This is a genomic window from Streptomyces sp. NPDC001381 (genome assembly GCF_042895685.1).
Taxonomy (GTDB): domain Bacteria; phylum Actinomycetota; class Actinomycetes; order Streptomycetales; family Streptomycetaceae; genus Streptomyces.
The window spans coordinates 141414-197557 of record NZ_JBIAWO010000001.1 but is presented as its reverse complement, the minus strand read 5'-3'; the positions used below and the strand labels follow the sequence as shown (position 1 = coordinate 197557).

Genomic DNA, 56144 nt, shown 5'->3' with positions numbered 1-56144 from the left:
GTTCGGCACGGTGTGCACGTCCAGATGGCCCTGCCCGGCGGTGGTCAGCCGGCCGGCGACCGTACGCGGGTCCGCGCCGGGGCGCAGCCGGAGCTGGTAGAGGGTCGGGCCGAGGTCCGGGTCGTTCTCGCGCAGGGTGTCGAGCGAGGTGGAGATGACCCGGCCGGCGTTCTCCGGCTCGATGCTGCGGCCCACGATGTGCAGGATCTGCGGCTGCTCGCCGACGGTCATCCGCACCCAGTCGCCCACCCGCACGTCGAGCAGGTCGAGCAGGCCCTGCCCGGCCACCGCCTCGTCACGGCCGCGCGCGGGACGGCCCTCCGCCAGGGCGTAGGGGTAGGGGTCCTGGCGGGTGCCGAGGCCGCGCAGGGCGATCGTGGCCGTCTGGCCCGGGACGAGGGCCGCCACCTGGACACCGGGGTAGGCGGCGGCGACCTGCGGATCGCGCTCCAGCAGCGCGCGGGCGTCCGCGTCGGCCAGGCCGGAGTCCGCGTGGACGCTGAGCGCGGCCGGGAGGCCGATCCGCTCGGGCTCGCTGTGGAAGCGGTCGATGGTGGTCCAGGCGCTCATCGCGACCACGATCAGCAGCAGCGGCAGCGTCAGCCGGGCCGTGGTCGCCACCGACCGCGGGCGCCCGGAGAACACCTTGTGCCAGCCGAGGACCAGCGCCGGAGGCAGCCGCAGCCCGAGCGCCCGGCGCGCCAGGCCCGACAGACGCCCGCCCACCGCGGCGGCGGGCCGCGGCACCGGAACCGGGGGCACCCGCCCCGCCCGCCAGGCGGCGAGGCCGGTCGTCGCGCCGATGAAGAGAACCGCCCCCGCCGGCACCACGAACAGCGCCACGGTGGTCCCGGGCAGCCCCTGCCACACGCCGACCGCGTCCCCGAACCGCCCCGGGATCCGGCTGCCCGCGACCTGGGTGAGCGCCGCCGCGGCCACGGCGCCCAGCAGCGCGTAGGCGATGTGCTGGACGAGGAAGACACGGACGACCTGGCCGGGCGTGAAGCCGATCGCCTTCAGGACGGAGATGTCCCGCAGGTGGCCCCGGATGCGGGTGGCGATCGCCCCGTGCACGGCGAGCCCCGCGGCGACCAGCGCGCCGAGCCCGAACAGGCCCAGCACCTGGCCGAGGAGCCGGTTGTCGCCCTGGGCCTCGGCCCGTGCCTGCTGCCAGGTCGAGACCTCGCCGACGGTACCGGCGCCCAGCACCGTGACGGCGCGCTGGACGGCGTAGTCCGTGTCCCCGGGGTCCGCCAGGCGCAGTCCGGTCACCAGGCCGTCCGGGGCGGGCACGGCGGACGGCAGCGCCCACACGAGGCCCGGCCGTTCGCCCGGCCGGTAGCGCGGTTCGGCGCTGTCGGCGATGCCGAGGACGGTCAGTCTGCGGGCCGTGCCGGGAATGGTGAGGGTGTCGCCGGGTTCGGCCAGCAGCGCGCGGGCGAGGCGGCTCTCCAGGACGACGCCGTCCGGAGCGGCCCGGGTCAGCCAGGTGCCGGAGGTGAGCAGCGGTCTGCCCACGGTGGGCTGCTCGGGTGTGCCCCGCAGCTCGACGGAGGCGCGGGCGCCGCGCGAGGCGAGGGTGGCGGCGGCGGTGGGGTACGGCCCTGCCACGGACTCGACGCCGTCCAGCCCCGACAGCTTCCCCACCTGCGCGGACGGACCGGTGTGGATCCACACATGGGCGCCGCGCGCCTGGGTGAAGACCCGCTGCCAGGGGTTGGTGGCGTACCCGAACAGCGCCGTGGCCAGCAGCAGCGAGACGACGATGCCGGCGGTGGCGAGGACGAGGAACAGCGCCTCGCCGCGGTGGGTGCGCAGATCGGAGTGCGCCCAGCGCAGGACGGCTCGCACGGCTCAGCCTCCCGTCTCGTGTGACGCGACGGCGCGTTCGTCCACCCGCATGTCAGTCCCTGAGCTCCAGCACGCCCGACAGCCCGGTCCCGCGCGACGGCGTGCCGTCCAGTGCCGCGTCGTCGGCGATCCGCCCGTCGAAGAAGCTGATCACCCGGTCCGCGGCGCTGGCCAGCCGGGCGTCATGGGTGACCAGCACGATCGTCTGGCCGCGCTGGTGGAAACGGGTCAGCAGCCGCATCACCTCGCGGGTGCCCTTGCTGTCCAGACTGCCCGCGGGCTCGTCGGCCAGCAGCAGCGGCGGCCGGTTGACCAGGGCCCGGGCGAGGGCGACCCGCTGCTGCTCTCCGCCGGAGAGCTCACCCGGCATGCTCCGCTCCTTGCCCGTCAGTCCCAGCTCGGCCAGCAGCTCCTCCCGCTCGGCGCGCGCCTGCCGGGGGGAGGCCTTGGCCAGCAGGGCGGGCAGCTCCACGTTGTCGGCGACCGACAGGTTGGACACCAGGTTGAAGAACTGGAAGACGATCCCGATGCGCCGGCGGCGCTCCACGGCCCAGCGCGCCTCGCTGTAGGCGTCGGTGCACTCGCCGTCCAGCCAGATGCTTCCGCTGTCCGGCCGCTGCAGGCCGCCGAGCAGATGCAGCAGGGTCGACTTGCCGGCACCGGACGGGCCGGTGACCGCCACGAACTCGCCCCGCCCCACACACAGGTCGACGCCCCGCACGGCATGCGCCGGGGCGCCCTCGCCGTGGTGCGTCTTGACCAGGCGCTCGGCGCGCAGCACAGGAGCGGGACTGTCGCTCACTCCAGCTCCTCCAGCTCTTCCTGACACCGTTCCAGCCAGTCGAGGTCGGCCTGCAGGTGCAGCATCGCGCCCTCGATCAGAAGGTGCGCGATGCGGTTGTCCCGGTTCTCGGCGGCGGCCAGCTTCGAGAGGTTGCGCATGGTGTTGAGGTACTGGCGCCGCTGTTTGTTGATGAGGGTGATCTGGTCGGCGAGGCCGGTCTGCGAGGCGAGGGCCAGTTTCATGAAGAACTCGTCCCGCACCCGCGGCTCGTCCGCCGTCTCGTCGTACCAGGCGCGCAGCTCGTCCCGCCCGGCGTCGGTGAGGTGGTAGATCTTCTTGTTGGGCCGGCTCGACTGCTCGACCTCTTCGCCCTCGATGAGTCCCGTCTTCTCGAGGCGGCCGAGGGTGACGTAGATCTGGCCGACGTTCGGCTGAGGGTACGCGGACCCCAGCAGTTGCTCAAGGTCCTGCTTGAGCTCGTAGCCATGGGCCGGGCCGCGCGCGAGGAGGGCCAGCAGGGGCAGGCGCACTCGTGCTGTCCTCCTAGTCTGCGTATTGTGCTCCAGGCCCAGAGGGCCTGGCGTCAAACTCCCGCCTGTCCGGCGGCGTCTGGCCCGCGCGCTCGCGGCGTTGCCGGAGTGCCCACGTGGCTCCGCCACGAGGACACCCCGGCGCCTTGCGAGCGCACGCGCCAGACGCCGCCGGACCCGCCCTTCGGGCGGACGGCGGGAGTTTGACGCCAGGCCCTAGTATCGCCCATACCTAACAGGTATACATGGCCTCTGACTCCGGGCGAAGGTGCCCGGCGCCGGTGTACTGGGAGGAACCTATGCGGTGGATACGTGCCGCGGGTAGGGGCCTCCTTGTTCTCGTCGTGGTCATGACGGGGTACATCGCCTCGGGAGCGCGGGCCGGTGAAGGGGCCGCGGGCGGCCGCGGGCCCCTGACGCTCGCCACCGCCGGAGATCTCACGGGCTACCTCGGCCCCCTCCTGGAGGGCTGGAACCGCACCCACCCGGGGGAGCGGGTCACCCTCGTCGAGCTGCCGGACTCCGCGGACGAGACCCGTGCGCAGATGGCCACCGACCTGCGCGCCGGCGGCCGCAGCCGCTTCGACGTCCTCAACATCGACGTCAACTGGACCCCGGAGTTCGCCGCCGCGGGCTGGATACGTCCGCTCCCGCGCGACCGCTTCCCGCTCGGCAGCTTCCTGCCACCGGTCGTGGACACGGCGACCTACGACGGGCAGCTCTACGCCGTCCCGTACGTGACCAACGCCGGACTGCTCCTCTACCGCAAGGACGTCCTCGCCAAGGAGGGCGTCCCGCCGCCGCGCACCTGGGCCGAACTGGAGCGGGACGCGAAGACCATCGCCCCGAAGTACGGGCTCGACGGGTACGCGGGGCAGTTCCTGCCCTACGAGGGCCTCACGGTCAACGCCGCCGAGGCCGTCTACTCGGCGGGCGGCACGATCCTCGGCGACGAGGGCGCCCGTGTCACCGTGAACTCCGCCGCCGCGCGCGAGGGCATCGGGTTCCTCGCCCGGGGTGTGCGCGAGGGCTGGATACCGCGCCAGGCGCTCACGTACAAGGAGGAGGAGTCCAAGCAGGCCTTCCAGGACGGGCGGCTGCTGTTCCTGCGCAACTGGCCGTACGCCTATGCCGTCGCCTCGGCCGCGGGGTCTCCGGTCGCCGGGAAGATCGGCGCCGTACCGCTGCCCGGACCGGACGGGCCCGGCACGAGCGTCCTCGGCGGGTCCAACCTGGCCGTCGGCACACACGCGCGGCACCCCGACTCGGCCGCGCGTCTGCTCGCGTACCTCACCAGTGAGCCCGTCCAGCGTCAGGTCCTCACGCGCGGCGCGCTGCCGCCCGTGCGGGCCGCGCTGTACGAGGACCCCGCTCTGGTGCGGCGGTTCCCGTACCTGCCGACCCTGCGGGCGAGCGTGCTCGCGGCCGCGCCGCGCCCCAAGAGCCCGCGGTACGACCAGGTCAGTCTGGTCGTGCAGGCGGTCGTGCGCGACGCGATGACCGGGCGCGAGACGCCCGAGGACGCGGTGCGGCGGCTGGCGCGCGAACTCGCCGCCATCTCCGGCCGCTAGTTACATGTTAGGTAACGCAGCGGTCTCACCTTGCCGCCATGTGCCCCGATAAATGGGCATATAAAGGGCCAACCATTCAGTAGCTTCTTCCTGTTCATTGACACCCTTGCGACACGTCTACTTAACATGCATGCATAACTGCTGGCCTCTTACAGAGACGGGTCAATGGGTTGAACAAGCTCCCTTGGTGGCGCGACGCCGTGATCTACCAGGTGTACGTCCGCAGCTTCCTGGACAGCACCGGCGACGGCATCGGCGATCTCGCCGGGGTCAGGGCAGGACTGCCCTACCTGAAGAAGCTGGGCGTCGACGGGATCTGGCTGAGCCCCTTCTACCCCTCGCCACAGCACGACCACGGCTACGACGTGGCCGACTACCGCGACGTCGACCCGACCTTCGGCGACCTCGCCGAGTTCGACCTGCTGATCGCCGCGGCTCGCCGGCTCGGCGTCAAGGTGCTCCTGGACATCGTCCCCAACCACTGCTCCAGCGAGCACCCCTGGTTCCGTGAGGCGCTCGCCGCCGGCCCCGGCAGCGCGGCCCGCGCCCGCTTCCATTTCGCCGACGGCCGCGGCCCGGACGGCGCCGAGCCGCCCAACAACTGGCACGCCATGTTCGGCGGCCCGGCGTGGAGCCGGGTGACGGAGGCCGACGGGCGGCCCGGCCAGTGGTACCTGCACATGTTCACGCCCGAGCAGCCGGACTGGAACTGGCGCAACCCCGAGGTGGTCGAGGAGTTCGACCGGACCCTCCGCTTCTGGCTCGACCGGGGCGTGGACGGCTTCCGCATCGACGTGGCGGCCGGCCTCTTCAAGCACCCCGACCTCCCCGACTCCCCGGACCCGGAGGCCGACGCCCGCACCCGTGACTCGGTCAACCCGCTCGCCTGGAACCAGCCCGAGGTGCACGACGTGTGGCGGCACTGGCGCGCGGTGTGCGACGCCTACGCGGCACGGGACGGGCGCGAGCGGCTGCTGGTCGGCGAGGTCTCGGTGCCCACCGCCCGCGAACACGCCCAGTACGTCCGCCCGGACGAGCTGCACCAGGCCTTCTTCTTCGACCTGCTCGGCGCGCCCTGGGACCCGGACGCCTTCCGCAAGGTCATCTCCGAGGCCATGCAGGACATCGCCGGCACCGGCTCGACGGTCACCTGGGTCCTCAACAACCACGACCAGGTCCGCACCGTCACGCGGTACGGCGAACCCGCCCCCGGCGGCAGCGGCCTCGGCGCCGCCCGCGCCCGCGCCGCCGCGCTGCTGATGCTGGCGCTGCCCGGAGCCGCGTACATCTACCAGGGCGAGGAGCTCGGCCTGCCGGAGGTCGTCGACCTGCCCGACGACGTACTCACCGACCCGATCTTCCGCCGCACCGGCAGCCGCGCCCGCATCCGCGACGGCTGCCGGGTGCCGCTGCCCTGGTCGGGGCAGGCCTCGCCGTTCGGCTTCACCTCCGGCGCCGAGGGCGCCAGGCCGTGGCTGCCGCAGCCCGAGTACTTCGCCGAGTACGCCACCGACCGGGCCCTCGCCGACACCCGCTCCTTCTGGCACCTGTACCGGGACGGCCTTCAACTGCGCTCCGCGCTGCCCCAGTTGGGCGAGGGCACGCTGCACTGGCTGGACAGCCCGCCCGGTGTCCTCGCCTTCACCCGCGGCGACGGCCTCGTCTGCGCCGTCAACTTCGGTACCGCGCCCACACCCGCGCCGGTCTCCGGCACCCCCCTGCTCTCCAGCGGCCCCTGCCCGGCCGGGGTGCTCCCCGGCTCGACCGCCGCCTGGTGGCTCAGCGACCTCTGACCTCCCTGAACGCCCGTCCGTTTCCCACCATCCCCGAAGGGACATCAACGATGATGCGACGACGTACCACCCTGCTCACCAGCTGCACCGCCCTCGCCCTGGCGCTGGGCGCCACCGCCTGCGGAGGCGGCGGCCCGGTCTCGGCCGGCGGCGGCGACAAGGCGCTCAGCGGCCAGACGGTCACCGTGGCCGGCGTCTGGTCCGGCAGCGAGCAGAAGAACTTCCAGAAGGTGCTGGACGCGTTCAGCGAGAAGACCGGCGCCAAGACGCAGTTCGTGTCCACGGGGGACAACGTGTCCACCGTCGTCGGCAGCAAGATAGAAGGCGGCAACGCGCCCGACGTCGTGATGGTCCCGCAGGTCGGCGTGTTGCAGCAGTTCGCCCGGAGCGGCTGGCTCAAGCCGCTGTCCAAGACCGCCGAGAAGGCGGTCGACGCCAACTACGCGGACGTGTGGAAGACGTACGGCAGCGTCGAGGGCACCCTCTACGGCCTCTACTTCAAGGCCGCCCACAAGTCGACGGTCTGGTACAGCCCCGACGCGCTCGCCCAGGCCGGCGTCAAGCCGCCGACGACGTACGACGACATGCTGAAGGCCGGACACACCGTCTCCGACTCCGGTCTCGCCGCCTTCTCGGTGGCCGGGCAGGACGGCTGGACCCTCACCGACTGGTTCGAGAACGTCTACCTCTCCCAGGCCGGACCCGAGAAGTACGACGCCCTCGCCGCCCACGAGCTGAAGTGGACCGACGCGTCGGTGGTCGAGGCCCTGACGACCCTCGGCGCCCTCTTCAAGGACAAGCAGCTGGTGGCGGGCGGCCAGAAGGAGGCCCTGAACACCGACTTCCCGGGCTCGGTGGAGAAGGTGTTCGGACCGGAGCCCAAGGCCGGCATGGTCTACGAGGGCGACTTCGTCGCCGGCGTCGCCAAGGACCAGTTCGGCAAGGTGATCGGCGAGGACGCGAACTTCTTCCCCTTCCCCGCGGTCGGCGGCGGCGAGGCCCCGGTGGTCAGCGGCGGCGACGCGGCCGTGGTGCTCAAGGACGGCAAGAACGCCAAGGCCGGCATGGCGCTCCTGGAATACCTGGCCACCCCCGAGGCCGCGGCCGTGTGGGCGAAGACCGGCGGCTTCCTGTCCCCGAACACCAAGCTCGACCTCGCCTCCTACGGCGACGACGTCACCCGCGCGACCGCCAAGTCCCTGGTGGCGGCCGGGGACTCGGTCCGCTTCGACATGTCCGACCAGGCCCCGGCGGCCTTCGGCGGCACCAAGGGCGCGGGCGAGTGGAAGCTGCTGCAGGACTTCCTGCGCGACCCGTCGGACCCGAAGGGGACCGCGGCGCGGCTCGAGGACGCTGCCGCCAAGGCGTACAAGGGCTGACGGGTCGATGACCGCGACCCTTGTGAAAGAGGCGGGTTCACCGCCCGCCGGTCCCCCCGCCCGTGTACGGCACACGCGGCGGCGGGGCCGGATCATCGCCCTGCTGTTCGCGTTCCCGGCGCTGCTCCTGCTCGGCGCGCTGGTGGTCTACCCGGTGCTCTTCTCGATCGGCCGCAGCTTCTTCGACGCGTCCGGCACCCGTTTCGTGGGCGGCGAGAACTACGGCGAGATGTTCCGCGACCCGGCGACCCTCAAGGCCGTGCGCAACACGGCCGTCTGGGTCGTGGTGGCCCCCACGCTGCTGACCGGCCTGGGACTCGTCCTCGCCGTCCTGGTGGAGAAGGTCCGCTGGGCCACGGCCTTCAAGCTGCTGCTGTTCATGCCGATGGCGGTGTCCTTCCTCGCCGCGGGCATCATCTTCCGGCTCGCCTACGACGAGAACCCCGACAAGGGCGTGCTGAACGCCGCCGTGGTGTCCGTGCACGACGCCTTCAAGGGCACCTCGGCCTATCCGACCGCCCGGGCGCGTGACGGCCAGGGGCTGACCGCGGGGAAGGACGGCTCCTACACGGCGAGCGCCTCGCCGGGAGACGTGATGGCCCTCGGACTGGTCGGGGTCCCGCCGCAGGACCTGCCCGGCGACGCCGGACCCGCGTCCGCGGCCGCCGGCCGCAAGGCGGCGCCGGACGAGCTGCGCGGAGTCGTCTACCTGGACTTCACGCCCGGCGGGGGAGGGGAGCAGGGCGTGGTGGACCGGGGCGAGAGCGGGCTGCCGGGGATCAAGGTCGAGGCGGTGCGCGACGGCACGACGGTCGAGAGCGCCACCACGGCCTCGGACGGCTCCTTCCGTCTGCCGGACCTGGAGTCCGGCGCCTACACGGTGAGGCTGCCCGCGTCGAACTTCGCCCAGCCCTACGACGGCGTCTCCTGGCTGGGACCCGCGCTCGTCACGCCCGCGATCATCGGGGCGTACCTGTGGATCTGGACCGGCTTCGCGATGGTGCTGATCGGCGCCGGGCTCTCGGCACTGCCCCGGGACGCGCTGGAGGCGGCCCGTATGGACGGGGCGAACGAGTGGCAGATCTTCCGGCGGATCACCGTGCCACTGCTGGCGCCCGTCCTGACCGTGGTCTTCGTGACCCTGGTGATCAACGTGATGAAGGTCTTCGACCTCGTCTACATCATCGCGCCGGGCCCCGTGCAGGAGGACGCGACCGTGCTCGCCACCCAGATGTGGCTCGTGTCCTTCGGCGGCGGCAACAACCAGGGGCTGGGCAGCGCCCTCGGCGTCCTGCTGCTTCTCCTCGTCGTCCCCGCCATGGTCTTCAACGTCCGTCGATTCCGAAGGAGCCAGCGATGAACGCGGTACGGCGCGGACTGGGCAACGGTGCCGTGCAGGCCTTCCTCGTGGTCGTCGGCCTGATCTGGCTGACCCCGCTGGCGGGACTGTTCCTGTCCTCCCTGCGATCCGCCCAGGACACCGCGAAGGGCGGCTGGTGGACGGTGTTCGCCAGTCCCGGGCAGCTGTCCTTCGACAACTACTCGGCGCTGCTGAAGAACTCCGGGATGACGCAGGCGTTCTGGAACACGGTGCTGATCTCGGTGCCGACGACCGTCCTGGTCGTGGTCCTCGCGGCACTCGCCGGGTACGCGTTCGCGTGGCTGGACTTCCCGGGCCGGGACGCCGTCTTCCTGGGCGTGGTGGCGCTGCTGGTGGTGCCGGTGCAGATCGGGCTGCTGCCGGTGGCCAAACTCTTCGGGCAGCTGGGGCTGTTCGGCACGATCCCCGGTGTCGTGCTGTTCCACGTGGCCTACGGGCTGCCGTTCGCGGTGTTCCTGCTGCGCAACTACTTCGCGGAGATGCCGAAGGAGATGCTGGAGGCGGCCCGGATGGACGGCGGCGGCGAATGGCGGATCTTCACCCGGCTGGTGCTGCCGGTGGGGCGGCCGGCCATCGCGAGCCTCGCCATCTTCCAGTTCCTGTGGGTGTGGAACGACATGCTCGTGGCCCTGCTGTTCGCGGACAGCTCCGCCCAGCCGCTCACGGTCGCCCTGCAGTCCCAGGTGCGGCAGTTCGGCAGCAACATCGACGTGCTGGCGCCGGGAGCCTTCCTGTCGCTCGTGGTACCGGTGGCCGTGTTCTTCGCGTTCCAGCGGCACTTCGTCCAGGGGGTGATGGCGGGCTCGGTCAAGTGACCGCTCGCGCCGGACGAGTGGGGTGGTGGAGGCGAGAAGCCTCCACCGCCCCACTCGGTCATGGTGACGCCGGCGGGTACAGCGACCTCGGCAGCCGGGAGGCCGCCGCCGTGTCCAGGAGCCACAGGGTCCGGGCGCGGCCCCGGGCGCCCGCCGCCGGGGCCTGGATCTCGCCCGCGCCCGAGAGGGCGATCGCCGCGGCCTGCGCCTTGTCCTCACCGGCCGCCAGCAGCCACACCTCACGGGCCGCCCGGATCGCCGGGAGGGTGAGGGTGACCCGGGTCGGCGGCGGCTTGGGCGCGCCGTGGACGCCGACCACCGTGCGCTCGGTCTCCCGCACGGCCGGCAGCTCGGGGAAGAGCGAGGCCACATGGGTGTCCGGGCCGACGCCCAGCATCAGGACGTCGAAGGTGGGCACGGCGCCGTGGTTCTCGGGGCCGGCCGCGCGGGCCAGCTCCTCGGCGTACGCCTCCGCCGCGGCCTCGACGTCGGCGCCGTGGGGACCGTCGGACGCGGGCATGGCGTGCACGCGCTTCGGGTCCAGCGGCACCGCGTCCAGCAGGGTCTCGCGGGCCTGGGTGACGTTGCGCTCCGGGTCACCCTCGGGCAGGAACCGCTCGTCGCCCCACCACAGGTCGAGCCGGCCCCAGTCGACGGCGTCCCGGGCCGGGGCGGCGGCCAGCGCGGCCAGCAGACCGTTGCCGTTGCGGCCGCCCGTGAGGACCACGGACGCGGAGCCCCGGGAGGCCTGCGCGTCCACGATCTTCGTGATCAGACGGGCCGCCGCGGCCTGCGCCATCAGCTCCTTGTCGTGATGCACGACCAGCTGCGGCGCGCTCACCGCGTGGCCTTCCCGGACAGACCGGAAGGGACCGGGTTCAGCGGTGCCGGCGCCTGCCCTTCCTCCCCGGAAGCTTCCGCAGGGCCTTCGGTGCCGTCCGGTTCTCCTTTGGCCGGCCCGGCGTCCCCCTCGGCCCGCTCCTCTTTGGCCGGCCCGGCGTCCTCCTCGGCCTGCTCCACGGCGGCCCCGGCCTGGACCAGCGCCGCCTCGGCCTTCTCCAGGGCGGCCCTGGCCTTCTCGACCCCGGCCGGCTCCGGCGCCGCCGAGGCCGACGCGTTCAGCCGCTCCACCCCGAACCGCAGGGCCGACGCGTACGTGTCGTCCGGGTCGAGCCGCCGCAGTTCCTCCGCGATCAGCTCGGCCGTGTCGCGGCGCTTGAGCGCCACCGCGCGGTCGGGCTGGCCCTCGATGGAGAGCGTCGCCAGCGAGCCGTCCGCCCGGTCCAGCACGATCGGGCCGGCGGAGGTCGCCATCCGGACCGCGGTGAGCCCGGGGCCGCCCGACAGCGAGCGCTTGACGGGCACGTCCAGCCGGTCCGCGAGCCACATCGCGAGCAGCTCGCAGCTCGGGTTGAACTCCTCGCCCTCCACCTCGACCGACTCCACCGTGCAGGTGACCTGGTCCAGGGCCGCGGCCAGCATCGAGCGCCAGGGCGTGATGCGGGTCCAGGACAGGTCCGTGTCACCCGGGGTGTAGGTGTCGGAGCGGGCGCCGAGCTCGCGCACCGGCTGCTCGGCGGCGTAGGTGTCGGTGACGCGGCGCTGGGCCAGCGCGCCGAGCGGGTCGGCGGCCGGGTCGAGCGGCGCGTTCACCGGCCACCAGACGACGACCGGGGCGTCCGGCAGCAGCAGCGGCAGCACGACGGACTGGGCGTGGTCGGACACCTCGCCGTACAGCCGCAGCACGACCGTCTCGCCGGTGCCCGCGTCCGCGCCCACCCGCACCTCGGCGTCCAGCCGGGACTGGGTGCGGTCGCGGGGGGTGCGGGAGACACGCCTGATCACCACGAGCGTGCGCGAGGGATGCTCGCGCGAGGCGTCGTTGGCGGCCTTGAGCGCGTCGTACGCGTTCTCCTCGTCGGTGACGATGACCAGTGTGAGCACCATGCCCACGGCCGGGGTGCCGATCGCCCGGCGGCCCTGCACCAGCGCCTTGTTGATCTTGCTGGCGGTGGTGTCCGTGAGGTCTATCTTCATGGCCGGCGCCAGCTCCGTCCGTCTCGTTCGAGCATCTGGTCCGCCTCGACGGGACCCCAGGTACCGGCCGGGTACTGCGCGGGCCGCCCGTTCTGGTCCCAGTACCGCTCGATCGGGTCGAGGATCTTCCAGGACAGCTCCACCTCTTCGGTGCGCGGGAAGAGGTTCGAGTCGCCGAGCAGCACGTCGAGGATGAGGCGCTCGTACGCCTCGGGCGAGGACTCCGTGAACGACTCGCCGTAGGCGAAGTCCATGGACACGTCCCGGATCTCCATCGAGGTGCCGGGCACCTTGGAGCCGAAGCGCACGGTCACGCCCTCGTCGGGCTGGACCCGGATGACGATCGCGTTCTTGCCGAGCTCCTCCGTCGCCGTGTGGTCGAAGGGGGAGTGCGGGGCCCGCTGGAAGACGACCGCGATCTCGGTGACCCGTCGGCCGAGCCGCTTGCCGGTGCGCAGGTAGAAGGGGACGCCCGCCCAGCGCCGGTTCTCCACCGACAGCTTGATGGCCGCGTAGGTGTCGGTCTTCGACTGGGGGTCGATGCCGTCCTCTTCGAGGTAGCCGATGGCCTTCTCGCCACCCTGCCACCCGGCCGCGTACTGCCCGCGCACGGTGTCCCGGCCCAGGTCCTCGGGCAGCCGTACCGCCCCGAGCACCTTGGTCTTCTCCGCCGCCAGCGCGTCCGCGTCGAAGGAGGCGGGCTCCTCCATGGCGGTCAGCGCCATCAGCTGCAGCAGGTGGTTCTGGATGACGTCACGGGCGGCGCCGATGCCGTCGTAGTAGCCGGCCCGGCCGCCGATGCCGATGTCCTCGGCCATGGTGATCTGCACGTGGTCCACGAAGGACCGGTTCCAGATCGGCTCGAACATCGTGTTGGCGAACCGCAGCGCCAGGATGTTCTGGACGGTCTCCTTGCCCAGGTAGTGGTCGATGCGGAAGACCTGGTCCGGGGCGAAGACCTCGTGGACGATCGCGTTGAGCTCCTTGGCCGACCCGAGGTCGTGTCCGAAGGGCTTCTCGATGACCGCGCGCCGCCAGGAGTCCTTCGTCTGGTCGGCCAGTCCGTGCTTCTTCAGCTGCTGGATGACCACCGGGAAGGAGCGCGGCGGCACCGACAGGTAGAAGGCGAAGTTGCCGCCCGTGCCCTGCGCCTTGTCGAGCTCGTCGATGGTGGCGCGCAGCCGTTCGAACGCGTCGTCGTCGTCGAAGGTGCCCTGGACGAAGCGCATGCCCTGGATGAGCTGCTGCCAGACCTCCTCGCGGAAGGGCGTGCGGGCGTGCTCCTTGACGGCGTCGTGGACCTCCTGCGCGAAGTCCTCGTTCGCCCACTCGCGGCGGGCGAAGCCCACCAGGGAGAAGCCCGGCGGCAACAGACCCCGGTTGGCGAGGTCGTACACGGCGGGCATGAGCTTCTTGCGGGAGAGATCGCCCGTGACGCCGAAGATGACCAGGCCCGACGGCCCCGCGATGCGCGGGAGCCGTCGGTCCGCGGGGTCACGAAGCGGGTTCGCTCCGGAACCGGAGAAGGGGGACAATTCAGCCCTCCGAGGGGGCGAGGCGCTCCAGCTCCGCCTCGGTCGACTTGAGCAGGTCGTTCCAGGACGCCTCGAACTTCTCGACGCCCTCGTCCTCCAGCAGCTGGACCACGTCGTCGTACGAGATCCCGAGCTTCTCCACCGCGTCGAGGTCGGCGCGAGCCTGCTCGTAGGTGCCCGCGACGGTGTCGCCGGTGATCTCGCCGTGGTCCTCGGTGGCCTGGAGGGTGGCCTCCGGCATGGTGTTGACCGTGTTCGGCGCGACCAGCTCGTCGACGTACAGGGTGTCCTTGTACGCCGGGTCCTTCACACCGGTGGAGGCCCACAGCGGACGCTGCCTGTTGGCGCCCGCGCTCTCCAGCTTGCGCCAGCGGTCGCTCGAGAAGACCTCCTCGTACGCCTGGTAGGCGAGCCGGGCGTTGGCGAGGGCGGCCTTGCCGCGGGCGGCCTTGGCCTCGTCGGTGCCCAGCGCGTCGAGGCGCTTGTCGATCTCGGTGTCCACGCGGGACACGAAGAAGGAGGCCACCGAGTGGATCAGCGAGAGGTCCAGGCCCTTATCGCGGGCCTTCTCCAGGCCCGCCAGGTAGGCGTCCATGACCTCGCGGTAGCGCTCCAGCGAGAAGATCAGCGTGACGTTGACACTGATGCCGTTGCCGATGACCTCGGTGATCGCCGGCAGACCCGCCTTGGTGGCCGGGATCTTGATCAGCGTGTTGGGGCGGTCGACCAGCCAGGCCAGCTGCTTGGCCTCGGCGACCGTCGCCCGGGTGTTGTGCGCCAGGCGCGGGTCCACCTCGATCGACACACGGCCGTCCTGACCGCCGGTGGCGTCGAAGACCGGGCGCAGGATGTCGGCGGCGTCGCGGACGTCCGCCGTGGTGATCATGCGGATGGCCTCTTCGACGGTGACCTTGCGGTGGGCGAGGTCCGTCAGCTGCTGGTCGTAGCCGTCGCCCTGCGAGATCGCCTTCTGGAAGATCGACGGGTTGGTGGTGACGCCCACGACGTGCTGCTGGTCGATCAGCTCGGCGAGGTTGCCGGACGTGATCCGCTTGCGCGACAGGTCGTCCAGCCAGATCGCCACGCCTTCCTCGGAGAGGCGCTTGAGTGCGTCTGTCATGGAATTACATCTCCTACGTGTCGTATGTGAGCGTCAGCGCCGGGCGTCGGCGAGGGATTCCCGCGCCTTCGCGGCCACGTTCTCGGCAGTGAAGCCGTACTCGCGGAAGAGGACCTTGCCGTCGGCCGAAGCACCGAAGTGCTCCAGGGAAACGATGCGGCCGGCGTCCCCGACGTACTTGTGCCAGGTCAGACCGATGCCGGCCTCGACCGCGACCCGAGCCTTCACGGACGGCGGAAGGACGCTGTCCCGGTACCCCTGGTCCTGCTCCTCGAACCACTCCACGGACGGCATGGACACGACCCGGGTCGGGACACCGTCGGCCTCGAGCTGCTCACGCGCCTCGACGGCCACGTGCACCTCGGAGCCGGTCGCGACGAGGATGACCTCCGGGCTGCCGTTCGACGCCTCGAAGAGGACGTAACCGCCCTTCGCGGCGTCCTCGTTGGGCTCGTACGTCGGCACGCCCTGGCGGGTGAGGGCCAGACCGTGCGGGGCGCCCTTGCCGAACTCCTTCGTCCAGCGCTTGAGGATCTCGCGCCAGGCGATCGCGGTCTCGTTGGCGTCGGCCGGGCGGACCACGTTCAGGCCCGGGATGGCGCGCAGCGACGCGAGGTGCTCGACCGGCTGGTGGGTGGGGCCGTCCTCGCCGAGACCGATGGAGTCGTGCGTCCACACGTAGGTCACCGGCAGGTGCATCAGCGCGGACAGCCGCACGGCGTTGCGCATGTAGTCGGAGAACACCAGGAACGTGCCGCCGTAGACGCGGGTGTTGCCGTGCAGGGCGATGCCGTTCATCTCCGCGGCCATGGAGTGCTCGCGGATGCCGAAGTGGATGGTGCGGCCGTACGGGTCCGCCTCGGGCAGCGGGTTGCCCGCCGGGAGGAACGACGACGTCTTGTCGATCGTCGTGTTGTTGGAGCCCGCGAGGTCGGCGGAGCCGCCCCACAGCTCGGGGACGACCGCGCCGAGGGCCTGCAGCACCTTGCCGGAGGCGGCACGCGTGGCGACGCCCTTGCCGGGCTCGAAGACCGGGAGCTTCTCCTCCCAGCCGGCCGGCAGCTCGCCCGCGGCGATCCGGTCGAACTCGGCCGCCCGCTCCGGGTTCTCGTCCCGCCACAGCTGGAAGGACTTCTCCCACTGCGCCTTCGCCTCCGCGCCGCGCTCCAGGGCCTTGCGGGCGTGGGCGATGACCTCGTCGGCGACCTCGAAGCTCTGCTCGGGGTCGAAGCCGAGGACACGCTTGGTGGCCGCGACCTCGTCGTCGCCGAGCGCCGAGCCGTGCGCGGCCTCGGTGTTCTGGGCGTTCGGGGCGGGCCAGGCGATGATCGAGCGCATCGCGATGAAGGACGGCTTGTCCGTCACCTTCTTCGCTTCCTCGATCGCGTTGTAGAGGGCGTGCGGGTCGAGGTCGCCGTCCGGCTTGGGGGCGATCCGCTGCACGTGCCAGCCGTACGACTCGTACCGCTTGACGGTGTCCTCGGACACGGCCGTCTCGGTGTCGCCCTCGATCGAGATGTGGTTGTCGTCCCACAGCAGGACCAGGTTGCCGAGCTTCTGGTGGCCGGCCAGCGAGGACGCCTCCGCGGAGATGCCCTCCTGCAGACAGCCGTCACCGGCGATGACGTAGACGAAGTGGTCGAACGGGGACTCGCCGGCCGGGGCCTCGGGGTCGAACAGACCGCGCTCGTAGCGGGCCGCCATGGCCATGCCGACTGCGTTGGCGACACCCTGGCCGAGCGGGCCGGTCGTCGTCTCCACACCCACCGTGTGGCCGTACTCCGGGTGACCCGGGGTCTTCGAACCCCACGTACGGAACGACTTCAGGTCGTCCAGCTCCAGGCCGAAGCCGGCCAGGTACAGCTGGGTGTAGAGGGTCAGGGACGAGTGGCCCGCGGACAGCACGAAGCGGTCGCGGCCGACCCAGTCGGCGTCCGCCGGGTCGTGCCGCATCACCTTCTGGAAGAGGGTGTAGGCGGCAGGCGCCAGGCTCATCGCCGTACCGGGATGGCCGTTGCCGACCTTCTGTACGGCGTCGGCGGCCAGGACACGGGCGGTGTCGACGGCCCGCTGGTCCAACTCGGTCCACTCGAGGTCTGTGGTGGTCGGCTTGGTGCTCACCCTGGGTCAGGGCTCCTCTCCACATGTCGAATACCGGCTGTTCTGGGCGCGCGCCCACCGGCTGCCGGTGCACTGGATGCCCACCGGCCGCTGTCGAGCCTACCCCCGTGGGGACGTGCGTTTTTTCGAGTCGTTCCAGACTGCCGGGCCTTGCTGCGATCCGCCCGCTGACTGGCCGGAACCGCACTTGGCACTTGAATACGGAGCCGCTCACATGACTGCTCAATCGAGCCTGAGTACGACTCATCCGCGACCCTTCCCGGCGCCCCTCCCAACACGACCCCACCCCCGCGAAGGCCGGGGTATGGGCAACGTCTACAGTGGCGTGGTACGCGCGAGCCTTTACCCCGCATTCACATGGGGAGGCTTGCTGGGAGTCTCTGTCAGGGGTGTGCGTGACGGCCGTTGAATCCCGTCCAGTGGGGATCGTCGGGACGAGCCAGAGCCCGAGCCGGCGGCCGGTGGGGGCCCGGGTCAAGGCGTTCGTGGCGCTGACCAAGCCGCGGATCATCGAGCTGCTGCTGATCACCACCGTTCCGGTGATGTTCCTCGCGCAGCGGGGTGTGCCGGACCTCGGCCTCGTGCTGCTCACCTGCGTCGGCGGCTACCTCTCCGCGGGCGGCGCCAACGCGCTGAACATGTACATCGACCGCGACATCGACGCCCTGATGGACCGCACCTCGCAGCGCCCGCTGGTCACCGGCATGGTCAGCCCGCGCGAGTGCCTCGCGTTCGGCATCACCCTCGCGGTGGTCTCGACGCTGCTGTTCGGCCTCGCCGTCAACTGGCTGTCCGCCTGGCTGTCGCTCGGAGCGCTCCTCTTCTACGTGGTCGTCTACACGATGATCCTGAAGCGGCGGACCTCGCAGAACATCGTGTGGGGCGGCATCGCCGGCTGCATGCCGGTGCTGATCGGCTGGTCGGCCGTGACGAACTCCCTCTCCTGGGCCCCGCTGATCCTCTTCATGGTGATCTTCTTCTGGACGCCGCCGCACTACTGGCCGCTGTCCATGAAGGTCAAGGAGGACTACGCGCGCGTGGGCGTGCCGATGCTGCCGGTCATCGCCTCCAACAAGGTCGTCGCCAGGCAGATCGTGATCTACAGCTGGGTCATGGTCGCCGTCTCGCTCCTGCTGACGCCGCTCGGCTACACCGGCTGGTTCTACACGGCCGTCGCCCTCGCGGCGGGCGGCTGGTGGCTCTGGGAGGCGCACGCCCTGCAGAACCGGGCGAAGGCCGGGGCCACGGGCGGCAAGCTCAAGGAGATGCGCCTGTTCCACTGGTCCATCACGTACGTCTCGCTGCTGTTCGTGGCCGTCGCCGTGGACCCCTTCCTGAGGTGAGCGTCACTCACCCCGGCCGTCGCCGTGCGATCTACCCGTCGGTAGCATCCTGACCATGGCAGACACGCAGCAGGTTGACGCGAAGGACGGGCGCAAGGTCGCCCGGCTCGCCAAGCAGATCAGCGCCTTCTCCCAGCAGCACGGCGGGGCCGAAGGCCAGGTCGCCCACATCGGGGAACGCGGCGCCCGCATCGTCCTCGTCGGCGAGGACGGCGCCTGGGGCGACCTCGTGGCCCCCTCGGTGGAGATCGCCCGGAAGGCCGTGGAGAAGGCCGGGATCACGGCCCACGAGTCCTTCGACGGCGAGTTCGCGGCCAAGGTGAAGACAGGTCCGTACGAGTGGTCCCGCATGGCCGGGATCCAGGTCGGCGGCCCGAAGAACGCCTGAGCGTCTTCTCACGCAACACCTGACACCCGGTTCACCCGTTAGGACCTTCAGGAGTACGAGGTCCAGTCACGGGAGTCCCGATGATCGAAACGCCGTCCCTGGTGGACCAGTACTGCCACGGCGTCCTGAGAACGGAGCTGGGCCTCGGCACCTTCGAGGCCCAGCTGGCCCGCACCGAGGGCCCGCCCGCCACCGGCACGACCCTCTTCGACACCCAGACCGGGTTCGCCGTACGCCGCTGGTGCCCCCCGCTGCTCGGCCTGGAACCGCACTGCCCGCCCGCCCGCTACCTCGCCCGCCGTCGTGAACTCGGCGTACTGGAATCGGGCCGCCGGCTGCTGCGCGGCAGCGGCATCACGACCTACCTGGTCGACACCGGCCTGCCCGGCGATCTCACCGGCCCGGACGAGCTGGCCTCCGCAGGAGCCGCCGAGGCCCGCGAGATCGTGCGCCTGGAACTCCTCGCCGAGCAGGTCGCCGACACCTCCGGCACCGTCGAGTCCTTCCTCGCCAACCTCGCCGAGGCGGTCCACTCGGCCGCCGGGTCCGCCGTCGCCTTCACCTCCGTCGCCGGCGTCCGGCACGGCCTCGCGCTCGCGCCCGAGCCGCCCGGCCCGGGGGAGGTGCGGGGCGCGGCGGGCCGCTGGCTGGCCGCCCGCCGGGTCGGCGGCGAGCTGAGCGACCCCGTGCTGCTACGGCACCTGCTGTGGATCGCCGTCGCCTCCGGACTGCCCCTCCAGCTGCACGCCGGTCTCGGCGAGCCGGGCCTGCGCATCGACCGCACCGACCCCGCGCTGCTCACGGACTTCGTCCGCGCCACGGCCGGCCTGGGCACCGACCTGGTCCTGCTCCACGGCTACCCCTACCACCGCCACGCCGCCCACCTCGCCGGTGTCTTCCCGCACGTCTACGCCGACTCCGGCGCCGCGCTCGTGCGCACCGGCGCCCGTGCCGCGACGGTCCTCGCGGAGATCCTGGAACTGGCCCCCTTCGGCAAGATCCTGTTCTCCAGCGGGGCACAGGCGCTGCCCGAGCTCCACGTCGTCGGCGCCCAGCTGTTCCGCGAGGCGCTCGGGCGGGTGCTGGGCACCTGGGTCGCCGAGGACGCGTGGTCGCTCGCCGACGCGCGGCGGGTGGCCGGGATGGTCGCGTCGGGCAACGCGCACCGGGTGTACGGACTGGGGTGACCGGCCCGGGCCCCGGCTCGGGGCCCCTGCGGCGAGGCCCGTCCGTCCCGCGGCCCGGCAGACCTCAGGCGCGGGAGCCGACGGGTGCCTCGGTCGTCGGACCCGGCAGGTCCAGCGTCGGCCGCCGGCGCTCGCGCAGCGCCAGCAGTACCCGCAGCACCGCGATCCACATCAGGGCCGAACCCAGCATGTGCAGGCCGACCAGGACCTCGGGGAGGTCGGTGAAGTACTGGACGTAGCCGATGACGCCCTGGGCGAGCAGGATCAGGAAGAGGTCGCGGGTGCGGTCCAGCGGGGCCCTGGGGGCGTCCACCGCCTTGAGGACGAACCACAGGGCGAACGTCAGCGACACCACGATCCAGGCCAGCACGGCGTGCACCTTGCTGACCGTCTCCCAGTCGACCGGCATCCGCTCGACCTCGCTGGAGTCGCCCGCGTGCGGCCCCGCACCGGTCACCACCGTGCCGACCAGGATCAGCAGGACCGAGGCCGCGACCAGGAACCACACCAGTTGCCGCACGGACGCGCCGACCAGCGGACGCGGCGCCGCGTCGCCCTCCCGGGTGCGCTGCCACATCACCGTCGCCACCGCGATCAGCGCCGACGTCGCGACGAAGTGCGCGGCGACCGTGTACGGGTTGAGGCCGACCAGGACCACGATCCCGCCGAGGACCGCGTTGCTCATCACGACCCAGAACTGCGCCCAGCCCAGCCGGGTCAGCCCCTGGCGCCGCGGCTTCTCGGACCGCGCCGCGATGATCGCCCAGCCCACCGCCGCGCACAGCACGTACGTCAGCATGCGGTTGCCGAACTCGATGGCGCCGTGGAAGCCCATCGCACCGGTCGCGGTGAGCGAGTCGTCGGTGCACTTGGGCCAGGTCGGGCAGCCGAGCCCGGAGCCGGTGAGCCGCACGGCACCGCCGGTGACCACGATCACCACCGACATCACGAGCGCGGAGAGGGCCGCCCGCTGGACCGTCCGGGGAGCGGGCGTCCAGCGTTCGGCGATGAAGGCGAGCGGGTTGCGCAGGGCCGCCAGGGCGTCGGCGCGGGTCACGTTTGGCACGCACACCATCGTAGGCGGCCGCTTGTGCATGCTTTCACGAGGGTCCGGTCTCCGAGGGGAGCAGGGCGCCGCCCGGCGGCAGCGGATCCGTCAGGGGCGGGGTGTCGAGCCACAGGGCCGCCCCGATCCGCCGGGCCCCGGCCAGGAAGGCCGCCGCCTCGGCCGGATCGTCGGTGCATTCGGCGAGCCGTTCGTAGACCGCCACCAGCGAGGGGTGATCGTCGCCCAGCCGGGCCCGGAAGATGCGTTCGGCCTCCCGCAGCACCATCTCCGCGCCCGCCCGGTCACCGGCCGTGAGCATGACCGGACCGAGCCGGGAGAGCGTCTTCGCGCGGTAGTGGTGGTCGATGCCGTACTTCTGCGTGTAGATGCCGTGGGCCCGGTCGAGGGTGCGCAGGGCCTCCGTCAGCTGTCCCCGCGCGGCCTGCAGCGAGCCCATCTTGTTCAGGCAGGCGGCGTACTTGTGGGGCTCGGCCTCGCTGCGGTTGTAGTGCAGTTCGAGCACCGGTTCCAGCAGCTCGGAGGCGGAGCGCAGCTTCTCCCGCCACTGCCGGCGCAGCTCGCGCCGGTGCAGCGGCTGCCAGACGCCCCGGGCCCGCTCGCGGAGGTCCTCGGCCTGCCGACGCCGTACGTCGGCCAGGAACTTGGCGACCTGCGAGGTCTCGAAGTCCTCCAGCCCCCGGTGCTCCCGGAACACCGCCAGGGCGTCCCCGAGCATGGTCTCCGCCGTGGCCAGGTCACCCCGGTCCTGCGCGACGATGCCGACGTCCCGCCGCAGCATCGCCCGGAACAGCACGTGCCGGGCCGGCACCTGGCTGCCGCGCTGCGGGATGCGCGCCTCGGCGCGGGCGTACGACTCCAGGGCGAGGGAGAGACGGCCCGCGTTGCGGTGGATCATGCCGATCTCCTGCTCGGCGACGGCCCACTCCAGGCTCTCCCAGCCCGGCTCCTGGTGCTCGTAGTTCTCGTAGATCCGGATCGCCTCGCGGACCGCGTCCAGCGCCTCGTCGAAGAGGATCTTCTCGCGCAGCACGCCGCCGTACTGGCGGTGGCAGAGCGCTTCCAGCTCCACGAAGGCCGGACCGTCGCCGGTGTGACGGCGGCACTGCTCCAGCGCCTTCAGGCACTCCTCGTGGGCCTCGTCGAGATGGGCCAGCAGATAGTGCTGGCGGGCCACCGCCAGCTGCGCGGTGACCCGGCCGAGGGCGTCCTCGCCGTCCGGCGCGCCGGAGTCCTGGCGCAGCTCCGCCTCCCACTGGAAGAACGTGAGCGCGCGCGTCCAGTTGCACCGCTGCTCCTGGTAGACGCCGACGCGGTGGAGTAACTCGATCAGCGCCCAGCGGGCCTTGCCGTACTCGATCCGGTCGTCCGACGCCCAGGACACCTCCGTGATCACCGCGTCCGCGTGCGGCATCAGCCGTTCGCAGGCGCTGCGCACCTCCGGCTGCTCCGGCCAGGCCGGGAACGCGGCCTCCACCAGGCGCACCGCGACCTGCGACCACTGCACCCGGGCCTCCTGGTCCATCCTGCTGCGGATGAACTGGCGCACCCGCGGGTGCACCCCGAACGTCAGCGACCCCCTGCGCTGGTCACCGCTCACGGTGAGCAGCGAGTGCTCCACGAGCTCGCGGACCATGGGCCGGAAGACCCGCCGGCTCTCCATCGCCCGCCGCAGCCCCTCCGGCAGGACCGCGCGGTGCTCGTACAGCGCCGCGTGCGGTACGTCCTCGGAGGCCAGGTAGGAGCACAGACGCAGCAGGTTCTCGGCCTCCGGGGCGTCCCGGGAGATCTTCTCGACGGACAGCCGGAAGGTCTCGAAGCCGTTCGTCGAGGTGTGGTCGGGCAGCTGGGCCAGGTACTCCTCGACGGTGATGCCCTCCTGCTCGATGTAGGCCCCGGCCGTCTCCAGGTCGAGCGGCAGCCAGCCCAGCTGCCGGCCCAGCGCGTCCAGCTGTTCGGTGTCCGCGTCCTCGGGGCCGACGTCTATGCGCCGGCGCAGGAAGGCCCGCCCCTCGGTGGGGCCGAGACCGAGCAGCTCCAGGCGGTGATCGGTCAGCTCGGCCCAGCCCTGGCGTACCCGGGTGGTGATCAGGATCGTGCCCTCGCACTGGTCCGGGGGCAGGAACTGCTGCAGCCCGTGGATGCCGTCGGCCGGGGACTCGGCGTCGTCGGTGTCCCGCTGGACGTTGTCGTACACGAGCAGCCAGCCCGGGTTGTCGCGCAGCCAGCCCCACAGACGGGACAGGACGACGTACTCGCTCTCGTGGGCGGGGATGCCCACGATGGCGGCGAGTTCGAGGAGCTTGTCGCGCAGCCGCTCGGTGCTGGTGGCGGGCAGCCACCAGGTCAGGGCGTAGGTGTGGGTCTGCGCGTGGGTGCGGGCGTGCCGCACGGCCAGCTGGGTCTTTCCGGCGCCGCCGATGCCGTGGATGACGACGACGCGGCGGGAGGCCGCCGACTCGGAGGTCCCGGCCAGCATCTCGTCGATGCGCCGGAGTTCCGCGTCCCGGCCGGTGAAGTAGCGCGAGAGGGACGGCAGGTTGTGCGGCGGTATCAGCGGGATCTCGACCGGCTCCTCCTGGGCCGCCGAGCCCCGGCCCAGCGAGTGCCGGGTGAAGAAGGCGGAGGCGGCGGCGAGGACGCCCGTCACCGAGACGACGGCCCACAGCGCGGGCCCGTTCGCATGGTCCGCGACGATCGGCAGGACCGCGACCGAGCCGGTCGTGGCGGTGTACAGGCCGATCCGCAGACCTCGTCGTCGTGTGTCCGCGCTGCTCCTGGCTGCTCCCATGGCGGCTCCCCCGGTGTGAAACTCCCCTGCCCGCACGGTTCAGGTTGAAGCTCCCATTGTCCGGGGGCCATACTCCGTCTTCCATATACGTGCAGCAGAATGTGTTCCGAAGTCTGCGCACCCTCGGATTTTCGCCCTTCGGAGGCGGCGTGGACGGTCAGCCGACAGATCAGAAAATGCACGTGGGACTGGTGCACTGGTCCTTTCCCCCCTGTGTCGGAGGGGTGGAAACGCACCTGTGGCACTTCTCGCGCCTGCTCGCGGCCCACGGAGTCGACGTGACGGTCTTCACCGGGACGCCGGAGGCGGTGGCCCCGGGCCGGACGGGCGTCGAGGGCGAGGGGACGGTCCGCATCGAGCGGCACCCGGGTCTCGACCTGGCCGGCGTCGTGCCGGAGCCGCCGGAGGGGCCCGAACTCGGCGCGTGGTTCCGCGAGTTGATCACCGCCCGGGGGATCCGTGTGGTCCACGGACACAATCTGCACCACTTCTCGGAGGGACCGGCCCGGGCTCTGGCCGAACTGCGCGACGAGCTCGGTGTGCGGCTCGTGCACACGTATCACAGCATCTGGCACGAGGAGGCGAATCCGGCGGCCGAGGCCTGCGCGCGTTGGGATCTCCACTTCGCGGTCTCCGACTTCCTCGCCGAAGCCTGCACCCGGCACCTGGGATTCACCGTGGAGCGCCGGTACCTGGGCATCGACACGGCGACCTATCTGGACGTGCCCGTCGCCGGAGTGCAGGAACCCGGAATGGTGCTGCTGCCTGCGCGGCTGATTCCGGACAAGGGAGCGGAACTGGCGATCAGGGCCGTGCACCACATCATCGAGCACGGTCTGAGCGAAGTGATGCCGCGACTGGTCCTCATGCGGACAGGCGTCGAAAACACGGTCGATTTCCATGGGGAAACGGTCGGTTTCTACAATGAACTGCAGAAACTGCTGAAAAAACTGGAAGTGAAAGAAGGGGTCGTCGAATTCGCCGAGGCCGGCGTGGATCATATGAGGGCCCTCTACGAAAAAGCCTCCGTGGTGGTCTATCCGTCGATGTTCGACGAACCCATGGGGCTCGCGCCGCTGGAGGCGATGTGCGCCGCGCGGCCGGTGGTCGTCACCCGGATGGGCGGACTCGACGAGGGGATCGAGGAGGACGAGGAGATCGGCTTCCTCGTGCCCGACCGCAACGTGTCCAAGCTGGCCGACCGCATCGCCCTGCTGCTCGACGACCCCGCGCTCGCCCAGGCGGTGGGGCGGCGCGCCCGGCAGCACGTCGTGCACCACTTCGATCTGGAGTTCTATCTGCGGCACATGCTCCGCGTGTACCGCGCCCCGCTCAGCCCGCCGTGACCCAGCCGGACGGCAGACCGGTCACCTCGGCCGCGCCCTGTTCGTCCACCCGCACCGACAGTTCCTCGCCGGCCAGCCGCAGCCCCTGGACCTCGAGCGGGCCGAACGGGGTCGGCCGTACGTGCAGGACCCGCCGCCCCGCGTCCGGCCGCAGACCCAGCAGCGCCGACAGCACGGCCACGCCGGACGCCGCCGACCAGCCCTGCGGCCGGCAGGCCGCCGGGTAGGCGAGCGGGGCGGGGGAGTCGCCCGTGCGGGCGTCCCCGCCGTACAGCTCCGGCATCCGGTAGAGGAAATGGGCCGCCGCCTCCAGGAGGCCCTCGGCGAGCCGGGAGGCCTCCGCGTCACAGCCCGCCGCGCACAGCCCCTGGATCGCGATCGCCGTGTCGTGGGTCCAGACCGAACCGCCGTGGTAGCTCATCGGGTTGAAGCCGGGCAGGGCCGCCGAACGGCTGCGCAGTCCCCAGCCCGAGTTCAGTTCGTCCGAGTCCAGCCAGGCCGCCACGTCCCGGCAGCCCCGGCCGTCGAGGATGCCGGTGGCCGGCAACTGGCCCATGTTCGACGCCGGTCCGCTGACCGGGTCCAGGCTCCGGCCGACCGCGATGGCCACATAGCGCGGGGCGGGTCCCCCGGGGGAGGGCAGCCAGAACGCGTCCGTGAAGCGCTTGCGCAGACCCCGCGCCCACAGCCGCAGCCGCTCGGCCTCCTCCCTGCGCCCCCGCGCGGCGAGCAGCCCGGCCAGCCCGCTCGCCGCCTGGTAGGCGTACCCCTGCACCTCGCACAACGCCAGCGGCGGCTCGATCCGGCGGCCCGCCGCGTCCCGCACCGCGTCGTCGCTGTCCTTCCAGGACTGGTGGCGCAGCCCGCCCGCCCGCGGGTAGTAGCGCAGCAGCCCGTCCTCGTCCTCGGCGCTCGTCCGCAGCACCCAGTCCATGGCCCGTTGCGCGTACGGCAGCAGCGCGTCCACGTCCCGTTCCGGCAGCCCCCAGTGCCAGGCCTCCACCAGCAGGGTCACGAAGAGCGGGGTCGCGTCGACCGAGCCGTAGTAGCGCGAGGGCAGGCGCAGCCCGTGCCCGTGCTCGGCGTCCGCGGGGCGCAGCTCGTGCAGGATGCGGCCCGGCGCCTCCTCGCGGAACACGTCGTTGTCCGTGCCCTGCCGGCGGGCCAGCGCCCACAGGGTGCCGCGGGCCAGACCGGTGCCCAGCGGGAGCATCATCCGGGCCGACCAGATCGAGTCCCGGCCGAACAGCGCCAGATACCAGGGGCAGCCCGCCGCGATGAACTGGTCCTCGGGGCCGTCGGGCGCGGTGCGCTCGGGGTCCGCCAGCCGCAGCGCGCGCAGGTCGCCCAGGCCCCGGCGGACCAGGGCCACCAGCCTGCGGTCGCCGCGTACGACCGGCTCGCTCCAGGGGACCTCCGAGGTCGGGGGGCCCGGATGCCCGGGCGGGGTGGGGACCGCGCCGCCGTCGACGGTCAGCCGCAGCTGCCGGCTCTCGCCGGGGCGCAGCAGCAGCCGGGGCCAGGTGAAGGTGCCGCCCTCCGGCCCGTCGGTGATGCCGGGCGGCCGCTCCGGCCCGGCCGCACGGACCTCCGCCCGGCCGGTCGGCGCCTCCCACACCAGAGCGCCCTCGTCCGCGGCGCACCGCACGGGCGCACCGGTACGGCCCCGCTTCACGTCGGCGATGTCCGCCAGGTCGGTGGCGAGCGCCAGCTCGACGTGCAGCAGCCGGGAGACGGTGCCGACGTTGCGCAGCAGGATGCTCTCGCCCCGGCCGGCCGTGCGCACCCGCTCGATGATCACGGTGGGGTCGTCCGTGCGGTCGCGGGGGTAGCGGTGCACCGACGTGAAGCGCACCTGGTCGGGGCCGAGCGGCTGCACGCCGATCGGCTCCGGCTCACGGTGGTCGATCAGCAGACAGGCCGTGTGCAGCAGCCTGCGGTCATGGCCGTAGAAGCCCTCCGCCCGCAGGCCGCGCAGCTGCCCGTCCCGGGGCGAGGCGGCGAAGGCCGGGGCCGCGACACAGATGACCACGTCGTGGAGAAGGGGTTGCAGAGCACGCACACTCGAGGAATCCGCGGACTCGTACACGGGGCGTCTCTTCCCACTTCGCCCGGACGTCACTCGCACGCCGGACGGCGCCGGCCTCCCCAGGGGCCGGAACAAGCCTCACTCCCAGCGGAAGAACCTCCCCGCCGCCCCCAGCCCCAGGACCGCCCACACCGCCAGGATCCCCAGGTCGCCCCAGGGCATGCCCGCGCCGTGCTGGAGCACGTCCCGAAGACCGTCGGAGAGGGCCGAGATCGGCAGCAGGCCGAGAACGTCCTGTGCGGCGGACGGGAACTTGTCCAGCGGGACGACGACCCCGCCGCCCACGAGCAGCAGCAGGAAGACCAGGTTGGCGGCGGCCAGGGTCGCCTCCGCCTTCAGGGTGCCCGCCATCAGCAGGCCGAGGCCGGAGAAGGCGGCCGTGCCGAGGATCAGCAGGAGCAGGACCGCGAGCGGGTCGCCGTGCGGGTTCCAGCCCAGCGCGAAGGCGATCGCCGTCAGCAGGATCACCTGAAGGACCTCCGTGACCAGCACCGACGCGGTCTTCGCCGTCATCAGGCCCCAGCGGGGGAGCGGGGAGGAGGCGAGCCGCTTCAGGACGCCGTAGCGGCGTTCGAAGCCGGTGGCGATGGCCTGGCCGGTGAACGCCGTCGACATCACCGCGAGCGCGAGGATGCCGGGGGCCAGGAAGTCCACCGCCTCACCGGCGCCGGTGTCGATGATGTCCACGCTGCTGAACAGGACCAGCAGCAGCGTCGGGATCACCACGGTGAGCAGCAGCTGCTCGCCGTTGCGCAGGAGCATCTTCGTCTCCAGCGCCGCCTGCGCCGCGATCATGCGGGGCAGAGGCGCCGCGCCCGGCCTCGGGGTGTAGGTGCCAGTGGCGGTCACGAGCGCAGCTCCTTGCCGGTGAGCTCCAGAAAGACGTCTTCGAGGGTGTGCCGTTCCACCGAGATCCGGTCCGGCATCACCCCGTGCTGGGCGCACCACGAGGTGACCGTCGCCAGCAGTTGCGGGTCGACCTTGCCCATCACCCGGTAGGAGCCCGGCGTCAGCTCGGCGGCGGAGCTGTCGGAGGGCAGGGCCTTGAGCAGGGAGCCGACGTCGAGGCCGGGGCGGCCGGTGAAGCGCAGGGTGTTCTCCGCGCCGCCGCGGCACAGCTCCTCGGGGGAGCCCTGGGCGACGACCCGGCCCGCGTCGATGATCGCCACGTCGTCGGCCAGCTGCTCGGCCTCGTCCATGTGGTGGGTGGTCAGGATGACCGAGACGCCGTCCGCGCGCAGGTCCCGGACCAGGTCCCAGGTGGCACGGCGGGCCTGCGGGTCCAGGCCGGCCGTCGGCTCGTCCAGGAACACCAGCTCGGGGCGGCCCACGACCGCCATCGCCAGCGCGAGCCGCTGCTGCTGGCCGCCGGACAGCCGCCGGTAGGCCGTGCGGCCGCAGGAGCCGAGCCCGAGCCGCTCGATCAGCGCGTCCACGTCCAGCGGATGCGCGTGCAGCTTCGCCACGTGCCGCAGCATCTCGTCGGCCCGCGCACCCGAGTACACGCCACCGGACTGCAGCATCACACCGACCCGGGGGCGCAGCTCGACGGCCTGTCTCACGGGGTCGAGGCCGAGGACGCGCACGGTGCCGGAGTGCGGCCGGCGGTATCCCTCACAGGTCTCGACCGTGGTCGTCTTCCCGGCGCCGTTGGGACCCAGCACGGCGGTGACACCCGTCCGGGCCGTCAGGTCGAGGCCGTCCACCGCAGTCTTCGTGCCGTACCGCATCACCAGGGCCTGGACCTGGACCACGGGCTCACTTCGCATGGCCCCGAGTCTAGGTACGCGTCCACCGCTCGTGACCGGCGGGTAGGCCGTCCTCCGGTGCGGCCCTCGTCACGGGCGGCCCACGGCTCTCTCTCCGCACGCAAAGTGGCCCGTTCGGGTGAACAGGCGGCATCCCTCTCATACCGCCCACCCGGGGGTGCTTCACTGGCCATGGCCCGTCCCAGGCGGGCGGCGGACGCCTTCTCCCTTCCGTTGAAAGGCAGTTGAGCCATGACCAGACGTGCCCTGCTCTCCCGGACGAGGGCCGCCGCCGGACTCGTCGCCTCCGCGATGATGTGCGCGGCCCTCGCCGCCCTGCCCGGCCCGGCGAGCGCCGCCACCGGCCACCAGCCGGCCCGGTCCGCGCGGGCCGTCGTCGGTCCGGCGCTGTTCGACGACTTCAACTACGTCTCCGCCACCGATCAGCAGCTCACCCAGCACGGCTGGACCCTGCGCTCGGGCCAGGGCGGGCCCGGTGTGTCCGGCGCCACGTGGAAGCCGCAGAACATCACCTTCGCCACCGCCTCCGGCAACTCCGTCATGACCATGCGCTCCGGCACCAACGGCACGGCGGCCGGCACCGAGCACACCGAGATCTACCAGCAGCGCAAGTTCCTGTACGGCACCTACGCGGCGCGCGTCCGCTTCAGCGACGGCCCCACCATCGGGCCCGACGGCGACCACATGGTGCAGACGTTCTTCACCATCTCGCCGCTCGACTTCCCGCTGGACCCGGCCTACAGCGAGCTCGACTTCGAGTACCTGCCCAACGGCGGATGGGGCATCCCCTCCAGCGCGCTGCTCGCCACGTCCTGGGAGACGTACGCGGAGAACCCGCCGCAGGAGGAGAACGTCTCCACCCAGGAGCGCGCGAGCTTCAACGGCTGGCACGACCTGGTCGTCACCGTCGACAGCACCACCGTCACCTACTACATCGACGGCCGGCTCTTCGCCACGCACGGTGAGCCCTACGTTCCCGAGTCGACCATGAGCATCCGCTTCAACCACTGGCTGATCGACCTGCTCGGGATCAACAGCCGGAAGACGCGCGCCTACGAGCAGAAGGTCGACTACGTGTTCTTCGTCCAGGACCAGCTGCTCACCCCGGCCGCCGTGCAGACCGCCGTCGCCGACTACCGGTCCCAGGGGGTGACCTTCCAGGACACCGTCTGAGCCGCCCGGCGGGGCGGCTCAGGGCGAGGGGGCCGTCTCGTCCGGGGCGGCGATCGGCAGCCGGGCGGTGAAGGTGGTGCCGCGGCCCTCCGCGGAGTCCACCTCCATCTCGCCCCCGTGGTTCGCGACGATGGTGCGGACGATCGTCAGCCCCAGACCGGTGCCGGGAATGGCCGCGTCCGTGGCGTTCGAGGCGCGGAAGAACCGCTGGAAAAGCCTCTCCTGCTCCTCCGCGGGGATGCCGATGCCGGTGTCGCTGACGCTCAGCACCGCATCCCCGTCCCAGGCGTCGGCGCGGACGGTGACCTTCCCGCCCTTCGGGGTGAACTTCACCGCATTGGACAGCAGGTTCATCAGGACCCGGTCTAGCTGGTCGCTGTCCGCCCGCAGCACCAGCGGCTGGGACGGGCAGTGCGTCTCCAGGGTGACGGAGGCGGCCTCCGCGGCCGGCCGGACGGCGTCCGCCGCCGACGTCACCAGCCGGACCAGGTCGACCGGCTCCTTCCTGGAGTTGAACGCCCCCGACTCGATGCGCGACAGGGTCAGCAGGTCCTCGATGAGCGCCCGGAGCCGGTTGGCGTTGCGGTCGACGACGTCCAGCATGTGCCGCTGCGGAGCGGTGAGCGGCCCGGTCTCCTCGTCCTTCAGCAACTCGATGTACCCCACGATGCTGGTCAACGGCGTGCGCAGCTCGTGGGAGACGGTGGACAGGAAGTCGCTCTTGGCCTTGTCCAGCGCGCGCAGCTTGTCGACCAGACGTGTCTCCCTCTCGTAGAGCAGCGCGTTGTGCAGCGCACGGCCGACTCCGGCGGCCATGGACTCGGCGATCTCGATCTCCACCGGCCGCCACGGACGGCCCCGCCGGCCGCGCGCGAGGAAGAGGGCGCCGAGCGGTTCGTCACCGACGCCGACCGGGACGACGAGCACCCCCACCAGGCCCAGCGTCTCGGCCGCCTCCCGGGCGTCCCGCGGCAGACCGTCCTCGCCGAAGGAGCCCGGCGCCCCCGGCAGCGGTGCGCCCTCGGCCAGCACGGCCGGCAGGTCGTTGTGGCACCAGGCCGTTCCCCGCCGGTAGTGCTCGCGCACCACGTCGAGGGGAACGGGCGGGATCGGCTGCTCCTCAGGGGGCAGCAGCCCCGCCTCGGAACTCCAGGCGCGTGCCGTGCGCACGAGAGGGCTGTCCTCCTCGGTGAGCAGGACGAAGGCGTGTTCGGCCGCCAGCCCCTCGCCGATCCCGGCGCAGGCCGTGTCGAGGAGCTGCTCCACACCGAGGTGCTCCCGGATGCGGACACCGACGGTCCGCGCGGTCTGCGCCAGCCGGGTGCGCTCCTGTTCGATCGCCCGCATCCGGTCGCTCTCGTCGGCGAGCGCGTTCACCGACCGCGCCACCGCCCTGATCTCCTCCGGACCCTTCTCCGACGCCCGCGCCGCGTGGTCGCCCGAGGCGAGCCGGTCCAGCGTCCGGGCGGTGCTCCGCAGCGGCCGGGTCAGGGCACGCGTGGTGTGCACCGCCGCGAAGACCGCCAGGGTCCCGCCTGCCGCCAGCAGGACGCCGATGCCCACGATGCTGCCTTCGAGGACGGCGTCGGCCCGGTCCTCGTCCCGCTCGATGGCTCCGTTGAGCTGCGAGTCGAGCCGTCTGTTGACGGTGTCGAAGGCCGCGAACCGCCCGGCGGCCTTCTCGGTCAGCTCCGCCGCCCGGGGGCTGCCGGGTGCGGCCATCGCCTGCTGGTCGGCCACCCGCACGTACGCGCGCAGCTCACGGTCCTGTGCCGCGAGGTTGCGCCGGGTCGCGTCGGTGGCGTTCCGTCCGGCCGCGGCCAGCGTGGCGAACGGCTCGTCGCGCGCCCGGCGGTAGGCGGTCAGCTCCGTCGCGTGCCCGGTGAGCAGATAGGTGCGCACGGCCCGGTGCATCCGGGTGGCCTGCTCACGCACCCGCAGGTTGTCCCGGGCGACCGGCTCCAGCTGCGTGACGACCTCGTCGTGGATCCGGTCCACCACCAGGGCCGCGGTCAGGGCCCCCGCCCCCAGCAGCAGAAGCAGCGCGATCAGCAGCCCGAAGGCCCCGGTCAGCCGGCTTGCCACACGGTCGCCGATGATCCTCATGGGCGGTCCCCGCCCTGCCCGACCCGCTCGCCCGGGCCGAATCCGGTGCGGGTCATCGCCCCCCACACCTGCGGGGCCCGGTGCAGCGCGTCCCACAGCCCGCGCAGCCGCCACCACGCCGTGAACTGCCGGTAGCCGATGTTCTCGACGGCCACGCCGACGAACGCCCCCCACATGTCCCGCCACCGGGAGAAGCGGTGGTAGGCGTACTCCTCGACGGCGACCGACACCAGGCTGACCACCATCGCGTAGGCGTAGGCGGCGAGCAGGAAGCGCCACAGGAAGTCCGTGTCGACCGCGCCGATCAGCACGCCCAGGGGCACCAGAACGAGTCCGGCGAGTTCCACCAGCGGAGCCAGCAGTTCGAAGAGCACGTAGAACGGCAGGGCCAGCAGACCGACCCTGCCGTAGCGCGGGTTGCCGATCATCCGCCGGTGCTTGAGCAGGATCTCCGTCAGGCCGCGCTGCCACCGCCGCCGCTGGCGCCCCAGGACGCGCAGCCCCGAGGGCGCCTCGCTCCAGGAGATCGGCTCGGTGACGAAGACGATGCGGTAGTCGCCGTGGCGGCGGCCCCGTTCCCGCAGGTGGCGGTGGAGACGGACGACGAGTTCGGCGTCCTCGCCGATGCAGTCCGGGTCCATGCCGCCCACCGCCACCACCGCGTCCCGCCGGAACAGGCCGAAGGCCCCGGCGATGATCAGCAGCCCGCCGACCTTGGACCATCCGGTACGGCCGAGGAAGAAGCCGCGCAGATACTCGACGACCTGCGCACGTCCGAGCAGGTCCGTGGGGACGTGCGCCTCGACCACGCGTCCGGCCTCGACGGTGCAGCCGTTGGCGATGCCGACCACACCACCGCTGGCCACCACGCGCAGCGGGTCGTCGCTGAACGGCTTGGCCACGGCCAGCAGGGCCTGGGAGTCGAGGATGGAGTCGGCGTCCACCATGCACAGCAGCGGATAGCGCGCCAGGTTGATCCCGACGTTGAGCGCGTCCGCCTTGCCGCCGTTGGCCTTGCGGGCCACCACCAGCGGCACCGGACCTCCCGTGGGCAGGTGCACCGAGGTGACCGCGCCGCGCACGGGGACGTCCTCGGGCACGACGTGATCCACCGCGGCGAGGTCGAACGCGTCGGTGAGGGCGTCGAGCGTGCCGTCGGTGGAGCCGTCGTCGACGACGACGACCTCGAACACCGGATAGTGCAGCAGGAGCATGGCGCGTACGGCTTCCGTGATGCCCGCCGCCTCGTTGTACGCGGGCACGATCACGGAGATCGGCGGAGTGAACGGACTGCCGGCGGCGTCGTCGTACCCGGCGAAGGCGGCCCGGCGCAGCCGCCGTACGAGCTCCGCGAGGGCGAGGAGGATCAGCACCAGATAGCCGGTGTTGATGGCCAGGAAGTAGAGGATGATCGCGGTGTCGCACACCGCGATCACTCCGTGCAGCGTGCCCAGCAGTCCGTCCCACGGCTGCACGACCGCCGCGCTCACAGGGTCACCTCGACCAGGACGTCGTGGCGGGTGCCGCCGACGGCCCGCTCCGCCAGCGCGGCCCTGGCCTGGGCGGCCGCAGGTGTGCCGGGGCGGCCGTCCGCGGCCTCGCGCAGTGCCGCCTCACCCGTCGGGCCGAGCCGCAGCAGCGATCGCGCCGCGGTGCCCGCCAGGTGGGCGTCGGCGTCGCCGAGCAGCCTCGTCAGGGGGACCGTCGCGGCGACGGCGCCCAGACCGCCCAGGGACCCGGCGGCCACGATGCGCAGGGCGTCGGGCCGGCCGGGCCCGATGGCGTCCAGCAGCGGCGCGAGGCCCTCGGGCATGCCGAGTCTGCCCAGCGCGCGGGCCGCCCGGACCCGCACCTCGGTGTGGGGGTCCTCGCGCAGCGCCCGGACGATCCCGGGGGTCTGCGCGAGTGCGCCGGTCACCCCGAGCACCTCGATGGCCACCGCCCGCACGAGGGGAGCCGGGTCCCGCAGCCCCGCGGCGACGCCGGGCCACGCCCCGGAGCCGAGCGAGGTCAGCGCCGCGGTGACCACCTTGGGGGGCACGGTCCGCGGTCCGTGCAGGCTCCCCAGCAGCCGCGGTACGGCCACCGGATCACCCATGCGGCCCAGGGCCCGCGCCGCGGCGAGCCGCACCTCCGGGTCACGGTCGTCCAGCAGACGGCACAGCGCCGGGACCGCCGGGCGGTGACCGAGCTGTCCCAGCACCTGTGCGGCACGCCCCCGCCGGGGCGCTCTGCGGCTGCTCAGGTCGGCGGCGGCGGTCATCGCGGAGCCGCGCCGCTCGCACAGCAGGACCAGTGCCGCGCGCGCTCGGCCGGTGACCTTGCCCAGCATCGAGGTCACCGTCGGTTCGAGCGCGGCCCAGGTCCGCCGGTCGGTCCCCGCGATGCGGTCCAGCAGCTCGCTCTGCTCGTCGTCCGGGGTGCACAGCAGTTCCAGCAGCAGCCCGCGCACCGGCGCCGCGATCCGCTCGTGCCGGCGCCGGCGGCAGGTCCGGACGCCCCTGATCCCCGCGGTCAGCAGGCCCAGCGCCAGTGCGACGGCCAGCAGGCCCGTCAGCGCGCCGGTGACGAGGCCGGCGGGGACCGGGATCACCGCTCGACCCGGGTGAGCACCGCGGTGACCCGGCTGGACAGCTCACGCGGGCTGAAGGGCTTGACGATGTAGTCGTCGGCGCCCGCGGCGAAGCCGAGTTCGACGTCTCCTTCCTGGGACCGTGCGGTGATGAGGATGACGGGCAGTGACGCGGTGGCGTCGCAGGCGCGCAGCTCCCGGCACACGTCCAGCCCCGACAGCCCCGGCATGCGTATGTCGAGGAGTACGAGGTCCGGCGGCTGCTCCCGCACCGTCCGCAGCGCGGCCATGCCGTCCTCCACGGCGGTGACCTGGTGACCGCTCTGGACCAGCTTGAACGCCACGAGGTCCCGAATGTCGGCGTCGTCGTCGGCGATCAGGACACGAGCCATTACTCCTCCTGCGATACGGAGCTCCGGTAGGAGTCGAGCAGCCGCGCCACCGCCGCCTGCCGGAACGGCTTGGTCAGCATCTCGTCCGTCGCGAGCTCGGACAGGTCCTCCGGGTCGAGCACGGACGACACGACGAGGTGGCACCGCTTGGTCCGCTCGTCGGCTCGCAGTCGGCGGATGACCTCGCGCCCGTCGATTCCGGGCAGCAGTACGTCGACGATGGCCATGTCCGGGGGATCGGCGAACGCCAGGTCCAGCCCCTCCTCACCCGAGTCCGCGATGGTCACCCGGCATCCCAGACCGCTGAGATGCCGCTCCAGCAGGGCGCTGACGTCGTGGTCGTCCTCGACCAGCAGAACGTGTACGCGTGCGTGCGGAGAGTCCATCGCCATCCCGACCGAGTGCGGCAGTTCTTACAAAATAGGAGGGATTCTCCCCTTCTGCCACACCGGGCTCACGGCCCTCAGGAGCCCCGGGACGCCCCCTCCTCCTCACGGATCCGGGGCGGCCCCGGCCGGCGGATCGCTCCGGGCGTCTTCGGCCGACCCGGCCGAGCGGGGGTGTCCCGGGTGGCAAGTGGGCCGGTGGGAGGGGGTGTGGGCATGGCCGGGGAGTGTTTCGGTGGGGGGCCGGAGTGTCCGTGGTTCCCTGGCCCCCTGATCGCCCGCTGATCGTTTCCGCAGGTCAGATTAGGTATGCCTAAGTGACGCAGGGCACCGTCGGGTGATCCGGACGCGGCTTGCCTGGCTCCGAGGAATTACGCAACAATGGCGTTGTGAAAAACGTCGGCGAGGCTCGGGCGACCCCCACGGGTGCCCCTCAGGAGGAGCTCGCGGCTGGGGTGCGCTCGGATCGTTCGACGCGCAACCGGGTCGCGCGGTCCATCCTGGACCACGGGCCGTCGACCGTGACCGAGCTGGCCGGACGGCTGGGGCTCACCCCCGCGGCCGTACGCCGTCACCTCGACGCACTGGTCGCCGACGACGTCGTGGAGGCCCGTGAGCAGCGGGTGTACGGAGCGCGGACCCGCGGGCGCCCCGCCAAGGTCTTCGCCCTCACCGACTGTGGCCGGGACGCCTTCGACCAGTCCTACGACAAGCTCGCCGCGGACGCCCTGCGCTGGATCCAGCAGCGCTTCGGCGGGGACGAGGCCGTCGTCGCCTTCGCGCGCGCGAGGATCGCCGAGCAGGCCGACGCCTACCGCAGGGCCGTCGAGGCCGCCGCCCCCGAGGAGCGGACGGAAGCACTGGCCAAGGCCTTGAGCGCCGACGGGTACGCTGCTACGGCACGCAGCGCGCCGCTCCCCCAGAAGGGCGAGCAGCTCTGCCAGCACCACTGCCCCGTCGCCCATGTAGCGGAAGAGTTTCCGCAGCTCTGCGAGGCCGAGACCGAGATCTTCTCCCAGCTCCTCGGAACGCACGTCCAGCGACTGGCGACCATCGCCCACGGCGACGGCGTCTGCACGACGTTCATCCCCCAGATTTCCCAGACCCATCACCAGAGCCACAACGCATCTGCCAGCACGGCCGGGAGGAACCCCGCATGACTCTCCCCACGGAGACTGCCCACCCCGAACTCGAGGGCCTGGGCAAGTACGAATACGGCTGGGCCGACTCCGACGAGGCCGGTGCAGCGGCGAAGCGCGGTCTGAACGAGGACGTCGTCAAGGACATCTCCGGCAAGAAGTCCGAGCCGGAGTGGATGACGAAGCTGCGCCTCAAGGGCCTGAAGCTCTTCGAGAAGAAGCCCATGCCGAACTGGGGCTCCGACCTCTCCGGTATCGACTTCGACAACATCAAGTACTTCGTGCGCTCCACGGAGAAGCAGGCGGAGTCCTGGGAGGACCTGCCCGAGGACATCAAGAACACGTACGACAAGCTCGGCATCCCCGAGGCGGAGAAGCAGCGCCTGGTCGCCGGTGTCGCCGCGCAGTACGAGTCGGAGGTCGTCTACCACCAGATCCGCGAGGACCTGGAGGAGCAGGGCGTCATCTTCCTCGACACCGACACCGCGCTGAAGGAGCACCCGGAGCTCTTCAAGGAGTACTTCGGGACCGTCATCCCCGCCGGTGACAACAAGTTCGCGGCCCTGAACACCGCCGTGTGGTCCGGTGGCTCCTTCATCTACGTCCCGCCGGGCGTCCACGTGGAGATCCCGCTGCAGGCCTACTTCCGTATCAACACGGAGAACATGGGCCAGTTCGAGCGGACCCTGATCATCGTCGACGAGGGTGCCTACGTGCACTACGTCGAGGGCTGTACCGCTCCGATCTACAAGTCGGACTCGCTGCACTCCGCGGTCGTCGAGATCATCGTCAAGAAGAACGCCCGCTGCCGCTACACGACCATCCAGAACTGGTCGAACAACGTCTACAACCTGGTGACCAAGCGCGCCGTCGCCTACGAGGGCGCCACCATGGAGTGGATCGACGGCAACATCGGCTCCAAGGTGACGATGAAGTACCCGGCCGTCTACCTCATGGGCGAGCACGCCAAGGGCGAGACCCTCTCCATCGCCTTCGCGGGCGAGGGCCAGCACCAGGACGCCGGCTCCAAGATGGTCCACATGGCGCCGAACACCTCCTCCAACATCGTCTCCAAGTCGGTGGCGCGCGGCGGCGGTCGTACCTCCTACCGCGGTCTCGTCGAGATCGGCGAGGGCGCCCACGGCTCGAAGTCCAACGTGCTGTGCGACGCGCTGCTCGTCGACACCATCTCCCGCTCCGACACGTACCCCTACGTGGACGTCCGCGAGGACGACGTGTCCATGGGCCACGAGGCGACCGTCTCCAAGGTCTCCGAGGACCAGCTCTTCTACCTGATGAGCCGTGGCCTCAGCGAGTTCGAGGCGATGGCCATGATCGTGCGCGGCTTCGTCGAGCCCATCGCGAAGGAGCTGCCGATGGAGTACGCGCTGGAGCTCAACCGGCTGATCGAGCTGCAGATGGAAGGCGCGGTCGGTTAAGACCGGTCTCCAGGTAAGCAGCCAGCAATTCTGACGTAGGAAGAGAGCAGACCGACAGCCATGGCTGACGCCCAGAACTCCCCCACCCTCGACTCCGCTCGGGCGGGGGGACCCCCACCGGTGGGCAGCACGACCGCCGGCCAGATCGCGGTGGCCGCCGAGTCGACCGTCGCCACGCGCATGAGCGCGCCCCCGTCCTTCGACGTCGCGGACTTCCCGGTCCCGCACGGCCGCGAGGAGGAGTGGCGGTTCACCCCGCTGGAGCGCCTGCGCGGTCTGCACGACGGCACCGCCGTCGCGACCGGCGAGGGCGTCAAGGTCGCCGTCGAGGCCCCCGAGGGCGTCACGGTCGAGACCGTCGGCCGTGACGACGCCCGGATCGGCAGGGCGGGCACCCCGGTGGACCGCGTCGCCGCCCAGGCGTACTCCGCGTTCGAGAAGGCCGGCGTGGTCACCGTCCCCAAGGAGAAGGTCCTCACCGAGCCGATCCGGATCGCCGTGCACGGCGAGGGCGGGGTCGCCTACGGCCACCAGGTGATCGAGCTGGGAGCCTTCGCCGAGGCCGTCGTCGTCATCGACCACACCGGTGACGCCGTGCTCGCCGCCAACGTCGACTACATCCTGGGCGACGGCGCCAAGCTGACCGTCGTCTCCGTCCAGGACTGGGACGACAAGGCCGTGCACGTGGCCCAGCACAACGCCCTCATCGGGCGGGACGCGAGCTTCAAGTCGGTCGTGGTGACCTTCGGCGGCGACCTCGTACGGCTGCACCCGCGCGTCTCCTACGCCGGCCCCGGCGGCGAGGCCGAGCTGCTCGGGCTGTACTTCACGGACGCCGGCCAGCACCAGGAGCACCGCCTCCTGGTCGACCACAACGTCCCGCACTGCAAGTCCAACGTCGTCTACAAGGGCGCGCTCCAGGGCGACAGCGCCCACGCCGTGTGGATCGGTGACGTGCTCATCGAGGCCGCGGCCGAGGGCACCGACACCTACGAGATGAACCGCAACCTGGTCCTCACGGACGGCGCCCGGGTCGACTCGGTGCCGAACCTGGAGATCGAGACCGGCGAGATCGTCGGCGCCGGGCACGCCTCCGCGACCGGCCGCTTCGACGACGAGCAGCTCTTCTACCTGATGGCCCGCGGCATCCCCGCCGACGAGGCCCGTCGCCTGGTGGTCCGCGGCTTCTTCGCCGAGCTGGTCCAGCAGATCGGCGTCGACGACATCGAGGCGCGACTGCTGGAGAAGATCGACGAGGAGCTGGAGGCGTCGGTCTGATGTCAGCGTTCGTACGCGCCTGTGGGCTGAGCGAGCTGGAGGAGGACACCCCGAAGCGGGTGGAACTCGACGGCACGCCGGTCTCGGTCGTGAAGACCGAGGGCGAGGTGTTCGCGATCCACGACATCTGCTCGCACGCGAACGTCTCCCTCTCCGAGGGCGAGGTGGAGGACTGCCAGATCGAGTGCTGGCTGCACGGCTCCAGCTTCGACCTGCGCACCGGCAAGCCGTCCGGCCTCCCCGCGACGCGCCCCGTCCCCGTATACCCCGTAAAGATCGAAGGGGACGACGTTCTCGTCTCCCTCAACCAGGAGTCCTGAGGCACCCATGGCAACGCTTGAAATCCGAGACCTGCGCGTCACCGTCGAGGCCGACAACGCCACGAAGGAGATCCTCAAGGGCGTCGACCTGACCGTGAAGCAGGGCGAGACGCACGCCATCATGGGCCCCAACGGCTCCGGCAAGTCGACCCTCGCCTACTCCCTCGCGGGCCACCCGAAGTACACGATCACCGGCGGCACCGTCACCCTCGACGGCGAGGACGTCCTGGAGATGTCCGTCGACGAGCGCGCCCGTGCCGGCCTGTTCCTGGCGATGCAGTACCCGGTCGAGGTCCCCGGCGTCTCGGTCTCCAACTTCCTGCGCACCTCCGCCACCGCGATCCGCGGCGAGGCCCCCAAGCTGCGCACCTGGGTGAAGGAGGTCAAGGAGGCCATGGAGCGCCTGCACATGGACTCCGCCTTCGCCGAGCGCAACGTCAACGAGGGCTTCTCCGGCGGTGAGAAGAAGCGCCACGAGATCCTCCAGCTCGAACTGCTCAAGCCGAAGATCGCGATCCTCGACGAGACGGACTCCGGCCTGGACGTCGACGCGCTGCGGGTCGTCTCCGAGGGCGTCAACCGCGTCCGCGAGTCCGGCGAGGTCGGCACCCTGCTGATCACGCACTACACGCGCATCCTGCGCTACATCAAGCCCGACTTCGTCCACGTGTTCTCCGGCGGCCGGATCGTCGAGTCCGGCGGTGCCGAGCTCGCCGACAAGCTGGAGAACGAGGGGTACGAGGCATACACGAAGGGTGGCGTATCCGCGTGACACAGATGCCGGGCCTCCTCGACACCGAGGCGATCCGCAAGGACTTCCCCATCCTGGACCGCCAGGTCCACGACGACCGGAAGCTCGTGTACCTGGACAACGCGGCGACCTCGCAGAAGCCGCGCCAGGTGCTGGACGCCCTGAGCGAGTACTACGAGCGCTACAACGCCAACGTCCACCGCGGTGTGCATGTGCTCGCCGAGGAGGCCACGGCGCTGTACGAGGGCGCGCGCGACAAGGTGGCGGCGTTCATCAACGCGCCCAGCCGCGACGAGGTGATCTTCACCAAGAACGCCTCCGAGTCGCTCAACCTCGTGGCGAACATGCTCGGCTGGGCCGACGAGCCCTACCGGGTGGACCGCGAGACCGAGATCGTCATCACGGAGATGGAGCACCACTCCAACATCGTGCCGTGGCAGCTGCTGGCGCAGCGCACGGGCGCGAAGCTGAAGTGGTTCGGCCTCACCGACGACGGCCGCCTCGACCTGTCCAACATCGACGAGATCATCACGGAGAAGACGAAGATCGTCTCCTTCGTGCTGGTGTCGAACATCCTGGGCACGGTCAACCCGGTCGAGGCGATAGTGCGCCGCGCGCAGGAGGTCGGTGCGCTGGTCTGCATCGACGCCTCGCAGGCCGCGCCGCACATGCCGATGGACGTACAGGCCCTCCAGGCCGACTTCGTGGCCTTCACCGGCCACAAGATGTGCGGCCCGACGGGCATCGGCGTGCTGTGGGGCCGCCAGGAGCTCCTGGAGGACCTGCCTCCGTTCCTCGGCGGCGGCGAGATGATCGAGACGGTGTCGATGCACTCCTCGACCTACGCGCCGGCCCCCCACAAGTTCGAGGCGGGCACGCCCCCGATCGCTCAGGCCGTGGGCCTGGGCGCGGCGATCGACTATCTGCAGTCGATCGGCATGGACAAGATCCTCGCCCACGAGCACGCGCTCACCGAGTACGCGGTGAAGAAGCTGGGCGAGGTCCCCGACCTGCGGATCATCGGCCCGACCACGGCCGAGGACCGGGGCGCGGCGATCTCCTTCACGCTCGGCGACATCCACCCGCACGACGTGGGCCAGGTACTGGACGAGCAGGGCATCGCGGTCCGGGTCGGGCACCACTGCGCCCGCCCCGTGTGCCTCCGGTACGGAATTCCCGCGACCACGCGAGCGTCGTTCTATCTGTACTCCACGCCGGCCGAGATCGACGCACTGGTCGACGGCCTGGAGCACGTACGGAACTTCTTCGGCTGAGGGGCGTGCTGAAAAGGTGAAGCTGGACTCCATGTACCAGGAAGTCATCCTGGACCACTACAAGAACCCGCACGGGCGTGGTCTGCGCGATGGCGACGCCGAGGTGCATCACGTCAATCCCACGTGCGGTGACGAGATCACCCTCCGTGTGAAGTACGACGGCACGAGGATCGAGGACGTCTCGTACGAGGGCCAGGGCTGCTCCATCAGCCAGGCCAGTGCGTCCGTCCTGAACGAACTCCTGGTCGGCAAGGACCTGGTGGACGCGCAGAAGATCCAGGAGACCTTCCTGGAGCTGATGCAGTCCAAGGGCCGGATCGAACCGGACGACGCGATGGAGGAGGTGCTGGAGGACGCGGTCGCGTTCGCCGGTGTCTCCAAGTACCCGGCCCGGGTCAAGTGCGCCCTCCTCAGCTGGATGGCGTGGAAGGACGCGACGGCCCAGGCCCTGGGCGGAGCCGACGCCGAAAGGAAGACGGCATGAGTGAGACCATCGAAATGAAGCCCGCCTCGGAGGAGGAGCTCCGCGAGGCCCTGATGGACGTCGTCGACCCCGAGCTGGGCATCGACGTCGTCAACCTGGGCCTGATCTACGGCATCCACGTCGACGACGCGAACATCGCGACCGTCGACATGACCCTGACCTCGGCGGCGTGTCCGCTGACCGACGTCATCGAGGACCAGGCCAAGTCCGCCACGGACGGCCTCGTCAGCGAACTGCGCATCAACTGGGTCTGGATGCCGCCGTGGGGCCCGGACAAGATCACGGACGACGGCCGCGAGCAGCTGCGCGCGCTCGGCTTCAACGTCTGAGATCACCCGCGAGCACAGCGGTGGGCGGCACCCGGCCGGGGTGCCGCCCACCGCTGTTTTCGTGTCTCAGCCCAGACCGGCCACGAACCGGAAGGAGGAGTCCGCCCGGTACAGGTCCGAGTTCTGGTACGGGTCGAGCCGGATCTGGAAGTCCTTGTGACGCAGGTACCGGCCCGGGTAGTTGACCGACTCCAGCATGACCGCCCCGGAGTAGGAGGAGCCGCGGGAGCAGAAGGTGGCGTCCTGCTTGAACAGGGAGGTTCCGTCGTAGCGTTCGGCGCGCAGGACGAAGCTGCGGTGCCGCAGGTACCTGCCGTCGGAGGTCTTGAACGAGAAACAGGCGCTGTCGGTCAGGCCCCTGACCACGGTGAAGGTGGAGTCCTCGCGCGACTCCGAGCCGCGCACCGGGTCCAGCTTCACCTGATCACTGCTCACATGCCAGTAGCGGTCAGGGTAGTTGACCGAGTTCACCGACCGTTCGTAGCTGGTCGGCGCGGGGTCGGACGGCTTCCTGGTGGCCGAGGCCGAGGCCGAGGCCTTGCCCGAGGGCGTCGGACCGCTGTCCTTCGAGCCGGCGGAGGACGAGGCGGAGGCCGATGCCGAAGCCGACGAAGAGGCCGACGCGGAGGGGCTCTTGCCGCCCTGGTGGCCGGCCGCGGCCGAGGACGCGCCGCCCGCCGAGGGCGTGGCGAACGAGATCAGCCCGTCCGACGTCGCGTCGTCGGACAGGGTCCGCCCCTCGCGGGCGTCCGACCGTTCGTCAGCATCCCGGTCGTTGACGGCGATTGCCGTGACACAGGCGACGACGGTGGCCACGGCGAGGACACCGGCCAGCCAGAGCCGCCGGGTTCCGGGAGCCCGGGAGGTGTCCGGGGCCCAGCCGTGCTCCCACGGTCGATCCTGGGGTGGCCGGGACTTGTTTTCTGGCATGCGCTGTTCCTCCAGCGGCGCTCCTGAAGGCGGCCGCGGCTGCGATGGCCCGGTATGTGAACGGTGAAACAGTAGTGGAACCTGTGGCGCGCGTTCAGCCGTTTGAGGGAGCGCTTTCGATAACGCTTTCATAGCCTCGCCCCGAGGATGCGTACACCCGTACACATCGCTCCTCCCGTTGTGTACGCTCGTACACATGGGTTACCTGACGCTCTCCGGAGCCATCGCCGCCGAGGTGGCCGCGACGACCGCCATGAAGTACAGCGAGGGCTTCAGCAGGCTCTGGCCCACCCTTCTGACGGCCGCCGGATACGTCCTCTCCTTCCTGCTGCTCGCCCAGACCCTCAAGTCCGTCGGGATCGGCACGGCGTACGCGATCTGGGCCGGGGCCGGCACCGCGACCATCGCCGTCATCGGGCTCGCCCTCTTCGGCGAGACCCTCACCCTCACCCGGGTCGTCGGGATCGCGCTGATCATCGGCGGAGTGGTGGTCCTGAACCTCGGGGGTGCGCACTGATGCCCCGCCGTCACGACCCCGAGCGCCGCCAGCGGATCATCGACGCGGCGATCCGCGTGGTGGGCCGCAAGGGCCTGGCCGGGCTCACCCACCGCTCGGTCGCGGCCGAGGCGGACGTCCCCCTGGGCTCCACCACGTACCACTTCACCACCCTCGACGACTTGATGACCGCCGCCCTGCGCCAGGCCAACGAGGGCTTCGCCAAGGTGATCGCGTCCCGCGGCGGCCTCTCCGACCCCCGGGCCGACCTGCCCGCCGAGCTGGCCGGATGGCTGGGCGAATGGCTGGCCGGCGACCGCACCGGCGTGGAGCTGGAGTACGAGCTCTACCTGGCCGCCCTGCGCCGCCCCGCCCTGCGCCCGGTGGCCGCCGAGTGGGCCGACGAGCTGGCCGCCCTGCTCGCCCCCCGCACGGACCCCGCCACGGCCCGCGCCCTGGTCGCCCTCATGGACGGCATCTGCCTCCAGGTCCTGCTCACCGACACCCCCTACGACGAGGAGTACGCCCGCGAGGTCCTGGCCCGGCTCATTCCCCCCGCCCGAGCCGCCGCACGACGCTGAGCGCCGCCTCCACGCTCCCCGCCACGTCCGTCACCGGATACTGCACGTCCCGCACCACCCGCTCCCGGTCGACCACCAGCGTCAGCCGCTTCAGCCGGCTCGCCCCCGCCGCCCGGAACGTGGGCAGCCGCAGCGCCCCGATCAACGACAGCCCGGCGTCCGACAGCAGCGGAAACCCGAGCCCCTCCTTCTCCGAGAACGCCCGCTGTTCGTCAGCCCGTTGGGTGGACACCCCGTGCACGACGGCCCCCGCCGCCCGGAACTCCGCGAGCCGGTCCCGGTACGTACAGGACTCCAGCGTGCACCCCGTGGTCCCGGGAATGTCCGACCAGCCCGGGGGATAGGAGTCGCCGCGCGCGAAGGCGCCGGGAAAGCAGTACACGACGGTGAACGCCGCCCCGCCGTCGACCGGATCCCTCGGCGTGCCCCGGTCGTCGACCAGCCGGAGCTCCGGAACCCGCGTCCCCGCCAGCGCGTGCACCCGCCGCCCCTCGGCGGACGCCTCCTCCGCCGTCGCCGTCGTGCGGCCGTCCCCCAGCACCCAGGCGTCGCCCCAGTCCTGAAGGGCCACCAGCACCGGCAGCAGCGCCCGCCCCTTCGCGGTGAGCCGGTACTCGTACCGCACGGGCCGCTCCTGATACGGCACCCGCGTCAGCACCTCCGCCTCCACCAGCAGGCGCAGCCGCTCGGTCAACACCTTCCGGGACAGCCCGAGTTCATGCTGCAGCGCGTCGAACCGGTGCACACCCCGCGCGGCGTCCCGCACGATCAGCAGCGTCCACCAGTCGCCCACGACGTCCAGCGCCTGCGCGATGGCGCAGCCGGAGTCCTCGAGGCTCGTCCTGCGGGCCATGGCGGGGCTCCTTTCTCCATTGACCGGAGGCTGCCATGCTGACACAGTGAGTTCCCAAAGGGAACTCACTCGGGATCGGGGGACAGGTGCGAGGACTACGGGACCTGCCGCGCGCGGTGTGGCTGCTGGCGGCCGGAACGTTCATCAACATGATCGTCAGCGTCACCTTCGTCTTCCTCTTCCTCTACCTGACCGGCCCGCGCGACATGAGCCCCGGCGCGGCGGGCCTGCTGGTCGGACTGGGCGGCACCGGTCTGGTCGCGGGCAACTTCACCGGCGGCTGGTACGGCGACCATCTGGGCCACCGCCGCGTCCTGCTGACCGCGGCGGCCGCCTCCGGCCTTCTCCTCGCCGCCGTCCCCCTCCTGCCGACCCCCGCCCTCTACCTCGCCCTCCCCCTCGCCCAGTACGCCTCGGGCGTCCAGCGGGCGGCCAACTCCGCGCTGGTCGCCGTGATCGTCCCCGAGGGCACCCGGCGCCAGGCCTTCGCCCTGGTCCGCGCCTCGGCCAACGGCGGCTTCACCATCGGCCCCGTCCTGGGCGCCCTGGTGGCGACCCACCTCTCCTACGACTGGCTCTACGTGGCCGAGGGCCTTGGCGGCCTGACCCTCGCCTGCTGGACCGCCCGCGCGGTCCCCGCCGGACTCGCCCCCCGCACCCGCCCGCCCCGCGACCGGGGCGGCGTGTGGCCGGCCCTGCGCGCCCGGCCGGCGGTCCTGGTCCTGCTCCTCGCCGTCCTCGTGACCGACGTCGTCTACCGGCAGCAGTACTCGACGTTCCCCCTCTTCCTGGCCGACCACCACATGGACGTCGGCGTCTACGGCACCCTGCTCGCGATCAACGGCGGTGTCCTGCTCTGCCTGGAACTGCCGGCGGCACTGGCCCTGCGCCGGCACGCGCCCCTGCGCATCGTGGGCACCGGTCTGCTCCTCGTGGGCGCGGGCTACGCCACCCTGCTCCTCGGACAGACCCTCCTCACCGCGGCGACGATGATGATCCTTCTCACCCTCGGCGAACTCCTCTACAAGACGACGGCCACGGCGTACATGGCCGACGAGGCCCCACCGCACGTCCAGGGCCGCTTCCAGTCCCTGTACGCGGGCGTCTCCATCAGCGGCGTCGTCCTGGCGGCCCCGCTGGGCGGCGCCCTCTACGAAACGGCCCCCGCGGCCCTGTGGCCGCTCTGCGCGATGTCGGCGGTGACAGCGGGAGCGGCCGTCCTGCTCACCAGGCCGCACCGGAGCGGGCCCGACGAGCGGGAAAGCCCGGAAGACCGGGAGACGGCGGTCCCACAAGCCGCCTGACCGGAGCGCGCCGGCGATCAAGGTTTCGTGAAGGCGCCTCCGGTGTCATGATGATCGCGTCCCCACGGGGAGGGGCGCGGGGGACGCGTGTTGACCGCACGCTGCAGACGGGGACTTAGGGGCCGCGAAAGCACGCAAGACCCTCAAGGGGCTGAAGCTCATCATCGACGCTCGGCTCGCCAAGGGCGTGTCGTTCTGCGTGAAGCACAGCTTCGTCGCGGGCACGATGGTGAAGATGGCCGACGGCAGCGTCCGCGCCATCGAGAACGTCACCGCCGGGGACCGGGTCCTCAACGCGCAGCCGGGCGACCCGGCCGTGCAGCGGCACGAGGTGGTGCTGACGCACCGCACGACCACCGACACCCGGTTCACGGACGTGACCGTGGCCACGCCGGGCGGGCGGCGCACCCTCACCGGTACGTCGGACCACCCGTTCTACGACCTCACCACCCGCTCCTGGACGGACGCCGGGCGTCTGCGGGCCGGTGACCGGCTGCAAACCGCGGACCACGGCACCGTCACGGTGGCCGACGTGACCTCGTACACCAAGCCGCAGGTCACCTACGACCTCACGGTGGAGGGCGTCCACTCCTACTTCGTCGCGGCCGGGGACGCGGCCGTGCTGGTGCACAACATCAGCTGCCGTACGATCACGAAGGGGGCGCTCGATCACATCGCGAACCAGCACCTCTGGGGCGGTAAGTACCACGCGGACGGCGTGATGCAGAACGTGTTCGCCGAGGGGATCGACGCCACCAAGCTCAAGAAGCTCATCGAGGAGGCGGCCCAGTTCGGCAAGGAGGTCCCCCGGGCCAAGGGCGACCCGCGCGGAGGCAACTACATCGACTACGCCTTCGACGAGGTCACGACCGGCGTCCACGGCCAGAACGGCATCCGTCTCTTCGTGGACGAGTTCGGCAACCTCAAGAGCGCGCAGCCCAAGAACGTCTGGTAGCCGGAAGGGAGGAACAGTCAGTTGATCACCTTCGCCTTCGAGCCCCGTGCCGAGGACGTCTCCTGGTCGCCCGACTGGCGGCCGGAGAACCGGGACCGACCGGAGCATCCGGAGCTGACGGGCGCGGACTTCTCCGCGAGCTTCTTCCTGGCGAACGTGCAGTGCGTCATCCACGGCGTGGATCTGAGCCTGCGCACCCCGGGGCTGCCGGTGGTCGACTTCGCACTGATGCTGGAGTACGCGAGGGGAGAGCTCGAGACCGCAAGCTGCGTCGCGGTGGAGACGACCGTGACCCAGCACGTGTTCTCCTTCAGCCGCGAAGCGACGACCGTCACCCTCACGACGAACTACACGTCACAGGTGGCCGAGCTGGCCTGGCCCGAGCTGCGGCAGCTCACCGAGCGGGCCAAGGCCGAGGCGTTCCGGCTGATCACCACCGCCCACCCGGAGCTGCGTGACCACGCGTGGCTGAGGGAGACGGTGGGAGGTCTGCCGGCCGCCTGAAACGGCAGCCGCTTGTCGGCCACCGCATGAGCCGAGGGCGCTCCCCGCAAGGGCGAGCGCCCTCGGTGTCGTACCGGGCTCGTGCCCGACGTGTCAGCTGGTGCCGCCGGGAGCGCCGGCGGGCGAGCCGGCGGTGACGAGGACGGTGTCGCCCGCGTCGCAGCGGGCCTCCCCGGTCGTGCTGGTGCCGTCACGGCGTCACTGCCGAGGAGCCCGTTCTCTCGTCCCGCGACCACACCCGAACCTCCGTCCGGATGATCACCCGCTGCCGCTCGGACAGGACCCGGTCTGCCACGCACTGAGACAGCCCCCCGCTGGTTAGCCTCCGAACGCCTCATCCGGTTAGCTTTCCCTCATGACCGACACGACTGCTCCAAGCACCACCGGCGCGGTGGCCGCCGGCCTCGCCACCATCGCCGCCGACGGCACGATCCTCGACACCTGGTTCCCCGCCCCCGAGCTCACCGCGGAGCCCGGCCCCGCGGGCACCGAGCGGCTGTCCGCCGAGCGGGCCGCGGAACTGCTCGGCGGAGCCGCCACGGCGGCGATCGGCCCGGACGCCCGCCGGGGCGTCGACGTCGTGGCGGTCCGCACGGTCATCGCCTCCCTCGACGACAAGCCGCTCGACGCGCACGACGTCTACCTCCGCCTCCACCTCCTCTCGCACCGCCTGGTCAAGCCGCACGGCCAGAACCTGGACGGCGTCTTCGGCCACCTCGCGAACGTCGCCTGGACCTCCCTCGGCCCGGTCGCCGTCGACGACGTCGAGAAGGTCCGCCTGAACGCCCGCGCCGAGGGCCTGCACCTCCAGGTGACGTCCATCGACAAGTTCCCGCGCATGACGGACTACGTCGCCCCCAAGGGCGTCCGCATCGCCGACGCCGACCGCGTCCGCCTCGGCGCGCACCTCGCCGAGGGCACGACGGTCATGCACGAGGGCTTCGTGAACTTCAACGCCGGCACCCTCGGCACCTCGATGGTCGAGGGCCGCATCTCGGCCGGCGTGATCATCGGCGACGGCTCGGACATCGGCGGCGGCGCCTCCACGATGGGCACGCTCTCCGGCGGCGGCAACGTCATCATCTCCATCGGCGAGCGCTGCCTCATCGGCGCCGAGGCGGGCGTCGGCATCGCCCTCGGCGACGAGTGCGTCGTCGAGGCGGGCCTCTACGTCACCGCGGGCACCCGCGTCACGATGCCCGACGGCCAGATCGTCAAGGCCCGCGAACTCTCCGGCGCCTCCCACATCCTCTTCCGCCGCAACTCGGTCACCGGCACGGTCGAGGCCCGCCCGAACAACGCGGTCTGGGGCGGCCTGAACGACATTCTGCACAGCCACAACTGAGGCACCCCGAGCCGGGACCGCGGCAGTCCCGGACCTGACGTCCAGGCGCCCTCCTGCCCCCAGCCGTCGGCAGGAGGGCGCCGCGTCGTGCGGCGGGCGTCATCCGTGCAGGCCGGCCGCGAACGCCGACAGCGTCTCGAAGTCGCCCGCCCGCAGCCCCAGCCGCGGGCTGACGTGGTGCAGGAGTGCCGGGGCGGGGTGGCGGGTGGCGACGTAGGCCGAGTCGGCGGCGGACTGTTCGTCGTCGACCCAGGCGAAGGGGCGGCCCGCCGCGTGGGCGACGAGCGCCTCCGTCTTCCAGTGGACGCCGTCGGGCCGCTCGGCGAGAAGGGCCGCGCCGAAGTCGACGTACGGCAGCTCGGGCAGTCCCACCACCGGCGCGATCCAGCGGTTGGCCTCGGCCATCCAGGTCGTGGCCCAGCACAGGTCGTAGGGAAGACCGAGCAGCGCCGCGCCGTGCCCGGGGTGCAGCCAGACCCGCAGCGGCCGGCCCGGCCGCACGGACGCCCTGATCGTCGTATAGCCGGCGGGGCGCCGCTCGGGCTGGGCGGCGTACGGATTCAGCGGCCCGTCGACGTCGAGGAAAAGCAGCGGCCGGCTCATTCACCCACCGTAGGGCGCCGCCCGCGCCGACGCCCCGGAATTCTCTCGCCGCCGCGGGCATGGCGGCGGCCCGCCGGGAGCGTCACAGAGGGAACGGGGCCGGGCAGCGGGCCCGTTTCCGGGGGAAGAGAAGGTGACGCCGGATGCCGGGGCATCCGCACGCCGGACCCCTGGGAGCCGGGGTTCGTGGGCCGCCGACCCCGTGCTCCCGGGCCGGTCAGCCCACCAGCCGCTCGTAGGCCGCCCGCAGCCCGTCGACCGTCTCGCGGCCGGCGGGCCGCAGCGGCGGGCGGACCGGTCCGGCCGGCAGGCCCAGGTCGCCCAGCAGGGCCTTCGCGGTGACGGTGCCGGGCAGCCCGGCGGCCATCGTCAACTCGATCAGTTCCGTGGCCCGTTGCTGGAGAGCGGCCGCCGCGCCGGTGTCACCGGCGTCGAACAGGTCGAGCACCGCGCGCAGTTGCTCCGGGACCACGTTCGCGACCGTGCTGACGTACCCCGCCCCGCCCACCGCGTACAGGGCGAGATTGTGCTCGTCGCAGCCCGCGTAGTACGCCAGCTCCGTGCGGGCGAGCACCTTCTGCGCACCGAGGAAGTCGTACGAGCAGTCCTTGACGGCGACGATCCGGGGGTGCGCGGCCAGCCGGAGCAGGGTCTCCGGCTCGATCCGGGTGCCGGTCCGGCCGGGGATGTCGTACAGCATCACCGGCAGCCCGCAGGCGTCGGCGACCTCCAGGAAGTGCGCCTCCAGGGCGTCCTGCGGAGGCCTGCTGTAGTACGGGCTGACGACGAGTACGCCGTCCGCGCCCGCCTTCTCGGCCGACCGGGCGAGTTCGGCCGTGTGCCGGGTGTCCGGGGTGCCGACGCCCGCGACGACCGACGCCCGGTCGCCGACCGCCTCCCGCACCGCCGTGACCAGCTCCGCCTTCTCGGCGTCCGAGGTGGTCGGCGACTCGCCCGTCGTCCCGGACAGCACCAGCCCGTCGCAGCCGTGCCCCACCAGCCACGCGGCGAGCCGCTGCGCCCCGTCGAGGTCGAGCGCGCCCGAGCCGGTGAAGGGGGTGACCATCGCGCAGAGGGCACGGCCGAAGGGAGGGTTCAGGGAGGCTGCGTTCGTCATGGCAGCAGTCTCGGCGCCATGACCGTGAAGCTCCACTTAAATCTGCTACAGGATATCGATAAGTATTACTGATGGGTGGAAGGTTCGCCCGGTCGCACCACGGTGGATAGCGGAGGCCGGGCGGGGTACCCGGTGTCCCGCGATCGAGAGGAGGCGGAACACCGTGACCGCGACACAACCAGCCGGGCACCACACCGTCGGTGAACTCGTCAACCAGGCCACCGAACAGCTCTCCCGGCTCGTACGACAGGAACTGACCCTGGCGAAGCTGGAGCTCACCGAGAAGGGCCGGCGGGCCGGACGCGGCGGCGGACTGCTCGGCGCCGCGGGCGCGTTCGCCTATGCCGGGCTGCTCGCCCTCGCCGGAACGGCCGTCGCCGCCCTCTCGCTGGTGCTGCCCGTCTGGGCCGCGGCGCTCATCGTGACGGGGGTGCTGTTCGCGATCGCCGGTCTGCTGGCCGCGACCGGCCGTGCCCAGCTGCGCCGGGCCGCGCCTCCCACCCCCGAGGAGACGCTCGGCAGCGTCAGGGCCGACGTCGAGGAGATCAGGGAAAGGGCGCACCGATGACGGACACGGAAAGGGCGCACCGATGACGGACAAGGAAACGGCGAAGGAAACAGCGGCGCACCTGCGCCGGCAGATCGCCCGCACCAGGAGCCAGCTGGGCGCCACGGTCGAGGAGCTGGCCGGCAAGACGGACGTACGCGGCCGGGCCCGGGCCCGCGCGGCGGACCTCCGGGACCGCGCCGGCGCGATGACCGTGCAGCTGCGCAGCACGGCGGCCCAGGCCGGTCACACGGTCCAGGAGCAGGCGTCGCACGCACGTCACGCCGTCCAGGAGCGGTCGAGCCGGGCCGGTCACGTGCTCCAGGAGCGGTCGACCCGGTCCGGTCACGTGCTCCAGGAACGGTCGACCCGGGCCGGGCACGTGCTCCAGGAGCGGGCGGCCCACGCCGGGCACGTGCTCCAGGAGCGGGCGGCCCGGGCCGGGCAGACAGCTCAGGGCCGGGCGATCGAGGCGGGCCACAGCGCTCACGGACGGATGACCCGCGCGGGTCAGGCCGTGGAGCAGCAGGTGCCGGCCCCCGTCCGCGGGCCCGTGCGGTTCGCGATGCGGCACCCGCGGCCGGTCGCGATCGTCGGCGCGGCGGGTGTGGCGCTCGTGGCGGCGGCGATCCTGGGGAGGCGCCGGGCCAGGCACCAGTAGGGCGTCCGGGGACATCGGCCCGGCATGCGCGGGACGCGGGTGCCGGGCCGATGCACGCCCATTCGCCCGCATGCCCGCAGGAGAGCCACCGAATACTCTTCTCGCCTGGACAAAAAAAGTTTTCGGTGAGACGGTGGACGCATGTTGGACGTCACCGTGATCGAGGACCCCGCGGCCGCCGCCGTCTCCCTGGACCCCGTACGGGCCCGGCTGCTGGCCGAGCTGGCCGCGGGACCCGCGTCGGCGGCGATGCTGGCCGGAAAGGTCGGTCTGCCCCGGCAGAAGGTGAACTACCACCTGAAGGCACTGGAGCGGCACGGCCTGGTCGAGCTGGCCGGCGAACGCCGCAAGGGCAATGTCACCGAGCGGCTGATGCGCGCCACCGCCGCCTCGTACGTCATCTCGCCGCTCGCCCTCGCCGAGGTCCAGCCCGACCCCGACCGCTTCCGCGACCAGCTCTCCGCGCGCTGGCTGCTCGCGCTCGGCGCCCGCCTGGTGCGGGACGTCGGCTCGCTGATCACCGGCGCCACGAAGGCCCGCAAGCGGCTGGCGACGTACGCGCTGGACGGCGAGGTCCGCTTCGCCACCGCCGCCGACCGCGCCGCCTTCATCGAGGAACTGACCGCCGGGGTCACCGCCCTGGTCCGCAAGTACGACGCCCCCGGCGCCGAGGACGGCCGCGACCACCGGATCGTCGTCGCGGTCCATCCCACGGTCAAGCCGGAGAACCCCGAACTCACCGGCCGCTGAGCACACTTCAGGAGAACGACATGTCCAGGGAATTCGAGATCGCCCGCGAGTTCGAGGTCGACGCCACCCCCGAGGAGGTGTGGGAGGCGATCACGAACGGCACCGGCGGGTACCTGTGGCCGATGGAGCCGCCCGAGCCCAAGGTCGGCGGCACGGCGGCCTTCGGCTCCACGGTCACCGTCTACGACCCGCCGCACCACCTCACCCTGCGCAGCGAGGACGTCGGTTTCCCCGTCCAGAGCGTGAACCAGCTCGAGCACGTCATCGAACCGCGCGACGGCGGCCGGCGCGCCTGGGTGCGGTACGTGCACAGCGGGATCTTCACCGACGACTGGGACAACCAGTACGACGGAGCGAGCCGGCACACCGACTTCTATCTGCACACCCTGCGCGAGTACCTCACCCACTTCGCGCCCCGCCCCGTCACGTTCGCCCAGCTCAACGGCCCCGAGGGCAGTGTCACCCCCGGGGCGCTCGGCGAGGTCGAGCGGGCTCTGGGGCTGGCGGAGGACGCCGCCCCGGGCGCCCGGGTGACGGTGCGCGGTCCGCACGAGTTCGACGCCGTGCTCGACTACCGGAACCCGTACTTCGTCGGACTGCGCACCGGCGACGCCCTGATCCGTGTCTTCGGGCGCAACCACTGGGGCGCCCCGGTCGGCGTCAGCGTCCACGACTTCGCGCCGGACGCCGACGCCAAGGCGAACGAGGACGCCTGGCAGGGCTGGCTGGACGGGGTGTTCAGCCGGCCCCGCTGACCGCTGACCGCCGGCCGGAGGTCACGGCTTGAAGCGCAGCACCTGCGGGTCGTGGTCGCTGATCTGGTCGTGGAACTCCGAGTTGATGTGCACGCTGTCGTACTCGACGTCGCAGCCGCGCCGGATCGACGGGCTCACCAGGATCTGGTCCAGGACCTGCTGGTTGCCCTGGTAGTCGTACGTGTACCGCTCGCTCCTGGGCAGCGACTTGATCGCCGACCACAGCTCGCCGTCACCCTCCAGGATCTTCGCGGTGCCGGAGAACTCGAAGTCGTTGATGTCGCCGAGCGCGACCACGTCCGCGTTCCTCTGCGCGTCGAGGACGTCCTTCACGAACGCGTTGACCAGCGTCGCCTGCTGGTGGCGCTGGGTCTCCGAGCTGCGCACCACCGGCTGGTACTGCGCGTGCAGCGACTGGTCGCCGCCCTTGGAGTTGAAGTGGTTGGCGATCACGAAGACCGTGCGGCCGCGGAAGACGAACTCGCCGACCAGCGGCTTGCGGCTGCTCGCCCATGCGGTGTTCCCCGGGTCGATACGGCCCGGCGACGCGGTCAGCTGCGCCTTGCCGTGCGCCTTCGTCACCCCGACGGCCGTCGTCGCGTCGCCGCCCGCGCGGTCCGTGAAGGACACCCGTTCCGGGTTGAACAGGAACACCTGGCGGATGTTGCCGCCCGGCTGGCCGCCGTCGGTGTCGTTGGCCGGGTCGATGGAGCGCCAGTCGTACCGCGGGCCGCCCGCCGCGACGATCGCGTCGATCAGCTTGGTCACGGTGACGTCCGCGGCGGTCGTGCCGTCGTCCTTCGCGCCGTTGTTGTCCTGGATCTCCTCCAGGGACACGATGTCGGGCGACTTCAGGTTGTCCACGATCGCGGAGGCGTGCTCCTCGAAGGTGGCGTCGGACGGGTCGAGGTTCTCGACGTTGTACGTCGCGACCGCCAGCTCGCCCCTCTTCTGCCGCTCGGTCGTCTCCCGCTCCAGGCCGCCGCTCTTCAGCGTGCCGAGGGTGTGCGCGACCAGGGTGTAGCCGCCGAACTGGTTGTAGTCCAGCGGGCCGGTGGTGGTGCCGGCCAGGGTGTCGCCGACGTTCGCCACGGGGAAGCCGGCGGCCGGGCCCAGCGACTGGATCTGCAGCCGGCCGGTGTTCTGCGACGCGTAGGAGCCGTACACCGTGCCGCCGCGCCGGCTGGCGTTCTCCCGCGGCTTCACCGTCACCCACAGCTCGCTGTACGGGTCGGTGGCGGTGACCACCCGGGCGTCGGCGACCTGGACGTTCATGCCCTCCAGGGACTCGTAGTGGTCCAGGGCGTACTTGCCGGGCTCCAGGGTGAGCCCGTTGACGGAGTTGTTCGCGGCGCTGTCGCCGGCCGGGGCGTAGGCGGCCGGGACCGACTTCGCGTCGATCACCGTGGCGGCCGGGACCGCGTTGCCGCCGGAGACGACGGTCACCGTCGGCTTGGTGATCTCGGTGACCGACTGGTTGCCGGACGCAGCGCCGCCGGGGACGTACTCCGTGACCGTGCCGCTCACCGTGACCGAGTCGCCCACCGCGACCTTCGGGGCGGAGCTGGTGAAGACGAAGACGCCCTCGCTGGTGGCCGGGTCGGCGTCCGGGTTCGGATCCTGGATCCAGAAACCTCTGGAGGAGCCGTAGGTGCGTATGCCGGTGACGATTCCGGTCACACCCGTCACCGCCTGGCCGGCGTACGGCGATGTCCGGGTCGTGCCCTGGATGTCATGAACGGCCACCGTGTCCGCCTGCGCGGGGGAGGAGAGGGCGACGGTGGACGCCGCGGAACAGACGGCGGCGACGGTGAGCGCGGCGACGCGCGCGGACTTCTTGCTCGGCAACGTGATCCCTCCGGGGACATGCGTGGGCGCCGGGACGAGGATGGAGCGGGAGCGCGTATGACGCGCGTAGAAATGAGTGAACACTCGTTCCCTCGACTTCTACGCGCGTCAATCTCCTGCTTGATCAGGCCAGTTGTCAAGGAATGAGCCATGTATGGCTCCCTACGGGGAGATGAACCGGACGGGATGGGTCGAAATCCCTCTAGGCTGAACGCCTGAGTGGTACGACGCCCTAGGAGAACCCGCCGATGTCAGACAGCTCCCCCCTGCCGCCCGTACGGCTGCACCCCGAAGCGGAGCTGGCGCGTGACGCGCTGTCCACGCCGTTGCTCTCCCGGGCCGCCCGGCTCGCCCGC

Annotated in this window: 52 protein-coding genes (2 of these 52 cut by a window edge); 29 read left to right on the top strand and 23 right to left on the bottom strand. The window is 71.6% G+C overall.

From position 1 onward, the window contains the following. The 3 genes in view from ACFY2L_RS00930 to ACFY2L_RS00920 are tightly spaced (at most 52 nt apart) and all read right to left on the bottom strand, a layout consistent with a single transcriptional unit that may run on beyond the window. Nucleotides 1-1851 carry the 5' portion of an FtsX-like permease family protein gene (locus ACFY2L_RS00930; protein ID WP_390821188.1) on the bottom strand. Its footprint begins 432 nt before the window's first position, so 1851 of the gene's 2283 nt are visible here — the first part of the coding sequence; its start codon is at nucleotides 1849-1851; the stop codon falls past the left edge of the window. A gap of 52 nt (nucleotides 1852-1903) precedes the next feature. Then, complete coding sequence (locus ACFY2L_RS00925; protein WP_390655994.1) at nucleotides 1904-2653, bottom strand: ABC transporter ATP-binding protein; 750 nt, start codon at nucleotides 2651-2653, stop codon at nucleotides 1904-1906. Continuing rightward, on the bottom strand, nucleotides 2650-3165 hold the full coding sequence (locus tag ACFY2L_RS00920; RefSeq protein WP_390655995.1) for a PadR family transcriptional regulator: 516 nt from the start codon (nucleotides 3163-3165) through the stop codon (nucleotides 2650-2652). The genes ACFY2L_RS00925 and ACFY2L_RS00920 overlap by 4 nt, the downstream gene beginning before the upstream one ends. A 299-nt stretch (nucleotides 3166-3464) precedes the next feature. Here ACFY2L_RS00920 and ACFY2L_RS00915 point away from each other — a divergent pair, with 299 nt between their 5' ends. The 5 genes from ACFY2L_RS00915 (at nucleotide 3465) to ACFY2L_RS00895 (ending at nucleotide 10104) form a co-directional block, all read left to right on the top strand. Next, nucleotides 3465-4736, top strand: a complete 1272-nt coding sequence (locus ACFY2L_RS00915; protein ID WP_390655996.1) for an ABC transporter substrate-binding protein — start codon at nucleotides 3465-3467, stop codon at nucleotides 4734-4736. Nucleotides 4737-4906: 170 nt separating this feature from the next. After that, entirely contained in the window at nucleotides 4907-6529 is a 1623-nt protein-coding gene (locus ACFY2L_RS00910) for a glycoside hydrolase family 13 protein (RefSeq protein ID WP_390821186.1), read from the top strand. Between the two features lie 50 nt (nucleotides 6530-6579). After that, nucleotides 6580-7908, top strand: a complete 1329-nt coding sequence (locus ACFY2L_RS00905; protein ID WP_390821185.1) for an ABC transporter substrate-binding protein — start codon at nucleotides 6580-6582, stop codon at nucleotides 7906-7908. Between the two features lie 7 nt (nucleotides 7909-7915). After that, on the top strand, nucleotides 7916-9268 hold the full coding sequence (locus ACFY2L_RS00900) for an ABC transporter permease subunit (RefSeq protein WP_390821184.1): 1353 nt from the start codon (nucleotides 7916-7918) through the stop codon (nucleotides 9266-9268). Continuing rightward, nucleotides 9265-10104, top strand: a complete 840-nt coding sequence (locus tag ACFY2L_RS00895; RefSeq protein ID WP_390656000.1) for a carbohydrate ABC transporter permease — start codon at nucleotides 9265-9267, stop codon at nucleotides 10102-10104. Before ACFY2L_RS00900 ends, ACFY2L_RS00895 begins: the two co-directional genes overlap by 4 nt. A gap of 58 nt (nucleotides 10105-10162) precedes the next feature. Here ACFY2L_RS00895 and pgl read toward each other — a convergent pair whose 3' ends face one another. The 5 genes from pgl to tkt are packed head-to-tail and all read right to left on the bottom strand — an operon-like array spanning nucleotide 10163 to nucleotide 16917. After that, nucleotides 10163-10945 carry a 6-phosphogluconolactonase gene (pgl, locus tag ACFY2L_RS00890; RefSeq protein ID WP_390656001.1) on the bottom strand — a complete coding sequence of 261 codons (783 nt, stop codon included), beginning with the start codon at nucleotides 10943-10945 and terminating at the stop codon, nucleotides 10163-10165. After that, nucleotides 10942-12141 (bottom strand): glucose-6-phosphate dehydrogenase assembly protein OpcA, encoded by a 1200-nt coding sequence (opcA, locus tag ACFY2L_RS00885; protein ID WP_390821182.1) that lies wholly within the window; start codon nucleotides 12139-12141, stop codon nucleotides 10942-10944. Before opcA ends, pgl begins: the two co-directional genes overlap by 4 nt. Then, the gene (gene zwf, locus ACFY2L_RS00880; RefSeq protein WP_390656003.1) at nucleotides 12138-13676 is read right to left on the bottom strand and encodes a glucose-6-phosphate dehydrogenase; all 1539 of its coding nucleotides are present in this window, start codon (nucleotides 13674-13676) and stop codon (nucleotides 12138-12140) included. Before zwf ends, opcA begins: the two co-directional genes overlap by 4 nt. Before the next feature lies 1 nt (nucleotide 13677). Continuing rightward, nucleotides 13678-14796, bottom strand: a complete 1119-nt coding sequence (gene tal, locus ACFY2L_RS00875) for a transaldolase (protein ID WP_390821180.1) — start codon at nucleotides 14794-14796, stop codon at nucleotides 13678-13680. A gap of 33 nt (nucleotides 14797-14829) precedes the next feature. Then, nucleotides 14830-16917, bottom strand: a complete 2088-nt coding sequence (gene tkt / locus ACFY2L_RS00870) for a transketolase (protein WP_390656005.1) — start codon at nucleotides 16915-16917, stop codon at nucleotides 14830-14832. Nucleotides 16918-17306: 389 nt separating this feature from the next. On the opposite strand from tkt, the gene ACFY2L_RS00865 reads away from it, so the two are divergent. The 3 genes from ACFY2L_RS00865 to ACFY2L_RS00855 all read left to right on the top strand — a co-directional run bounded on the left by ACFY2L_RS00865 (nucleotide 17307) and on the right by ACFY2L_RS00855 (nucleotide 19835). Then, nucleotides 17307-18260: a heme o synthase gene (locus ACFY2L_RS00865; protein ID WP_390656006.1), complete on the top strand. Its 954-nt coding sequence runs from the start codon at nucleotides 17307-17309 to the stop codon at nucleotides 18258-18260. A gap of 55 nt (nucleotides 18261-18315) precedes the next feature. Further along, a complete protein-coding gene (locus ACFY2L_RS00860; protein ID WP_390821178.1) occupies nucleotides 18316-18648 on the top strand; it encodes a hypothetical protein in 333 nt (110 codons plus the stop codon). Nucleotides 18649-18728: 80 nt separating this feature from the next. After that, nucleotides 18729-19835, top strand: a complete 1107-nt coding sequence (locus tag ACFY2L_RS00855) for an amidohydrolase family protein (protein ID WP_390821177.1) — start codon at nucleotides 18729-18731, stop codon at nucleotides 19833-19835. 64 nt (nucleotides 19836-19899) lie between these two features. On the opposite strand, the gene ACFY2L_RS00850 is transcribed toward ACFY2L_RS00855, so the two are convergent. Beyond that, nucleotides 19900-20910, bottom strand: coding sequence for a heme A synthase (locus tag ACFY2L_RS00850; protein WP_390821175.1), 1011 nt, complete (start codon nucleotides 20908-20910; stop codon nucleotides 19900-19902). Nucleotides 20911-20935: 25 nt separating this feature from the next. Beyond that, complete coding sequence (locus tag ACFY2L_RS00845) at nucleotides 20936-23692, bottom strand: tetratricopeptide repeat protein (RefSeq protein ID WP_390821174.1); 2757 nt, start codon at nucleotides 23690-23692, stop codon at nucleotides 20936-20938. A 176-nt stretch (nucleotides 23693-23868) separates the two neighbouring features. Between ACFY2L_RS00845 and ACFY2L_RS00840 the strand changes: the two genes are divergently transcribed. Continuing rightward, nucleotides 23869-25038 (top strand): glycosyltransferase family 4 protein, encoded by a 1170-nt coding sequence (locus tag ACFY2L_RS00840; protein WP_390821683.1) that lies wholly within the window; start codon nucleotides 23869-23871, stop codon nucleotides 25036-25038. Here ACFY2L_RS00840 and ACFY2L_RS00835 read toward each other — a convergent pair. The 3 genes from ACFY2L_RS00835 to ACFY2L_RS00825 all read right to left on the bottom strand — a co-directional run bounded on the left by ACFY2L_RS00835 (nucleotide 25025) and on the right by ACFY2L_RS00825 (nucleotide 28896). After that, nucleotides 25025-27100 carry a glycogen debranching N-terminal domain-containing protein gene (locus ACFY2L_RS00835; RefSeq protein WP_390656012.1) on the bottom strand — a complete coding sequence of 692 codons (2076 nt, stop codon included), beginning with the start codon at nucleotides 27098-27100 and terminating at the stop codon, nucleotides 25025-25027. The genes ACFY2L_RS00840 and ACFY2L_RS00835 overlap by 14 nt on opposite strands. Nucleotides 27101-27205: 105 nt before the next feature. Beyond that, the gene (locus ACFY2L_RS00830; protein WP_390656206.1) at nucleotides 27206-27922 is read right to left on the bottom strand and encodes an ABC transporter permease; all 717 of its coding nucleotides are present in this window, start codon (nucleotides 27920-27922) and stop codon (nucleotides 27206-27208) included. A 50-nt stretch (nucleotides 27923-27972) separates the two neighbouring features. Then, nucleotides 27973-28896 (bottom strand): ABC transporter ATP-binding protein, encoded by a 924-nt coding sequence (locus ACFY2L_RS00825; RefSeq protein WP_390656013.1) that lies wholly within the window; start codon nucleotides 28894-28896, stop codon nucleotides 27973-27975. A 231-nt stretch (nucleotides 28897-29127) separates the two neighbouring features. Here ACFY2L_RS00825 and ACFY2L_RS00820 point away from each other — a divergent pair, with 231 nt between their 5' ends. Beyond that, nucleotides 29128-30069, top strand: coding sequence for a glycoside hydrolase family 16 protein (locus tag ACFY2L_RS00820; protein WP_390656014.1), 942 nt, complete (start codon nucleotides 29128-29130; stop codon nucleotides 30067-30069). Between the two features lie 18 nt (nucleotides 30070-30087). On the opposite strand, the gene ACFY2L_RS00815 is transcribed toward ACFY2L_RS00820, so the two are convergent. The 5 genes from ACFY2L_RS00815 to ACFY2L_RS00795 are packed head-to-tail and all read right to left on the bottom strand — an operon-like array spanning nucleotide 30088 to nucleotide 35525. After that, nucleotides 30088-32175, bottom strand: a complete 2088-nt coding sequence (locus ACFY2L_RS00815) for an ATP-binding protein (RefSeq protein WP_390821172.1) — start codon at nucleotides 32173-32175, stop codon at nucleotides 30088-30090. After that, nucleotides 32172-33665 (bottom strand): glycosyltransferase, encoded by a 1494-nt coding sequence (locus ACFY2L_RS00810; RefSeq protein WP_390821170.1) that lies wholly within the window; start codon nucleotides 33663-33665, stop codon nucleotides 32172-32174. Before ACFY2L_RS00810 ends, ACFY2L_RS00815 begins: the two co-directional genes overlap by 4 nt. Next, nucleotides 33662-34768, bottom strand: coding sequence for a HEAT repeat domain-containing protein (locus ACFY2L_RS00805; RefSeq protein ID WP_390656017.1), 1107 nt, complete (start codon nucleotides 34766-34768; stop codon nucleotides 33662-33664). Before ACFY2L_RS00805 ends, ACFY2L_RS00810 begins: the two co-directional genes overlap by 4 nt. Further along, nucleotides 34765-35139, bottom strand: a complete 375-nt coding sequence (locus ACFY2L_RS00800) for a response regulator transcription factor (protein WP_390821169.1) — start codon at nucleotides 35137-35139, stop codon at nucleotides 34765-34767. The genes ACFY2L_RS00805 and ACFY2L_RS00800 overlap by 4 nt, the downstream gene beginning before the upstream one ends. Continuing rightward, the gene (locus ACFY2L_RS00795) at nucleotides 35139-35525 is read right to left on the bottom strand and encodes a response regulator (protein WP_390656019.1); all 387 of its coding nucleotides are present in this window, start codon (nucleotides 35523-35525) and stop codon (nucleotides 35139-35141) included. Before ACFY2L_RS00795 ends, ACFY2L_RS00800 begins: the two co-directional genes overlap by 1 nt. Nucleotides 35526-35914: 389 nt before the next feature. Between ACFY2L_RS00795 and ACFY2L_RS00790 the strand changes: the two genes are divergently transcribed. Genes ACFY2L_RS00790 through ACFY2L_RS00755 form a run of 8 tightly spaced genes read left to right on the top strand, consistent with a single transcriptional unit; the run spans nucleotide 35915 to nucleotide 42539 of the window. Beyond that, nucleotides 35915-36685, top strand: a complete 771-nt coding sequence (locus ACFY2L_RS00790) for a helix-turn-helix transcriptional regulator (protein WP_390656020.1) — start codon at nucleotides 35915-35917, stop codon at nucleotides 36683-36685. Next, nucleotides 36682-38103, top strand: coding sequence for a Fe-S cluster assembly protein SufB (gene sufB / locus ACFY2L_RS00785; protein ID WP_390656021.1), 1422 nt, complete (start codon nucleotides 36682-36684; stop codon nucleotides 38101-38103). The genes ACFY2L_RS00790 and sufB overlap by 4 nt, the downstream gene beginning before the upstream one ends. A 60-nt stretch (nucleotides 38104-38163) precedes the next feature. Next, complete coding sequence (gene sufD / locus ACFY2L_RS00780) at nucleotides 38164-39381, top strand: Fe-S cluster assembly protein SufD (RefSeq protein WP_390656022.1); 1218 nt, start codon at nucleotides 38164-38166, stop codon at nucleotides 39379-39381. Further along, the gene (locus tag ACFY2L_RS00775; RefSeq protein ID WP_058926031.1) at nucleotides 39381-39701 is read left to right on the top strand and encodes a non-heme iron oxygenase ferredoxin subunit; all 321 of its coding nucleotides are present in this window, start codon (nucleotides 39381-39383) and stop codon (nucleotides 39699-39701) included. The genes sufD and ACFY2L_RS00775 overlap by 1 nt, the downstream gene beginning before the upstream one ends. A gap of 7 nt (nucleotides 39702-39708) precedes the next feature. Beyond that, a complete protein-coding gene (gene sufC, locus ACFY2L_RS00770) occupies nucleotides 39709-40473 on the top strand; it encodes a Fe-S cluster assembly ATPase SufC (RefSeq protein ID WP_390656023.1) in 765 nt (254 codons plus the stop codon). Continuing rightward, complete coding sequence (locus ACFY2L_RS00765; RefSeq protein ID WP_390656024.1) at nucleotides 40470-41726, top strand: cysteine desulfurase; 1257 nt, start codon at nucleotides 40470-40472, stop codon at nucleotides 41724-41726. The genes sufC and ACFY2L_RS00765 overlap by 4 nt, the downstream gene beginning before the upstream one ends. Before the next feature lie 16 nt (nucleotides 41727-41742). After that, nucleotides 41743-42210 carry a Fe-S cluster assembly sulfur transfer protein SufU gene (gene sufU, locus ACFY2L_RS00760; RefSeq protein ID WP_390656025.1) on the top strand — a complete coding sequence of 156 codons (468 nt, stop codon included), beginning with the start codon at nucleotides 41743-41745 and terminating at the stop codon, nucleotides 42208-42210. Further along, nucleotides 42207-42539, top strand: coding sequence for a metal-sulfur cluster assembly factor (locus ACFY2L_RS00755; RefSeq protein ID WP_390656026.1), 333 nt, complete (start codon nucleotides 42207-42209; stop codon nucleotides 42537-42539). The genes sufU and ACFY2L_RS00755 overlap by 4 nt, the downstream gene beginning before the upstream one ends. Nucleotides 42540-42605: 66 nt before the next feature. On the opposite strand, the gene ACFY2L_RS00750 is transcribed toward ACFY2L_RS00755, so the two are convergent. Next, nucleotides 42606-43469, bottom strand: coding sequence for an AbfB domain-containing protein (locus ACFY2L_RS00750; RefSeq protein WP_390656027.1), 864 nt, complete (start codon nucleotides 43467-43469; stop codon nucleotides 42606-42608). A 196-nt stretch (nucleotides 43470-43665) separates the two neighbouring features. On the opposite strand from ACFY2L_RS00750, the gene ACFY2L_RS00745 reads away from it, so the two are divergent. Both ACFY2L_RS00745 and ACFY2L_RS00740 read left to right on the top strand, forming a co-directional pair. Beyond that, nucleotides 43666-43986 (top strand): DMT family transporter, encoded by a 321-nt coding sequence (locus ACFY2L_RS00745; RefSeq protein ID WP_390656028.1) that lies wholly within the window; start codon nucleotides 43666-43668, stop codon nucleotides 43984-43986. Next, on the top strand, nucleotides 43986-44546 hold the full coding sequence (locus tag ACFY2L_RS00740) for a TetR/AcrR family transcriptional regulator (RefSeq protein ID WP_390656029.1): 561 nt from the start codon (nucleotides 43986-43988) through the stop codon (nucleotides 44544-44546). The genes ACFY2L_RS00745 and ACFY2L_RS00740 overlap by 1 nt, the downstream gene beginning before the upstream one ends. Here ACFY2L_RS00740 and ACFY2L_RS00735 read toward each other — a convergent pair. After that, entirely contained in the window at nucleotides 44512-45399 is an 888-nt protein-coding gene (locus ACFY2L_RS00735; protein WP_390656030.1) for a winged helix-turn-helix transcriptional regulator, read from the bottom strand. The genes ACFY2L_RS00740 and ACFY2L_RS00735 overlap by 35 nt on opposite strands. 86 nt (nucleotides 45400-45485) lie before the next feature. Between ACFY2L_RS00735 and ACFY2L_RS00730 the strand changes: the two genes are divergently transcribed. The 4 genes from ACFY2L_RS00730 (at nucleotide 45486) to dapD (ending at nucleotide 49507) form a co-directional block, all read left to right on the top strand. Continuing rightward, nucleotides 45486-46703 (top strand): MFS transporter, encoded by a 1218-nt coding sequence (locus ACFY2L_RS00730; RefSeq protein WP_390821168.1) that lies wholly within the window; start codon nucleotides 45486-45488, stop codon nucleotides 46701-46703. A gap of 199 nt (nucleotides 46704-46902) precedes the next feature. Next, a complete protein-coding gene (locus ACFY2L_RS00725; protein ID WP_390821166.1) occupies nucleotides 46903-47658 on the top strand; it encodes a polymorphic toxin-type HINT domain-containing protein in 756 nt (251 codons plus the stop codon). Nucleotides 47659-47679: 21 nt separating this feature from the next. Beyond that, nucleotides 47680-48162: a hypothetical protein gene (locus ACFY2L_RS00720; RefSeq protein WP_390656033.1), complete on the top strand. Its 483-nt coding sequence runs from the start codon at nucleotides 47680-47682 to the stop codon at nucleotides 48160-48162. Nucleotides 48163-48517: 355 nt separating this feature from the next. Beyond that, nucleotides 48518-49507, top strand: coding sequence for a 2,3,4,5-tetrahydropyridine-2,6-dicarboxylate N-succinyltransferase (gene dapD, locus ACFY2L_RS00715; RefSeq protein WP_390656034.1), 990 nt, complete (start codon nucleotides 48518-48520; stop codon nucleotides 49505-49507). A gap of 99 nt (nucleotides 49508-49606) precedes the next feature. Here the strand turns inward: dapD and ACFY2L_RS00710 are convergent, their stop codons facing one another. Both ACFY2L_RS00710 and dapA read right to left on the bottom strand, forming a co-directional pair. Continuing rightward, nucleotides 49607-50110, bottom strand: a complete 504-nt coding sequence (locus ACFY2L_RS00710; protein ID WP_390656035.1) for a hypothetical protein — start codon at nucleotides 50108-50110, stop codon at nucleotides 49607-49609. 217 nt (nucleotides 50111-50327) lie between these two features. After that, a complete protein-coding gene (gene dapA, locus ACFY2L_RS00705) occupies nucleotides 50328-51227 on the bottom strand; it encodes a 4-hydroxy-tetrahydrodipicolinate synthase (protein WP_390821165.1) in 900 nt (299 codons plus the stop codon). 163 nt (nucleotides 51228-51390) lie between these two features. Here dapA and ACFY2L_RS00700 point away from each other — a divergent pair, with 163 nt between their 5' ends. The 4 genes from ACFY2L_RS00700 (at nucleotide 51391) to ACFY2L_RS00685 (ending at nucleotide 53940) form a co-directional block, all read left to right on the top strand. Beyond that, entirely contained in the window at nucleotides 51391-51795 is a 405-nt protein-coding gene (locus ACFY2L_RS00700) for a phage holin family protein (RefSeq protein WP_390656037.1), read from the top strand. A gap of 22 nt (nucleotides 51796-51817) precedes the next feature. Next, nucleotides 51818-52435 (top strand): DUF3618 domain-containing protein, encoded by a 618-nt coding sequence (locus tag ACFY2L_RS00695; RefSeq protein WP_390821164.1) that lies wholly within the window; start codon nucleotides 51818-51820, stop codon nucleotides 52433-52435. A 141-nt stretch (nucleotides 52436-52576) separates the two neighbouring features. Next, nucleotides 52577-53185: an ArsR/SmtB family transcription factor gene (locus tag ACFY2L_RS00690; RefSeq protein ID WP_390656039.1), complete on the top strand. Its 609-nt coding sequence runs from the start codon at nucleotides 52577-52579 to the stop codon at nucleotides 53183-53185. Nucleotides 53186-53205: 20 nt separating this feature from the next. Next, complete coding sequence (locus ACFY2L_RS00685; protein WP_390821163.1) at nucleotides 53206-53940, top strand: SRPBCC domain-containing protein; 735 nt, start codon at nucleotides 53206-53208, stop codon at nucleotides 53938-53940. A gap of 21 nt (nucleotides 53941-53961) precedes the next feature. Here ACFY2L_RS00685 and ACFY2L_RS00680 read toward each other — a convergent pair whose 3' ends face one another. Then, nucleotides 53962-55788: an endonuclease/exonuclease/phosphatase family protein gene (locus tag ACFY2L_RS00680; RefSeq protein WP_390821161.1), complete on the bottom strand. Its 1827-nt coding sequence runs from the start codon at nucleotides 55786-55788 to the stop codon at nucleotides 53962-53964. Between the two features lie 248 nt (nucleotides 55789-56036). Here ACFY2L_RS00680 and ACFY2L_RS00675 point away from each other — a divergent pair, with 248 nt between their 5' ends. Further along, nucleotides 56037-56144, top strand: partial view of a hypothetical protein gene (locus ACFY2L_RS00675; RefSeq protein ID WP_390656042.1) — the 5' end (the start) only. The gene runs 1332 nt beyond the window's last position; only the first 108 of its 1440 coding nucleotides appear in the window; its start codon is at nucleotides 56037-56039; the stop codon falls past the right edge of the window.

Excerpts from the sequence above, each read along its gene's own strand:
- ACFY2L_RS00915 (WP_390655996.1), top strand. The coding sequence starts at position 3,465 with ATGCGGTGGATACGTGCCGCGGGTAGGGGCCTCCTTGTTCTCGTCGTG.
- ACFY2L_RS00905 (WP_390821185.1), top strand. The coding sequence starts at position 6,580 with ATGATGCGACGACGTACCACCCTGCTCACCAGCTGCACCGCCCTCGCC.
- ACFY2L_RS00900 (WP_390821184.1), top strand. The coding sequence starts at position 7,916 with ATGACCGCGACCCTTGTGAAAGAGGCGGGTTCACCGCCCGCCGGTCCC.
- ACFY2L_RS00895 (WP_390656000.1), top strand. The coding sequence starts at position 9,265 with ATGAACGCGGTACGGCGCGGACTGGGCAACGGTGCCGTGCAGGCCTTC.
- opcA (WP_390821182.1), bottom strand. The coding sequence starts at position 12,141 with ATGAAGATAGACCTCACGGACACCACCGCCAGCAAGATCAACAAGGCG.
- tal (WP_390821180.1), bottom strand. The coding sequence starts at position 14,796 with ATGACAGACGCACTCAAGCGCCTCTCCGAGGAAGGCGTGGCGATCTGG.
- ACFY2L_RS00860 (WP_390821178.1), top strand. The coding sequence starts at position 18,316 with ATGGCAGACACGCAGCAGGTTGACGCGAAGGACGGGCGCAAGGTCGCC.
- ACFY2L_RS00855 (WP_390821177.1), top strand. The coding sequence starts at position 18,729 with ATGATCGAAACGCCGTCCCTGGTGGACCAGTACTGCCACGGCGTCCTG.
- ACFY2L_RS00850 (WP_390821175.1), bottom strand. The coding sequence starts at position 20,910 with ATGGTGTGCGTGCCAAACGTGACCCGCGCCGACGCCCTGGCGGCCCTG.
- ACFY2L_RS00845 (WP_390821174.1), bottom strand. The coding sequence starts at position 23,692 with ATGGGAGCAGCCAGGAGCAGCGCGGACACACGACGACGAGGTCTGCGG.
- ACFY2L_RS00840 (WP_390821683.1), top strand. The coding sequence starts at position 23,869 with ATGCACGTGGGACTGGTGCACTGGTCCTTTCCCCCCTGTGTCGGAGGG.
- ACFY2L_RS00830 (WP_390656206.1), bottom strand. The coding sequence starts at position 27,922 with ATGATCGCGGCGCAGGCGGCGCTGGAGACGAAGATGCTCCTGCGCAAC.
- ACFY2L_RS00825 (WP_390656013.1), bottom strand. The coding sequence starts at position 28,896 with ATGCGAAGTGAGCCCGTGGTCCAGGTCCAGGCCCTGGTGATGCGGTAC.
- ACFY2L_RS00820 (WP_390656014.1), top strand. The coding sequence starts at position 29,128 with ATGACCAGACGTGCCCTGCTCTCCCGGACGAGGGCCGCCGCCGGACTC.
- ACFY2L_RS00815 (WP_390821172.1), bottom strand. The coding sequence starts at position 32,175 with ATGAGGATCATCGGCGACCGTGTGGCAAGCCGGCTGACCGGGGCCTTC.
- ACFY2L_RS00800 (WP_390821169.1), bottom strand. The coding sequence starts at position 35,139 with ATGGCTCGTGTCCTGATCGCCGACGACGACGCCGACATTCGGGACCTC.
- ACFY2L_RS00795 (WP_390656019.1), bottom strand. The coding sequence starts at position 35,525 with ATGGACTCTCCGCACGCACGCGTACACGTTCTGCTGGTCGAGGACGAC.
- sufB (WP_390656021.1), top strand. The coding sequence starts at position 36,682 with ATGACTCTCCCCACGGAGACTGCCCACCCCGAACTCGAGGGCCTGGGC.
- sufD (WP_390656022.1), top strand. The coding sequence starts at position 38,164 with ATGGCTGACGCCCAGAACTCCCCCACCCTCGACTCCGCTCGGGCGGGG.
- ACFY2L_RS00775 (WP_058926031.1), top strand. The coding sequence starts at position 39,381 with ATGTCAGCGTTCGTACGCGCCTGTGGGCTGAGCGAGCTGGAGGAGGAC.
- sufC (WP_390656023.1), top strand. The coding sequence starts at position 39,709 with ATGGCAACGCTTGAAATCCGAGACCTGCGCGTCACCGTCGAGGCCGAC.
- ACFY2L_RS00755 (WP_390656026.1), top strand. The coding sequence starts at position 42,207 with ATGAGTGAGACCATCGAAATGAAGCCCGCCTCGGAGGAGGAGCTCCGC.
- ACFY2L_RS00750 (WP_390656027.1), bottom strand. The coding sequence starts at position 43,469 with ATGCCAGAAAACAAGTCCCGGCCACCCCAGGATCGACCGTGGGAGCAC.
- ACFY2L_RS00745 (WP_390656028.1), top strand. The coding sequence starts at position 43,666 with ATGGGTTACCTGACGCTCTCCGGAGCCATCGCCGCCGAGGTGGCCGCG.
- ACFY2L_RS00740 (WP_390656029.1), top strand. The coding sequence starts at position 43,986 with ATGCCCCGCCGTCACGACCCCGAGCGCCGCCAGCGGATCATCGACGCG.
- ACFY2L_RS00735 (WP_390656030.1), bottom strand. The coding sequence starts at position 45,399 with ATGGCCCGCAGGACGAGCCTCGAGGACTCCGGCTGCGCCATCGCGCAG.
- dapD (WP_390656034.1), top strand. The coding sequence starts at position 48,518 with ATGACCGACACGACTGCTCCAAGCACCACCGGCGCGGTGGCCGCCGGC.
- ACFY2L_RS00710 (WP_390656035.1), bottom strand. The coding sequence starts at position 50,110 with ATGAGCCGGCCGCTGCTTTTCCTCGACGTCGACGGGCCGCTGAATCCG.
- dapA (WP_390821165.1), bottom strand. The coding sequence starts at position 51,227 with ATGACGAACGCAGCCTCCCTGAACCCTCCCTTCGGCCGTGCCCTCTGC.
- ACFY2L_RS00695 (WP_390821164.1), top strand. The coding sequence starts at position 51,818 with ATGACGGACAAGGAAACGGCGAAGGAAACAGCGGCGCACCTGCGCCGG.
- ACFY2L_RS00690 (WP_390656039.1), top strand. The coding sequence starts at position 52,577 with ATGTTGGACGTCACCGTGATCGAGGACCCCGCGGCCGCCGCCGTCTCC.
- ACFY2L_RS00685 (WP_390821163.1), top strand. The coding sequence starts at position 53,206 with ATGTCCAGGGAATTCGAGATCGCCCGCGAGTTCGAGGTCGACGCCACC.